The sequence below is a fragment of the Novosphingobium mangrovisedimenti genome (assembly GCF_025153475.1).
GTDB lineage: Bacteria > Pseudomonadota > Alphaproteobacteria > Sphingomonadales > Sphingomonadaceae > Novosphingobium > Novosphingobium mangrovi_A.
In genome coordinates, this window is sequence record NZ_JANZXA010000013.1 from 54,229 (window position 1) to 107,522 (window position 53,294).

Here is a 53,294-nt window from a genome sequence, read left to right on the forward strand (position 1 = left end):
TCAGCCAGGCCGAAAGTCCGTTGAGCACGCTGTAGAAGGCATAGACCCAGGCCCAGCCGACGGACCCCGCCGCCGCCATGATCATCGCGCCGAGCAGCATCGCGAACTCGACAATCAGGCTCAGCCGGCCGCCGAGCGGCTGGAACAGCCATGGGACCTGGGCGAGCATGGGGTGATGGCTTTCGAGCACGGCCTTGTGGGCGGCGAAATTGAACACGCCCAGGCAGAAAACGATGACGAGAGCCGACATTGCCGTCCTTGTACCGTGCGGCCGTCCGCCTGACCAGCACCTGGCGCCATTTCCCGGCACCCACGCCCGAATCGGTTTCCCAGCGGCGGCACGCGCGCAACATCATGTCACGCCGCTCGTCGACTACAGATGTCGTTCGTCCGTCCTTCTCGCGCTTTGTCGAACCTCGAAGCCCGCAATCGAACCTCGCGTGAATGGCGGCGGGATCGGGCGCACAACACACTCATCGGGCCGGTCAGCCCCCCCCTTGGACCGGCCCGCCAGAGGAGGAAATCACGATGTTCAAGAAAGCCACCCTTGCCGCCGCCCTGGCCGGCCTTGCCCTGACCGCCACCCCCGTGCTCGCCGAAACCACGACGAAAGTGCGCGTCGAGATCAACGACCTCGACCTGACCACCCCCGAAGGCCAGCGCACGCTCGAGCTGCGCCTCGACACCGCCGCGCGCGAAGCCTGCGGCTACGACCAGCGCACCACCGGTTCGCGCCTGCCGACCGCAACTGCCCGGGCCTGCTACAAGCAGGCACATGCCAAGGCGCAGGACATCATGGCGACCGCCATTGCCCGCGCCTCCGACGACGCCCGCCTGGGCGGCTGAGACCCCGCGAAAACGACGGACCGGCGCCCCCCTTCAAGGCCGGTTCCGTCCTCGGATTACCCGAGGTCCCATAATAATAAGACCCGGAAAAACCTGGTGGGCCCTAGCGGCCCGCCATTTTTTTTACCGCCGGCAAATACGTGCGGCCGATCCGCAAGGCATCGCCGTCGGCCGTCTCCACCGACCATACGCCCAGCCCTTCATGCCGCAGACCGGACACGTGATCGCGGCGCACTATGCAGCTGCGGTGAATGCGGATGAACTGCTCGGGATCGAGCCGTTCTTCCAGACTGGTGATCGTCTGGAGCAACAGGAAGCTCTGTCCGTTCACATGGAGCCGGACATAATCGCGCTCGGCGTCGATGCGCCGGACGTCGTTGGCAGGCACGCGCACGAGTTCGGAGCGATGCGGCACCCAGAACTCCTCGAGCCACTGGCTGGTCTGTTCGGTCCGCTGGCCGCGGCGTGAAACGACCCGGCTGACGGCCCGTTCGAGGCGGTCCGGCGCGACAGGCTTGAGAACATAGTCCACCGCATCGAGATCGAACGCCTCTACGGCGAATTCGTCATGCGCGGTCACGAAGATCACCGCCGGCGGATTATCCTTGCCCGAAAGCTGGCGTGCGACGGCAAGGCCATCGGTCTCAGGCATCGTCATGTCGAGCAGGATCAGGTCGGGCGCAAGCGCATCGACCAGCCGCAAGGCCGCCTGGCCGTCGCTGGCCGTACCGATCACGGACACACCATCGATCCGGGCGCAAATGACCTGCATGCGTTCGACCGCGAGCGGCTCGTCATCGACGATGAGCGCACGAAGGGCAACACCGCCCTGCGGCGATCCGGCCTGCGTTTCAGCCATGGCCACGCTCCAGCGGCATACGAAGCTCCGTTTGGAAACCACCTTCCGGCCGCGGGCCGAAGGTCAGGGTACCAGCCTCGCCATAGCGGGCCCGCAGGCGATCCCGGACATTGGCGAGGCCGATGCCGCAGCCTTCGGCCTTGCCGCGCTCCCCGCCCGGCCCGTCATCGCTGACCGTAATCACAAGCTGCCCGCCTTCGCGCCGCGCACGAATGCCCACGGTCACGGGCCGCTGCGTCGCGGCCACCGCGTACTTCACCGAATTCTCTACGAGAGGCTGCAGGATCATGCCCGGCACCATCGCATCGATAGCGGCAGGGTCAATATCGATTCGCGTCACCAGTCGATTGGGAAACCGCACCGCCTCGATCGCGAAATAGAGCTTCTGCAGTTCGATTTCGTCCACCAGCCGAAGGTCGTTTGTCGGATCTCCGGAAAGGGTCCGCCGATAGAACGTCGACAGCGTCTGGATCATCTCCTCGGCATCTTCCTGGCGACCGGTCATGACCAGCGCGGAAAGCGAGTTGAGCGTGTTGAACAGGAAGTGAGGATTGACCTGATAGCGCAGGCTGCGCAGTTCCGCGGCTTCCGCTGCGCGTCGGTATTCGCCCTCGCGCCGCTCGGCCGCGCGGGCCTCTTCCGCCTTGGCGAGCGCGAAATAGAGCGCGGCCCATGCAAGCACGAGGAAGTAGCGGCCAAAGGCATTGTCGGCGATGGTCGCCCAGCGGGCATAGCTCTGGCCGAACATCGAACCGGTATGAATCGTGATCGCCGAGCCGCCGCCGTCCTGCTCCGGCGTGCCCGGCGGCACGTCGGTCGCATCGGGGTCCGGCGGTCGGGGCACGTTCGGCAGGTCGACGAGAATATTGCCGGCCTCGTCCCGCGAAATGCGCACCTTGCCGGTCCTGATCGCCTCGGCATCGCCTTCGTCACCATAGGCCTGCGTCACCGCGATGTCGGCGAAGATCACATCGTTGATGACGCTCAGCAGCAGCGAAAGCGGCAGGGCGCCGACCAGAACCACGGCCAGGCGCACCGGGCCCGACTTGCGGTCGAGCATCTGCAGCAAAGGCCACACCGCTGCCATGACCAGCATCGACAGGATGCAGATCGTCAGTCGGCGCGAGATGATCGGCCACGCGAAATCGAAGCCCATGAAGGCCCCGCGCAGCGTTGCGACCATGAAATAGCAGGCCCACAGCGCCGCAAGCGACAACAGGACAAGACGCGCCGGGACGCGCGGATTGTTGACTACATCCGTCATGACCGCCCCGGATACCGCGAAAACCGCGCCGCGCGCCAGTTCGCCGGTCGGCGCGCGTGCACTGTTCGTCGAACGCGCGCCAGCACCGATCTCAGCCGGCGAGCAACCCTTCCTTCGCGATCTTTTCCTGCCAGACCAGCGGCGCCAGCTGGTGGACGTTCTTGCCCTCGGAATCGACCGCGACGGTCACCGGCATGTCCTCCACGGTGAATTCGTAGATCGCTTCCATGCCGAGGTCCTCGAAGCCGACGACCTTGGCTTCCTTGATCGCGCGCGCCACGAGATAGGCCGCGCCGCCAACGGCCATGAGGTAGGCCGACTTGTGCTTGGCGATGGACTCGGTGGCGGCCGGGCCGCGCTCTGCCTTGCCGACGCAGGCCAGCAGGCCCTGCTCCAGCATCATGTCCATGAACTTGTCCATGCGCGTCGCGGTGGTCGGGCCCGCCGGGCCGACGACTTCGTCGCGCACCGGATCGACCGGGCCGACGTAGTAGATCACGCGGCCCTTGAACTCGACCGGCAGTTCCTCGCCCTTGGCGAGCATGTCCTGGATGCGCTTGTGCGCGGCATCGCGCCCGGTGAGCATCTTGCCGTTGAGCAGCAGGCGGTCGCCCTGCTTCCAGCTCTTCACGTCCTCTGCCGTCAGCGTGTCGAGATCGACGCGGATCGCCTCCTTGCTGGGCTTCCATTCGACCTTGGGCCAGTCGTTGAGGTTCGGCTTTTCAAGATAGCGCGGCCCCGAGCCGTCGAGCGTAAAGTGCGCATGGCGGGTGGCGGCACAGTTGGGGATCATCGCCACCGGCTTGTTCGCGGCGTGGCACGGCCAGTCGAGGATCTTGACGTCGAGGATGGTGGAAAGACCGCCCAGCCCCTGCGCCCCGATGCCCATGGCATTGACCTTGTCGAAGATCTCGATGCGCAGCGCCTCGATGTCGTTCTGCGGGCCGCGCGCCTTGAGCTGGCCCATGTCGATCGGGTCCATCAGGCTCTGCTTGGCGAGCTTGACGCAGTGTTCGGCCGTGCCGCCGATGCCGATGCCCAGCATGCCCGGCGGGCACCAGCCGGCACCCATCTGAGGTAGCATCTCGAGCACCCAGTCGACGATCGAATCGCTGGGATTCATCATCTTGAACTTGGACTTGGCTTCCGAGCCGCCGCCCTTGGCCGCCACGTCGATGGAAACCTTGCTGCCCGGCACCATCGAGACCGAAAGCACCGAAGGCGTATTGTCCTTGGTGTTGCGGCGAGTGAAAGCCGGGTCGGCCAGCACCGAGGCGCGCAGCTTGTTTTCCTTGTTGCCGTAAGCGCGACGCACGCCTTCATCGACCACTTCCTGCAGCGAGCGGTCGGATTCGAGACGGCAGTTCTGGCCCCACTCGATGAAGACGTTGACGATGCCGGTATCCTGGCAGATCGGCCGGTGCCCCTCGGCGCACATGCGGCTGTTGGTCAGGATCTGCGCGATCGCGTCCTTGGCAGCCGGGCCCTGCTCCGCCTCGTAGGCCTCGCCAAGAGCGCGGATGTAGTCCATCGGATGATAGTAGCTGATGTACTGCAGGGCGTCGGCGACACTCTCGATCAGGTCGTCTTCGCGGATGGTCACCATTTCGGCCATGTACAATGCGCTCCCGGTTAAGCGGATAACGTGAATTTCGCGGGCTCCCATAAGCCGGGCGCGGTCCATCGTCAAAGTGCTTGCATTGATCGACGAAGGTATCGTCAAAGCCCTTGGCCTTGATGGCGCCTTGGCCTAGAAGGCCCGCATAAATGCTGTCCTTGCGGAATATCGATGCGCTCGGGCGTGTTACCCGCGAATGCATGAGGGAATTGCACCAGATGACCTTGACCGAGGAACGGTCCGCACCCGAAGCCGAAATGGCTCCCATTGCCCATTCCGGCGCCCGCCACGCCATGATCGTCAGCCAGCTGCGCACCAGCGGCGTCAACGAGCCCTGGGTCCTGGCGGCCATGGCCGGCGTGGCCCGTGAGGACTTCGTTCCCGAAGCCATGCGCGATGCCGCCTATATCGACCGGGCCATTCCGCTTGGGAACGGCCGCTTCCTCGCCGCCCCGCTCGTGCACGGCAAGATCCTGTCCGAGGCCGCTCCGACGGCAACCGACAAGGCCCTGCTGGTCGGCGATGCGGATGGATACCTGGCGGCCCTGCTGCGTCCACTGGTCGGTTCGCTCGAAACCGTCGATCCCGCAGCCGTCTCCGGCATGACGGGCGAAGGCGGGTATTCGCTGATCGTCGTCGACGGCGCCATCGAGACGCTTCCCGAAACGCTCGGCGCGCAGATGGCCGAAGGTGGCCGTATCGTCACCGGTCTCATGGTCCGCGGCGTCAGCCGTCTTGCCACCGGCTGCAAGACCGCCGGCGCGGTCTCGCTGCTCCCGCTGGCCGAACTGGGCATTCCCGCGCTTCCCGAATTCGCTGCTCCCAAGCGCTGGAGCTTCTGATCGTGTCCCGGTTCGGGTCTCGGGCCGGGCTACTGGCCAGTACCGTCCTGTTCGCCGCAGCAGCAGCATCGCCGGTATCGGCCGATACGTTGCGCGATGCGCTGGTCATGGCCTACCAGACCAATCCCTCGCTCCAAGCGGCGCGCGCGCAGCAGCGCGGCGTGGACGAGAACGTGCCGATCGCTCGCGCATCCGGCCTGCCCAGCGCCAATGCCGATGCCACCTACACCGAGTTCCTGAAGCGCAGCCCGAATTCGTTCACGAGCCCCGAACGTGCGCTGTCCGCCGGCGTGAACCTGGGCGTGCCGATCTACTCCGGCGGCGCCGTCAAGAACCGGGTCAAGGCCGCGAAGTATCGGGTGAAGGCCGGTCAGGCCGACCTGCGCGGCAGTGAAAGCGACATCTTTTCGGCCGTCGTCGCCGCCTACATGGACGTGATCCAGAACGAGGCGATCGTCGGGCTGAACCGCAAGAACGTGGCCGTGCTGGAGGTCAACCTCCAGGCCACCAGCGACCGCTTCGAGATCGGCGACGTCACCCGCACGGACGTCGCACAGTCGCAGTCGCGCCTTGCCGTCGCGCAAAGCGATGCGCGCGCCGCCGAAGCCAACCTCGCAACCGCGCGCGAGACCTACATCCGGCTCGTCGGCAAGGCCCCCGAGGCGCTCGACGCGCCGCCGCCGCTGCCCAACCTGCCCGCGACCCCCGAGGAAGCGGTCACCACCGCGCTCGAAAGCAATCCCACCCTGATCGCCGCCCGCGAACAGACCAAGGCGGCGGAAAAGGACATCGACGTGGCCGGCGCCAGCCGCCTGCCGCGCCTCAGCCTCTTCGCCTCGGGCGCCTACAACGACTATTTCAACACCCTGGGTGGCCCCAGCTCGGCAGCCTTCTCGCAAACCGAGAAGACCGCGCAGGCCGGTGCCCAGATCTCGATCCCGATCTTCCAGGGCGGACTGCCCGCCGCGCAGCGCCGTCAGGCCCAGGCGCAGGCTTCGGCCGCGCTGGAAAACGAGATCGCAGCCGAACGCGGCGTCATCGCGCAGGTCCGATCGGCCTACAGTTCCTGGCTGGCGGCAAACGACGTGATCCGCTCGTCGAAAGTCGCCGTCGAAGCGGCCGCGCTCAGCCTCGAAGGCGTGCGGGCGGAAAACTCGGTGGGTAACCGCACGATCCTCGACATCCTCAATGCCGAGCAGGAATCGCTCAACGCGCAAGTCCGGCTGGTAACGGCGCGGCGCAATGCCTACGTGGCGGGCTTCAACCTGCTGGCCGCGATGGGCAAGGCCGAGGCGGACAACCTCAACCTCGACAACGACATCCTCTACGACCCGCAGGCCAACTACAAGCGGGTACACGGCAAGATCTTCGACTGGGACGACGATCCGGCTCCCGTCGCACAGTCGACTCGCACCGTTGACACGCCGGTGCAGGATGGGGAAATTCCGGAACAGTAGGCAACCGTCCCGATTCGGGACTGGTTAAGATTTGTGTCCTATGAAGGGCGCAACAGGGGGACAATCGGAATGCGGCAGAATGGCGAACCTTCGGTTGAAGAGATTCTCCAGTCTATCAAGCACGTTATCGCACGCGATAATCGCGTTGGCGCGCGCGTGGAGCGCCAGCGCCGCGCGACTGTAGGCGTCGACACGCTCGAAGATGTGCTGTCCGTCGACGAGGAAGTCGAGCCCGAGGAAGACGTGCTGGAACTGCAGGAAACGGCCCAGGTCGACGTCGAATCCGAACCGGAAGACGATGAACCCGCGCTGGTCCGTCCGCATGCGCGCGATTCGATGCGTGAATCGCTGGCCGCGCTTGCCATGCTGTCCGAGCCGGGCGTGCCGCCCCGAATCGTCCGGTCGGGAGAAACCTCGCTGGAGGACCTGACCCGCGAACTGCTGCGACCGGCCCTTGCGGAATGGCTCGACAAGAACCTGCCGCCACTGGTGGAGCGCATGGTCGCGGCCGAAATCTCACGGATCGTCGGCAAGAAGGGCTGATCCGGCGGATTTCCGCTCTGGACCCGCAAGCCCGCGCTCCCTACTTCGCAAGGCATGGCCAAACCCGACCCCGCGCTGCTCGATCCGGCGCGCTATCCCTTCACGTGCACGACGGAACCGCGTTTCGGCGACCTCGACGTGAACATGCACATCAACAACGTCGCCATGGCTTGCCTGCTCGAGGATGCCCGCGTGCGCTTTCACCGTGCCTGCGGCTATCGCGACCTGCTGGTCGGAAAGGCGTCGATGGTTGCCAGCGTGGCGATCGAATACATCGGCGAGGCGTCCTATCCCGAATGCGTACAGATCGCCTGCGCCATGGAACACATCGGCCGCACCAGTCACCGCCTCGTGCAGGTCGTAACGCAGGGCGGCAAGCCACTCGTCTTTGCCCGCACCGTGCTCGTTACTGTCGACCCCGAGGGGCCTTCGCCCCTGCCTGACACCTTCGCGGCATCGACCACCGCGTGGATGCTTCGGCCATGACTGCCTCGGCGAAGGAAATCGAGCAGGCCCGCGAAGCGCTGGCGAAGGCCGGCGGCGATGGCATCCAGCGCCATATCTTCATCTGCGCCGAACCGCAGAAAGGCGAATGCTGCACGCCCGAAAAGGGGCAGGCAGCCTGGAAATACCTGAAAAAGCGCCTCAAGCAGCTCGGCCTGGATGGGCCGAAAACGGAAACGGGCGGCGGCATTGCCCGAAGCAAGGCGGATTGCCTGCGCATCTGCGCCGCCGGACCGATCGCGGTCGTGTGGCCGGATGGCGTCTGGTACCACTCGTGCACTGAGGAGGCTCTGGAGAAGATCATCCAGCAGCACCTGATCGGCGGACAGCCGGTCGAGGAATACCGGCTCAGGCCTGCGGGCGACTGAACGGAGGGGCCTCGGCCCGCTGATTCCGGCCTAGGAGATCTTGCTGTCGTCGTCGAGCGGATCGACGATGCATTCGTCGTGCCCTGTCCCGCTCGAGAGGAACACCAGCCCCATCAGCGCCGACGTCAGCAGCATCGTGAAACCGATGCCCAGCGCAGTCGCGATGTAGAAGTGGATCGAGACCATCCCGTTGGAACGGTAGAGAATGAAAATCGCCGCCGCGACAAGACCGACGGTCAGCACCATCATCCAGCGCATGATGCGCAGATAGCGGGCCCAGGCGTGCGTCGCCTTCTCGGGGTCATCCAGGGGGGAAGGAGGAATCATCGCCCCCCATGTGAGGGCTGCGGGGCCCGCCCGCAAGGGCATCGTGACCATTCTCCGATTCCATCGGACGAAGTGGCGGAGTCCCGGCGTCTGTGGTATTCTCTCCCGGCCCGTCGAAAACGGCGGGCCCAAGCCAAAACAGGGAGAGTTCGACGATGACCATTGGGCGCCTCATCGAAGGCCGCGACGCGGTCCTTACCTGTGACGTCACCACCACTGTGCGCGAGGCCGTGAGCATTCTCGCGGGACGCCGCATCGGCGCATTGCCGGTCCTGGAAAACGAATCCATTGCAGGCATGTTTTCCGAACGCGACGTGATCTACCGCCTGCACGAGTCAGGGCCGGACATACTCGAAAGGCCCGTCTCCGCGATCATGACCGCGCCGGCCGTGACCGTCGAACCGGAAACCTCGGTGATGACCGCACTCGCACTCATGACCCGGCGACGCATCCGCCATCTTCCCGTCGTGGAAGGCGGACGCATGATCGGCCTCGTTTCGATCGGCGATCTGGTGAAGCACCGGATCGATGCCGTCGAATCCGAAGCCGCAGCGATGCGCGATTACATCCAGATGGCGTAACGCCGTCTGCCATACCCTGGTCTGTAGCCCGCCTCTGCCTTGCCGCGCGGGGCAGGGGGGCTTACATCCGGTGCATGGACCAGCAAAACCTCACACTCAGCCCCTCGGCTGCCGCGCGTGTCGCGGCTATTGCCGAAAAGCAGGGCAAGCCTGCGATACTGCGCCTCTCCGTGGAGGGCGGCGGGTGCTCGGGTTTCCAGTACAAGTTCGGTCTCGCCGACGCGCCGGATTCGGACGATGCAGTGACTGAAACGGACGGTGTCCGGCTGGTGGTCGATCCCGTCAGCCTGGATCTCGTCAACGGTTGCATTGTCGATTTCGTCGAATCGCTCGGCGGGGCGGCCTTCCGGGTCGAGAATCCCAACGCCGAAGCCGGCTGCGGCTGTGGGTCGAGCTTCTCGGTGTGAAAAAGGTCGCATCGTTCAACATCAACGGGGTCAAGGCACGCCTGCCCCGTCTGCTCGAATGGCTGGAAGAAACGCGTCCCTCGGTTGCCTGCCTGCAGGAAATCAAGTCGCAGGATGAAGGCTTCCCGATCGCCGAGTTCGAGAAGCTGGGCTACAAGGGCATCTGGCACGGACAGAAGGGTTTTAACGGCGTTGCCATCCTTGCCGATGGCGAAACGCCCGTCGAAGTGCAGCGTGGTCTGGACGGAGAGCCCGAGGACGATCACTCGCGCTATCTGGAAGCCGATGTCTTCGGCCTGCGCGTATCCTGCATCTACCTGCCGAACGGAAACCCGGTGCCCGGGCCCAAGTTCGACTACAAGCTGCGCTGGATGGAGCGGCTGCGCAAACGCATGGCCGCCATCAAGGCCGAGGAAGTGCCGGCCATCGTCACCGGCGACTTCAACGTGATCCCGACCGACCGCGATGTCTGGTCACCCCAGGCCATGGCCGCGGACGCCCTGATGCAGCCGGAATCGCGCGACGCCTACTTCCGCCTACTCGGCGACGGTTGGACCGACGCACTGGCCACGCACAATCCACGCGGCGGCATCTGGACCTACTGGGACTATCAGGCCGGTGCCTGGCAACGCGACCACGGCTTTCGCATCGACCATGCGCTGCTGTCGCCCGAACTCGCGGACAGGCTCGTGGCCTGCGGCGTCGACAAGGCGCACCGCGGCCGGGAAAAGGCCAGCGATCACGCGCCGATCTGGGTGCAGCTGAAAGACTGAAACGAAGAAGGGATCGCCCCGCGATCCCTTCCCGCATCAGCGATAGAAGATGTGGTTGTCGACCCGGCCGACCCTGGTCAGTCGCCAGTTCGGCGACACGCGGGCGGCATGGAAGAACAGCGCGCCCTGTGCTGGGCTCGCCCACATGCCGTCCCGGGCAATGCGGGCGATGGCAACGGCACGATGCCAACCGCGCGAATTCTTGCGGATCGACGGCATGGCGCCGCCGCGCACGAAGGAAAACTGCGAACGCTGGTACACAACGCCGCAATAGCTGTCGGGAAACCGATCGGACGCGGCACGGTTCACGATCACGCGGGCTACGGCCAGCTGGCCCTCGAGCGTTTCCCCGCGCGCCTCGAAATAGACCGCTCCGGCAAGGCAACGCATCTGTTCGCCCAGCGTCTCCGGCAGGGCCTGCTCCGATACCAGCTGCGCGAGTGAACGCGTTTCCGAAAGGCCCTCGGCCGATCCTGCATCGGCGGCATTGTCCGCTGCGCCCTGCCCCTCTTCAGCGGCAAGCGGCTGGACAACCGGCTCGGAAACGAATTTCACGGGGGATTCTTGTATGGCCTTGATCGGATTCATTTCCGAAGCGGCCGCGCCCGAACCCTGGACGCTCAACAAAGCGGTCGAAACCGTTGCGGCGAGCGCAATCGCGCTAGCCCACTGCACTTTGGTTCGCATTATGCCTGTATCAAATGCGGTGAACCGGTCCGACACAGGCCGCAGCGTGACAGCCTCTTCAAGGCTTCCAGATCACGTTCGAACCTGCCGACGATTCCCCGTCTGCGTGCTAGCCAGGAAACCGAAATGCCTCCCTTGCCGCCTACGCGTTCTTGGACGCGCCCTTAGCTTGCGAATCTTGCACGTCAACCGAAATTCTTAAGATTGGCCGATAAAACGTTCACCATTCGCGACGTCCAGTTCGACAATCCACAAATCCGGGTCCTGATTGCCGCGGCGCTCCAGGTATTCTGAAAATTCACTTTTATTTTCAGGATCTTGCTTCTTCGAACACGACCAATCGCGGGTGCCGTCGAGCTGCGGCATGCGCTCGTAAGCCCGTGCATTCGCTCCATTTTCCGCGATTACGACCATGATCGTACCGGCGTCGCGTTCACCTTTGCTCAGGACCGCCGCAAAGCCACCAGCGGCTTCCACGCTGCGAATCAGTCCGGAAACTTCGAGGTGGGCAGGCAAGCGCGCATCCATCGTTCAGGATCCCTCGGATCGCCCCGAGTAGCCGGCAAGGCTGGACAACCCGATGCGCGAACGCATGAACGTACCGGTTCCGCGACCAACCTCCTCGCCATCCTCGTCAAGCAGCCACGATTCGGCGACCAGCACCCTGCGGCGCCCGCTGATCCAGCGGCCTTCGGCAACGATCCGACCGCCCTTGATCGGCTTGCTGAAGTGGAGGTTGAACGACGTCGTCAGCAGGAACCGGTCGGTAACCAGCGTATTGGCGGCATAGAACGCCGCGTCGTCGAGCATCTTGAAGTAGATCGTGCCGTGCGCGGCGCCGGCGGCATGGAAGCAGTCCGGCTCTACCAGGAACGAGATGCGCGACCGCCCCTCACCCAGGATTTCAAGTGCAGAGCGGAACTTGTGGTTGATCGGCGCGGAGGCGTAGAGCCTCTCCAGCGCACGCCAGTGCAGGTCGGCGCCGGAGACTTCTCCCGCTGCACCAGGCGTCAGGTCAGGCGGCATCGCGGTCGATGACGTTGCTGAGCAGGCTGTAGAGCACTTCCGGCCCCGGTGCCGACAGCAACGCTTCGTGCATCCGCTCATCCCGCATCATGCGCGAGATGGCCGCCAGAGCGTGCAAATGCGTCGCCCCGGCCCCTTCGGGGGAAAGCAGGCCGAAAACGAGATCGACGGGCATGCCATCGGCCGAATCGAATTCCACCGGCGATTCAAGACGCAGGAAAGCGGCCACAGGCCGGCCGAGCCCCGGCATGCGCGCATGCGGAATCGCGATGCGGCGTCCGAAGCCCGTGCTTCCCAGCTCTTCGCGCTCGACGATGCGTTCCAGAACCACGCCGCGGTCCAGATCGTAGACTTCGGCGAACAGGGCCGCGAGCCGCTCAAGAATGATGTCCTTGCTGTCCGCATCCGCCGTGGTCACGGCTTCAGGCAGCAGTGTGAAAAGACCAGTCATTTCGATTCTGATTCTAGGCTTCGATCGGTTTCCAAATGATGCATACCCCCAACCCCCGGAAAAACCGGGGGTTTCTATCCTCTCCTCCGATCAGGATTGGGCTGCGCCGCGGGCGGCGTCAGTGCGGTTCGACCCAGCCGATCGACCCGTCGCCGCGGCGGTAAACCATATTATGGCGCCCGGTGCCAGCATTTTTGAAGAAAAGCGCCGTGGTATTGCGCAGATCGAGCATCATAACAGCATCCGAAACGGTTGCTTCGGGCACGTCCACGCGGGTTTCGGCGATGACGACGGGCGCATCGGCCTCGAGCTCTTCGTCCTCGTCCGTGACCGGCCGTTCCTCGAAAATGGTATAGGCCGCGTCTTCCACCGCAAGCGCGTGGGCGGCCTGCTCGTGGCGGTCCTTGAGCCGGCGCTTGTAGCGGCGCAGCTGCTTGTCGATCTTTTCCGCCGCCTGGTCGAGCGCCAGGTGGGCGTCCTGCGCCATACCGGTAGCCTTGAGCACAAGGTTCTGCATGACATGCATGATGATGTCGCATCGGAAGGCCCCGGCCGGCGCTCGCCCGAATGTCACATGCGAGGACAGCGCCTGGTTGAAATACTTCCCGATGATCGCCGACAGTCGCTCGTTAGCGTGGACTTGCAGGGCCTCGCCAGTATCGACCTGGTGACCGGAGACGCGAATATCCATGAGCGAATTCTCCTTGTACTAGTGTTCAGGCACCCCAGAGCGGGGTATCGACCGACTTGAGAAACTCCGCATGCGCGGCGCGTTCCTCTTCGGTAGCCGCGTGTGGACGCGGTTGACGATAGATACGGTCCTTTCGAGCGAGGACCTTGATCTCCGTCACGATTTCAGTGGTTTGTGCACCAAGTTCAAGACCGATCTGACGGCCGCCGCGCAGCTCGACATAGACTTGCGCGAGCAGTTCGGCGTCGAGCAGGGCGCCGTGCTTCGTTCGGTGGCTGCGGTCGATGCCGTAACGGGTGCACAGGGCATCGAGCGAAAGCTTCGCGCCGGGATGGCGCACCTTGGCCAGCGCAACCGTATCGACCATGCGGTCGCGGCTCACTTCCGGCAGCGAGCAAAGCGCCAGTTCGGCGTTGATGAAGTTGAAGTCGAACCCGGCGTTGTGCGCCACCATCGGGCTGTCCTCGATGAAGTCGAGGAAGTCCTGCGCGCTGTCCGAGAACAGCGGCTTGTCGGCCAGGAACGCATCGGACAGGCCGTGCACCGCCTCGGCTTCGGCGGGCATCGAACGCTCGGGGTTGAAATAGGCGTGGTAGGTGCGGCCGGTCAGAACCCGGTTGACCATCTCGATGCAACCGATTTCCACCATCCGGTCCCCGTTTTTCGGGTCGAAACCGGTCGTTTCGGTATCGAAAATGATCTCTCGCATCACTTCACATATCTGCCTGCAGGGGCCGGTGTGCAAGGGCCAGATGCGATTATTCTTCCCGCTTCAACGCCTCGACGATCCCGGCCACCTGTTCGCGCGTTTCGGCAAGCGAGGTGCCGGTATCGATGACGAAGTCCGCACGCGCGCGCTTTTCCGCGTCGGGCACCTGAAGTGCCAGAATCTTCTCGAATTTTTCGACCGTCATGCCGGGCCGCGCCAAAACCCGCTCGCGCTGGGCCTGCGCGGGAGCGGAAACCACGGCAACGGCATCGAGCCCGGCGTGGCCGCCCTTTTCATAAAGAAGCGGAATGTCGAAGACGATCAGGGGAGCCTCTGCGTGGTCGCGCAGGAACGCCTGACGCATCCCGGCGACGGCGGGATGGACGATTCGCTCGAGTCGCGCCAGCGCTTCGGGATTACCGAAAACGGCGGCGCCCAGCTGTTGGCGGTCGACACCGTCTGCCCCGGTTGTGCCGGGAAATTCCCGCTCGATCGCATCGAGCAATGCGCCGCCCGGCCCCTGCAGCTCGTGTACCGCGGCATCGGCATCGAACACCGGCACGCCGAGATCGCGCAACATGCCGGCCACTGTCGACTTGCCCATGCCGATCGAGCCGGTGAGCCCCAGAATCTTGCAGCGGGTCATGACAGGATCAGCGCCCGCAAGGCCTCGTCGTGTTCGCGCGGTGGCCGTTCGCCGAAAAAGCGCGCGAAGGCGATGTCGGCCTGGCCGATCAGCATCGACAACCCGTCGACCGTCGCAAATCCCGCAGCGCGCGCCGCCTGCAGGAATGCGGTATCGAGCGGGCTGGTGACGATGTCATAGACAACGCTGCCCGGCGGCGCGTGGCTGAAATCGAACGCCAGCGGTGGCTGTCCGGTCATTCCCAGCGGGCTGGCATTGACGATCAGGTCCAGACAGCCCTCGCGGTCATCGAACGCGAATTCGGTGGGATCGCCGAAGTGCAAGATATTGACAGCATGGTGGTCGGTCCCCGGCGCCAGCTCGTCGAGCATAGCGCGCGCCTTGCCGGGATCGCGGCCGGCCAGCACAATGACGAAGTTTTCCCGCGCCAGCGCGGCCACGATCGCCCGCGCCGCGCCGCCCGTGCCCAGCACGCGCGCCATGCGGAACAGGTGAGCCTTGTCCAGCTCCGCGCGCAACGGTTCGAGAAAGCCCGGCGCGTCAGTGTTGTAGCCGGTCAGCGTTCCGTCGGCCTCGCGCACCACGGTATTGACCGCACCGATGCTCGCGGCCAGCGGATCGAGGCGGTCGAGCAGGGGAACGATCGCCAGCTTGTGGGGCATGGTGACGTTGCAGCCGCGCCAATCCGGGTCCGGACGGCGCGCATCGAGATAGTCGCCGAGACCTTCCAGTTTCACGAGGCAATGGTCGTAGCGCCCCGAAAGCCCCAGCTTCTCCAGCCAGAATCCGTGGATCGCCGGCGACTTCGATTGCGCGATCGGATCGCCGATCACTTCGGCATAAGGCACGCTCACTGCTGCAACACTCCCATCTTGCGCAGAGCCGCCTGCACCATCAGCAGCGGCATACCGAGAATGGTGAAATAGTCCCCTTCGATCTTCTCGAACAACTGCACGCCGCGCGCCTCGATGCGGAACACGCCCACGCAGCCTGCAACCGCAGGCCATTCGGCATCGAGATAGGCTTCGATAAAAGCGTCGGAAAGCGATGCGACGTGAAGGCTGGCCATCGCATGGTCGGCCCAGAGCAGGTTACCGTCGCGCACCAGCGCCGCGGCGCTGTGCAGTTCCATCACCTTGCCCGAAAAAAAGCGCAGGTGCTCGGCGGCCTGTTCACGCGAGGCCGGCTTGTCGAAGCGGCGCCCCCCGCACGAGACCAGGGAATCGCTACCCAGCACCACTTCATGCGGTGCGAAAACCGCCAGTGCCTTGGCCTTCGCCAGTTCGAGCGCGATCCGTGACGGCTCGGCGCCGTCCAGTTCCATTTCGATGGCACGCTCGTCGACATGGGCCGGTTGCGCACGGAAGGGAATGTCGGCCGCCTCCAGCATGGCGCGGCGCGAAGCGCTTTGGGATGCAAGAACAATCATCGGGTATTTTTCCGGAATGGAGCAGGTCAGATCGGCTTGGGGCCGACCTGGCCCTGGGTACCGGCAGCCTTGCGCTCGTTGTGCAGGTTGATGATGGCCGCCGCCGTCTCTTCGATCGATCTGCGGGTCACGTCGATTACTGCCCAGGAATTGTCCGCGAACATGCGCCTTGCATATTTGACCTCGCTTTCGACCTTCTCGCTCTGGACATAGTCGGTATCGGGCGACTGGCTGAGCGAAAGCAGACGGTTACGGCGAACCTGGATCAGCCGCTCCGGCGCGGTCGTCAGGCCCACGACCATCGGCCGCTTGAGACCGAACAGGGCAGGGGGCGGCGGACTTTCCACAACGATGGGAATATTCGCGACCTTGTAGCCGCGATTGGCCAGATAGATGCTCGTCGGCGTCTTGCTCGTGCGCGAGACGCCGGCAAGGACGATATCGGCCTCCTCCCAGTCTTCCCAGGCAATGCCGTCATCGTGGGCGATCGTGTACTGGATCGCATCGACGCGGGCGAAATAGGCATCATCGAGCCGGTGCTGACGTCCGGGCCTTCCCTTTGCCTCCTGGCCAAGCTGCGCCTCGAGCGCATCGGTCACCCCGTCGAGCACGGCAATCGCCGGCAGGCCCAGCGCCTGGCAGCGCTCTTCCAGCCGCCCGCGCGTTTCCTCGTTGACCAGCGTGAAGAAAACGAGACCGGGATTGGACGCGATCTCCCCCATGATCCGGTCGAGATGCTGCTGGGAACGGACCATCGGCCAGAAGTGACGCAACACGTCGGTATCGTCGAACTGCGCCAGCGCGGCCTTGGCAATCATTTCCAGCGTTTCGCCCGTGGAGTCCGAAAGAAGATGCAGATGGAATCGCGCCATTTGGTGCCTTTTCCGGATGATCGGGCCGCTTGTGGATATCTCCCGGCATAAACCACGGGAGCGTTCCGGTGACAACTCGCAGGTGAGATTTCATGCCCGTTGCCGGGATTCCACTGGCGGGTTTGTGGACAGCCCCTGTGCTTGATCCACACCCTGTGGACAAGGCGAACAAGCTTTTCTTGACTGCGGCGGTCCGCAGAGTCGGTTGGCGCACTTCACCCTGTTCATCGCGGGACAAATCGGGCAAGGCGCGCTCGTCCCCGATATCCACAGGACCAACAGACTCCATCAATCCTTTATAAAAATTCTAATATTTTTTTTTGAGTGGACCCGAAACGCGATGCCCGGCCTCCTTCTGAACACGCTCCTTGGCGAAAATACGAACAAGCGCCCGATCTGGCTCATGCGACAGGCAGGACGCTACCTGCCGGAGTATCGGGCATTGCGGGCAGAGAAAGGCGGCTTCCTCGCGCTCGTCTACGATACCGACGCCGCGGCCGAGATCACCTTGCAGCCGATCCGCCGTTTCGGTTTCGACGGGGCGATCCTGTTCTCCGACATCCTGATCGTGCCCTATGCGATGGGGCAGGACTTGCAGTTCCTCGCAGGGGAGGGGCCGAAGTTGTCCCCGAGGCTGGTCGACCACGCCCTCGAAGCGCTCGTTCCCGTGCCGGAACGGCTCTCCCCGATCTACGAAACCGTCCGGAAAGTACGTGCCGCGCTGCCTGTGGACAAAACAATGCTCGGTTTCGCCGGATCGCCCTGGACCGTCGCGACCTACATGGTGGCGGGCGAGGGCAGCCGCGACCAGCATGAGACACGCGCCATGGCCTATCGCGACCCCGCGGCGTTCCAGGCGATCATCGACGGCGTGATTTCGGTGACTGTGGATTATCTCTCCGGCCAGATCGAAGCCGGTGCGGAAGCCGTGCAGCTTTTCGATTCCTGGGCTGGCAGCCTGGCGCCTGCCCAGTTCGAAAAGTGGGTCGTTGCTCCCAATGCCGCGATCGTTTCGGCCATGAAGGCGCGCCATCCCGGAGTGCCTGTCATCGGCTTTCCCAAGGGTTCTGGTGAAAAGCTGGCGGCCTATGCCCGCGAGACGGGCGTCGATGCGGTCGGTGTAGATGAAACCGTCGATCCGCTCTGGGCCGCGCAGGCATTGCCGGAAGGGCTTCCCGTGCAGGGCAACCTCGATCCGCTTCTGCTGCTTTCGGGTGGAGAAGAACTGGACCGGCAGGCACGCCATGTGCTTGATGCATTCGCCGGGCGCCCCCACGTGTTCAATCTCGGCCACGGGATCGGCCAGCATACTCCGATCGCCAACGTGGAACGGTTGCTCGCGGCGGTGCGCGCCTGGGAACGCTGATACGGAACGCATAAACAGGGGCTGACGGGCGCCGGGGGGCAGGCGCTAACAAGGTGACCTCATGGAGCAGATCTTGCAGACCACCTATCTCTGGCTGAAGGCCGGGCACATCATCTTCGTGATTTTCTGGATGGCCGGGCTGTTCATGCTACCGCGTTATTTCGTCTATCATCAGGAGGCCGAACCCGGTTCCGCCGAGGAAGCACGGTGGATCGACCGCGAGAGGAAGTTGCGCAAGATCATCCTCACGCCCTCGTTGATCATGGTCTGGGTGTTCGGTGTGGCCCTGGCGAGCGCCATGCATTTCTGGAGCGATCCCTGGCTTCATGCCAAGCTGCTGTTCGTGGTCGGTTTGACCGGCTACCACGGTTGGCTGGTGGGCTATTCCAAGAAGCTGGCGAAGGGCGAACGTGTGCTGACCGGCAAGAAGCTCCGTCTGCTCAACGAGATTCCCGGGCTTGCCGCGGCGGTCATCGTTGTGCTCGTCGTCGTCAAGCCGTTCTGAGGAGTTCCTAGCGATGCTTGCAGGTCTTGTTGCCGCTGCCGCGCTCACCGCAATGGAGCCGGCCATCGAGAACGACCTGCGGTGTATCGGCATATTCGCTCTTGCCGCGTCCCGGCACGAGGAGATGTCGCAGAGCGAGCAGGCCGGGGTGACCGGTGCGTTGATGTACTACGTCGGCCGCATCGAGGGACGCCGGCCGGACTTCCGGCTCGAGGACAGCCTTGCCGATCTGTTGCGTTCCCCGGCCTATCTCGAAGGCCTTGCCGACGATGCGCGGCGCTGCGGTGCGGAAATGAAAGCCAAGGGCCAGCAACTCTCCGACCTCGGCAAGGCCATGAAGCAGACAGGCAAGGAATCGCCGGCCGAGGGCGATTAGTCCGATCCGGCGCAGCGAATGGTCGCTTCAGCAGATGATGCGTTGACCACTGCCGCGCCAGCGCTTATCTGAGGCGTTGTTCCGGTATGGGGCGGCGAAGCCCTTTCGCATGCCCGGATCCGCTTTCCCCAAGCCCATCGATCCACCCGGCCGACACCATCTTTTTCCATTCGGAAACCAACACGATGCATCTCAAAGAACTCAAAACGAAAAACGCGGCCGAACTGGTCGAAATGGCAGAGGAAATGGGCGTCGAAGGCGCCTCCACCATGCGCCGGCAGGATCTCATGTTCGGGATCCTCAAGGAAGTGGCCGAGGACGGTGAGGAAATCATCGGCCAGGGCACGATCGAGGTTCTGCCCGACGGCTTCGGCTTCCTGCGCAGCCCGGAAGCGAACTACCTCGCCGGTCCGGACGATATCTACGTTTCGCCCAACCAGGTCCGCAAGTGGGGCCTGCGCACCGGCGATACGGTCGAAGGCGAAATCCGCGCGCCCAGGGATGGCGAGCGCTATTTCGCCATCACCAAGCTGATGAGCGTCAATTTCGACGATCCCGACGTGGTGCGCCACCGCGTCAATTTCGACAACCTGACGCCGCTCTATCCCGACGAGCGCCTGAAGCTCGACAGCCTCGATCCCACGGTCAAGGACAAGTCGGCGCGCGTGATCGATCTCATCTCGCCGCAGGGCAAGGGCCAGCGCGCGCTGATCGTCGCGCCGCCACGTACCGGTAAGACGGTCCTGCTGCAGAACATCGCCAAGGCCATCACGGACAATCATCCTGAAGTTTTCCTCCTCGTCCTGCTTGTCGACGAGCGTCCGGAGGAAGTCACCGACATGCAGCGCTCGGTGAAGGGCGAGGTCATCTCCTCCACCTTCGACGAACCCGCGCAGCGCCACGTCCAGGTCGCCGAAATGGTGATCGAGAAGGCGAAGCGCCTCGTCGAGCACAAGCGCGACGTCGTCATCCTGCTGGACTCGATCACGCGTCTGGGCCGTGCCTACAACACCGTGGTGCCGAGCTCGGGTAAGGTCCTGACCGGTGGTGTCGACGCCAACGCCCTGCAGCGTCCGAAACGTTTCTTCGGCGCTGCGCGCAACATCGAGGAAGGCGGTTCGCTCTCGATCATCGCCACCGCGCTGATCGATACCGGCAGCCGCATGGACGAAGTCATCTTCGAGGAATTCAAGGGCACCGGTAACTCGGAAATCGTGCTCGACCGCAAGGTGGCGGACAAGCGCATCTTCCCGGCTCTCGACGTCGGCAAGTCGGGTACCCGCAAGGAAGAGCTGCTGGTTCCGAAGGATCAGCTTTCCAAGATGTGGGTCCTTCGCCGTATCCTCATGCAGATGGGCACGGTCGATGCCATGGAGTTCCTGCTCGACAAGATGAAGGACTCCAAGACCAACGAAGATTTCTTCGCGACGATGAATCAGTAAGCAGGGGGCTGCGTCTTGATTACCCTTGGAATGCTAGCGGTCGCTGCCTCTCTGGGTGGTCCGGCGGAAATTCTGCAACATATCGCCGCTGATTTTTCGAACATAACCGAACCGGCGGCCCTCGCGGCCTTCGGTCAGGTCCTGATGATCGACCTTCTGCTCGCCGGCGACAATGCCATTGTCGTCGGTGCGCTGGCGGCGGGCCTGCCCGCGGCGGATCGCAAGAAGGTGATCCTGATCGGTATCGGTGCCGCGCTGGTCCTGCGTATCGCCTTTGCCCTGACGGTTACCTGGCTGCTGGGCATAGTCGGCCTGATTTTCGCGGGCGGTCTTCTGCTCCTGTGGGTCGCCTGGAAGTTCTGGCGTGAACTTCATCACGGTGGCGAGAGCGCGGGCTCGCCGGAAATCGAGGGCGACGAGGAAAGCGGGCTTCGCGCCGCCAAGAGCTTTGCCGGGGCTGCCTGGGCAGTGGCGGTCGCCGACGTTTCGATGAGCCTCGACAATGTGCTGGCCGTTGCCGGTGCGGCGCGCGAGCATCCGGGCATCCTGATCGTCGGTCTGTTGCTGTCCGTGATCCTGATGGGCGTCGCGGCGAATTTCATCGCCCGTTACATCGAGCGCTATCGCTGGATTGCCTACATCGGCCTTGCCGTGATCCTCTATGTCGCGGTCAAGATGATCGTTGATGGCTGGATGGATCCGCACCTGGGCGTTTCGACGCTGTTTTGAGCAGGGCCGGAGAGCGTCGCTCTCCGGCTTGCCTCATTTCGTGTTTGTTCGCTTGTCCGGAACGATTTTCACGCGCTTGTCGGGCACGATCTTGGTCCGCTTGGGAATGTAGCGCTTCCTGGGAACGGGGCGGACAGGCACGTCCTCGTAGACGTATTCGACGGTTTCCTTGCACTGCGGTTCGGGCTGCATGACGGGCACCATCATCATGGGAACGGCCATCACCGGCCGGGCCATGCAGCAACCCTGCGCTTGATAGCCGTAGGCCGGATAATAGCCGTGGGGATAGGGATAGCCGTAACCGTAGCTATAGCCGCTGCCGTACCCGGGATACGCGTTCCCGTGCGCATAGTTGGCATAATAGGCATCGAGGTAGGCTTCGCATTCGTCGCGGTTGCGTCTTGCGTCTTCGGCCTTGTCGATTGCTGCACCGGCCATTGCGCCCGCTGCAGCACCGGCAATCGTTCCCATCATCCGGTGATGTCTTCCGGCGATGCGATTGCCGGCAACGCCTCCGATCACGCCGCCGATCAGCGCTCCACCGTTGCCGGAATCGCGCGCAGACAGACGATGCCGACAATCCGCAAGCCAGGCTTCTCGCACTGCAACGGGATCGTACTCACCGTATTGGTCGTGATAGTCCAGCCTTGGCGCCCCCGTATCGGGTAGCGGCGGTTCATCCCGGGGTGGTTCGGACTGGGCAAGGGTCGGGCTGGCGATGAGAGCAAGCGCTGCAGCTGCCGCGGAGAAACGAAGACGCATCGGGGGTACCCTTTCGCGAAAGCCGGATGGTTAGTCCGGTAAGTTAACGCGAAATTTAGCATCATGATCCGCGCAAGACCAAGCGTTTCGCCCATGTCGTTCACTCCGTGTCCCGAATCGGAGCAATTTTGGTCCGTATGCGACGAAGGCGTGTCCGGACAGACCGGGTGTCAGATGGAGAGCGAGGCCACTTGCGCAACGAGCCGCATGCCCGAGGCATCCTCCTCGTCGAAACGTCCTGGGGTGGGGCTGTCGAGATCGATCACGGCGATCACCCGGTTGCCGCTCATCACTGGTACGACCAGTTCGGCCCGGCTCTCGGCATCGCAGGCGATGTGGCCGGGAAAGGCATGGACATCCGGCACGACTTGCGTCGATCCCAGCGCTGCGGCCGTCCCGCATACGCCGGTGCCGATGGGAATGCGAATGCACGCCGGCTTGCCGATGAAGGGCCCGAGCACCAGCTCGTCACCGTTCGGGCCGGGAAGCACCCGGTAGAATCCTGCCCAGTTGAGGTCCGGCACGAACTGCCAGATTGCCGCCGCGATGTTCGCCATGTTGGCGACCGGATCGGGCTCGCCTTCCACCAGGGCATTCGCCGCGCGCGCCAGCGCGCTGTAGAGTTCGGGCTTGTCGAGATCGTGCTGGGGGGCAAAGTCGTACATGGGCAGCGCGTTAGCGCAACTCCCGGTTGTCGCATAGGCTGCATGGGCCTATCTCGTGGCCATGCGCTCGATCCTCATCAAGGCCGCCCTGGCTCTGCTCACCATTATCCTGATCGTGATCGGGGTCATTGCCTGGGCCCAGTATTCGAACACCTCCGACCTGCCGAGCGATGCCACGGCGGGCAAGGATCCGGAACTGGTAGAGCCCGATCCGCAGACCATTCCGAGCGTCAGGCTGGTCAAGCCGGTCGGCTGGGCCGAGGGTGAGGCGCCCAAGGGTGCGGATGGCCTGGCGGTGAATCGCTTCGCCGAAGGGCTCGATCATCCGCGCACCATGCTCACGTTGCCCAATGGCGATGTTCTCGTAGCCGAGACCAATGCGCCTGCCGGCAACAAGCCAGAGGGTATCACGGGCATGGTGATGCGCTGGGCCATGGACAAGGTCGGCGCGGGCGAACCCTCTCCGGACAAGATCGTGTTGCTGCGCGACGCCGATGGTGACGGGAAGGCTGAGCAGAAAGTCGATTTCCGCACGGCCGACATGCACTCGCCATCGGGCATGGCTTACGGCAACGGCAAGCTCTACATTGCCAATCACGATGCCATTCTCGAATTCCCGTTCGAACCGGGCCAGACCATGCTCGAAGCGCCGGCAAAGAAGCTGATGGACCTCTGGCCCGGCGGCAATCACTGGATGCGCAATCTGCTGCTGAGCGAGGATGGCAAGCATCTCTATGTCGCGGTCGGTTCGGCCACCAACATCGCCGACAACGGCATGGAGGAAGAAGCCGGGCGCGCCGCGATCTGGGAGATCGATACCGACACCGGCAAGCGCCGTCAGTTCGCGGCCGGCATGCGCAATCCCAACGGCATGGACTGGAACCCTTCGACGGGCGAACTCTGGGCGACGGTGCAGGAGCGTGACATGCTCGGTCCGGACCTCGTGCCCGACTACTTCACGAACGTGCCGGTGGGTGCGCAGTACGGCTGGCCCTGGGTCTACTGGAAGACGACTTTCGATGACCGTGTCGAATGGCCGATGCAGACGTACATGATCGAATATACGCGCAAGCCCGAATACGCGATGGGTGCGCATACCGCTGTGCTCGGGATGGTTTTCAACAAGGGTGGAAACCGCATGGGCAAGGCCTTCGACAATGGTGCCTTCATCGCCCGCCACGGTTCGTGGAACCGCCGTCCGCCGGTCGGTTACGACGTGGTGTTCGTGCCCTTCGACGCCAATGGCAATCCCAAGGACGTGAAGCCACAACCGGTCCTCACAGGGTTCCTGATGGACGGGGGCAAGACGCATGGCCGTCCGACCTGGGTAGCCTGGGACAAGACCGGCGCGCTTCTGGTCAGCGATGATACTGCCGGCATCATCTGGCGGGTCATGAAGCCGGGGGCTGACCCTTCGCCGCAGGTCAAGCCGGTCGAGACCGAGCACCTGAAGCCGCTCGAGGAAATCAAGGACCCGACCCTTCCGGGCGCCAGCGAAGAACTCGAAGCGGGTTTTCGCGCCGAGAAGGACAAGTTGCTGCCCTGAACGGGTGCTAGATGGCCTTGCCTGCGCGCCCGGCCAGTTCGTTGACGTATTGCCACGCGACACGCCCCGAGCGGGCGCCCCGACGGCGCGACCATTCCAGCGCGTCGCCGGATTCCCATTCCAGGCCGAATTCCTGCGCGTAACCGCCGATGATCGAGAGGTAGGCGTCCTGATCGCAATTGTGGAAGCCGATGGAGAGTCCGAAGCGGTCAGCAAGGGCCAGACGGTCGTCGACCACGTCGCGCGGATTGATCGGATCGTCCTGTTCGGACATCGAGCGCGCAACGATGGCCCGCCGGTTTGAGGTAACGGCAAGGCGTACGTTGGCCGGTCGCGCTTCTACGCCGCCTTCGAGCCAGGACCGCAGCAGGCGCGGACCTGCGCCATCGTTTTCCTCGAATCCCAGGTCGTCGATGAAGACGAGGAAGCGGCGGTCGATCCTGCCGAGTGTCGCGAACAGTGCGGTAACACCTGAAAGCGCTTCCTGCGCGACCTGAACAAGGGCGATCCCACCCGGATGGGCGTCCTGCGCCGCCCGGATCGCAGCCCGCAATACCGCCGACTTACCCATGCCGCGCGAGCCCCAGAGCAGCATGTCGTGCGCGGCGTGGCCGGCAGCGAGGCGTTCGACATTGGTGACGACGCGTTCCTTCTGGGCGTCGATTCCGCGCAGCAGGTCCAGCGCCGGGGCATCGAGGTGTTCGACAGCACGCGCCGAGCTGCCGGTCCAGACATAGGCAGGATGCGCCAGCCAGTCGCAGACCGGGCCCGATGGCGGCGCAAGACGCTCCAGCGCGTCGGCAATGCGGGAGAGGAGGACACCGTGATCGTGCTGGGGAGAGGTCATTCGCGCGCTTTTCCTTGGCATTCGTCGCGCGCGGCTATAGCGGCGGGTCATGGAACACGCCAGCCGACCCGTCATTCTGCCTGCCGGCGCGGAAGGAATTGCCGAGGCCGCGCGTATCTTGCGTGAGGGCGGGCTGGTGGCCGTGCCGACCGAGACCGTCTATGGCCTCGCCGCCCGTGCCGACCGCGATGCGTCGGTGGCTGGGATCTACCGGGCCAAGGGCCGTCCCAGCTTCAACCCGCTGATTGTTCACGTGGCGGACCTTGCCTCGGCGCGGTGGCTTGCCGAATTCGATGATCGGGCGGTGAAGCTTGCCGAAACATTCTGGCCGGGTGCCCTGACCATGGTCCTGCCGCTGCGCGAGGGGGCGCCGATTGCCGATGCCGTCACGGCGGGTCTTCCGACTGTTGCGCTGCGTTGTCCGGCACACCCCGTCATGCGCGCGGTCATTGCCGGGGCCGGCCTGCCGCTGGCGGCGCCGTCCGCCAATCGCAGTGGTGGCGTGAGCCCGACGACGGCGGCGCATGTGCAGTCTTCACTGGGCGACCGCATCGACGCGGTCGTCGACGGCGGCGCGTGCGAAGCGGGTCTCGAATCGACGATCGTGGCCTTGCGCGGGGATGGGCGTTGGCAGGTTCTCCGGCCCGGTCCGATCTCCGAAGCGCGGATCGCGGCGGTACTGGGCACGCCGAGTGAAGCAGTGACGTCACAGGCGGTCGAGGCACCGGGCCAGCTTGCAAGCCACTATGCTCCGGGAAAGCCGGTACGCCTGAACGCCCGGAAGGCAGAGGCGGACGAGTTCCACATCGGCTTCGGCGATGTGGCAGGCGATGTCACGTTATCGGACACGGGCGATCTGGCTGAAGCGGCCGCACGGCTCTATGCACTGCTGCACCACGCGGCCGCAGCGCCGCAACCCCGTATCGCCGTTGCGCCGATTCCCGGGGAAGGCATCGGAGCCGCCATCAACGACCGTTTGCGCAGGGCCGCGGCCTGACGGGACTCAGTAGCTCGTCTGGTAATGCTGCATGTCGGCGTAGTCGTTGCGTGCCTTCAGGCAGGCCTCGTCGTCGCCTTCGTCGCATTCGCGCAAGTGTTTCTGGTAGCGACGGTCCAGCTTCGCGAGCTTCTCTTCACGCTCGCGTATCTCGCGCCCGCGTTTCTCGTCGGCTTCGGACTGGCTTGTCGTCGCCAGGTCGACGGCCTTGCCGGTGACGCGCACCGGGGCGGTGACGACCTTGGTGGCAGTGCCGATGCAGCCGGAGAGGAGCGGGAACAGGCCGAGCGCCAGGGCGGGGAAAAGGCGGATCGAGATCATGCGCCGTTGATCTCATGATCGGGCCGATGTGGCAATGAACGATCGTCCATACGAAGAAGGCCGCCTCCTTGCGGAAGCGGCCTTCTTGGCTTGCGAAATCGCCTATTCAGGCGCTTTCGGCGGTTTCGTAGTACTTGGGTGCGTGCTCGTTGAGGATCGCGAGGATCTTCTGGAGCGCTGCCGGTTCGTCGGTCTTTTCCATGGCCGCGAGTTCGCGGGCCAGACGCGACGAAGCCGCCTCGAAGATCTGCCGTTCGGAGTAGCTCTGCTCCGGCTGGTCATCCGCCCGGAACAGGTCGCGCGTCACTTCGGCGATCGACACGAGGTCGCCCGAGTTGATCTTGGCTTCATATTCCTGGGCGCGGCGCGACCACATGGTGCGCTTGACCTTGGGCTTGCCCTTGAGGGTATCGAGTGCTTCGCGCAGGGTCTTGTCCGAAGACAGCTTGCGCATGCCGATCGATTCTACCTTGTTGACCGGAACACGGAGCGTCATACGCTCCTTTTCGAAACGCAGAACATACAGTTCGAGCTGCATCCCGGCAATTTCCTGCTTCTGCAACTCGATAACACGGCCTACACCGTGCTTCGGGTAAACGACATAATCTCCAACATCGAAGGCATCGGCCTTGGTTGCCATGTATCGTCCTTTCACCTGCAAGGTTCTGCCAGTCACGTGCCGAGAGATGTCCAGGCGGTGCGACAAGGAGGCACAAGACGCCTCCGCCACCCGGTCAGATTACTCTCCCAACCGTCTGCTTTCGAACCTTGCCTCGCAATGAAAACGCCTGCCAAACGAGCAGAAGGCTCGGGCAGTTGAAGGATTATATAGCACCGATGTGACAAAATTACCAGAGGTGAGCGAACGTTTCCGTTCCGCTCCCCTCACGGCATGCCGAAACGAGACATTTCGGCCTTCGATAGCGGTCGTCAAGCGACCGATTTGCGCCCTGGAACCGAACCGCGGAGCGGCCGTTGCCGCCCCGTATGCCGGATCAGTCGCCTTCGCCGGGCTCGGGCGAGAAGTACTTTTCGAACTTGCCTTCCTGATCCTTGAAGTCGTCGGCATCGGCCGGCGAATCCTTCTTGGAGGTAAGGTTGGGCCATTCGGCCGAGTACTTGGCGTTGAGTTCCAGCCACTGCTCGAGGCCGTTTTCGGTATCGGGCAGGATCGCTTCGGCCGGACATTCCGGTTCGCACACGCCGCAATCGATGCACTCGCTCGGGTTGATCACGAGCATGTTCTCGCCTTCGTAGAAGCAGTCCACGGGGCAGACTTCGACGCAATCCATGTACTTGCACCGGATGCATGCGTCGGTGACGACATAGGTCATTGCTGCGAATTCCTTCTCTCAGGCATCATTACGATTGGCTGCTGCTATGAGATCAACCGGCCTGCCGTCAAGCACTCTGTAACAGGCTTGCGCTTCCACTGCCGGTCCGCGCCGGGAGGGCAGGGCAAGGACCTCGATCACGCGCACGCTCGCCCCGAAAGGTACTGTCAGCACGTCACCGGTGGTGATTTTCTGGTGGGCCCGGTCGATCCGGCGCCCGTTGAGCCGCATGTGGCCTTCTTCAGCCATCGCCTGGGCGACGGGGCGGGTCTTGGCCAGCCGCAGGTACCACAGCAGCTTGTCCACCCGCATTACCGCACCATGTCGGCCAGTGCGGCGAAGGCGCTGTCCTTGCGGACCGCGGCGGGCCGTTCCTGCTGCGTCTGGCGGCGCGGCGGGCGCCAGCGCCAGCGCACCGGGGCGGGCGGGCCATGGGCACCCTCGGCCAGCGGTCGCGGCATGATCGGCTGGAAGCCTCCGAGACGCAGCAGGCGCGAATAGCTCGATGTCGTCAGTCCCATCGATACTGCACGTGCAGGATCGAGCTTGAAGTCGCGGGCCTTGCCTGTACCGCGCGCCTCGTGTGCCTCGCGAAGCAGCTTTTCGGCCATGTCGAGCCGCACCAGTTGCTTGCCCAGGTTGCGGTAGCCGGGCACGTGGCCGTGCTGCGTTGCCGGCAATGCGGGCGGCATATCGGTTTCAGGTGCGCTGGAAGCCGTTTTCTTGCCGGCGATCCGTGCAAGCTGGCGCCACAGATCCATCGGGCGGGGGCGCAGCATGGCGGGCACGAACACGTCGAGCGTGCCGACCCGCACGCCGAGCCGCGCCAGCATCGTGCGACGCTGCTTGTCGAGCCGGTCTACCCCGGATTGTTCGCGTGACGTCATGCCGCCATGTTCGACGAGCGTGATGAGCAGGGCGCGCAGGTCCGGCCCGGCATCCTCGGCGCGGCTGGCTTCGTCCAGCTTGGCAAGGGGGGAGAGCGGTTCGAGTGCCTGTTCAAGCCAGGTTTCCAGCGCTGCGACGAGCGCCTTGCGCGAAGGGCCGGGAATGGCGTCGAGCGTGCGCTCCGGCACCAGAACCGGCGCAAGGATCGAGCGTCCCTCGGAAAGCGTCGCAATAGGCTCTGCGTCCCACATGAGGGTGCCGGCATCCAGCGAGATCTCGGCCGAACCGGCATGGATCGCGTCTGCCAGCGCGTCTGCCCGGGTTTCGAGCAGCGAGGCCAGGTGCTTTTCCGCCGCGGACAGCAAGAGCTTGCGATCCGACAGCCGTGCGCCGGGATCGACCTTGAAGGCGAAGCCGCGCAAGCTGCCGATGTGCTCGCCCTCGACCAGGACTTCCTCGTCCTCGAGCCGAACCGAAAGCAGTCCGGAATCGGGTCCAAGTTTCTTCATAAGTACGGCGGTCCTGCGATTGATGAAGCGTTCGGTGAGCTTGCCGTGAAGTGCATCGGAAAGTCGAGCCTCTACTGCCCGGGCGCGGGCGGCCATTTCGTCGCGGGCGAGCACCCAGTCCGGCCGCTGCGCGATGTAGGCCCACGAACGGATGGCGGCGATGCGGCCCTGCAGCGTGTGAATGTCGCCGCCGGTACGGTCGAGCTGGGCGATCTGCGCGGCCACGAAGTCGGCCCCCAGTTCACCCGTGCGCAGATCCTGCCACAGCCGGGCGACGAAGCGTGAATGGGTCTCTACGCCCTGCTGGCGGAAATCGGGCAGGCGGCACACCTCCCAGAAGCGCTCTACCTGTGCGGAGCCGCGTACGGTACCGGCCACCGCAGGGTCTTCGGCAAGGCGCTTGAGCACTGACAGGTCGATGGCCTTGGGGGCGGGAGCCAGTTCCGGGCGCAGGGGAGGAGACTCAAGCGCGTTGATGAGCGTCTCGATGCTGTCGAAACGCGGTTCCGGCTCGCGCCAGAACAGTTTCGTCAGCGGGGGGAAGCGATGTTCCTCGATCGCATAGATTTCTTCCGGCTCGAACTCGGAATCGTGCGCCCCCGATCCGCTGAGCGTGCCGAAGGTCCCGTCTTTCTGGTGTCGTCCCGCGCGTCCGGCGATCTGCGCCATTTCCGCCGTGGTCAGGCGGCGCTGCCGCTGCCCGTCGAATTTCGAAAGCCCGGCAAAGGCGACATGCTCAACGTCGAGGTTGAGCCCCATCCCGATCGCGTCGGTGGCGACGAGGTAGTCGACCTCGCCCGACTGGTAGAGCGCGACCTGCGCGTTGCGCGTCTGCGGGCTGAGTGCGCCCATGACGACGGCCGCGCCGCCGCGAAACCGCCGCAGCATCTCGGCGATGGCGTAGACCTGCTCGGCCGAGAAGGCGACGATGGCACTGCGCGGGGGAACGCGGCTGATCTTCTTGGCCCCGGCGTGGGTCAGCGTGGAAAAGCGCGGCCGTGTGACGATCTCGACCGCCGGCACCAGGGCCTTGACCATGGGTTCGAGCGTCGAGGACCCGAGGATCATCGTTTCCTCCCGGCCGCGTGCGTGGAGCAGGCGGTCGGTGAAAACATGGCCGCGCTCGCGATCCGCGGCCAGTTGCGCTTCGTCGATGGCGACGAAGGCCATCGAACGGTCCATGATGGGCATGGCCTCCGCCGTGCACAGCAGGTAGCGCGCGTTCGGGGGGTCGATACGCTCCTCGCCGGTGATCAGGGCGACGTTCTTCTCGCCCTTGATGTGGCAGACGCGATCGTAGACTTCGCGGGCCAGCAATCGCAGCGGAAAGCCGATCATGCCGCTGGAATGCGCGCAGAGGCGTTCGATGGCGAGGTGCGTCTTGCCGGTATTCGTCGGCCCGAGCACCGCCTTCACCCCGCCAGGGGCATCGTGTCGCGACGAAACATGCGGCGCCATAACCATTACGCTTGCAAATGTGGCATTGCCGTCCGCCGCTCGCAAGTGTCGACTCACCGAAAACAACCCCTGAAATCCACAGTCTTAGGGGGGGATTAACCTTGAGTGCCTAAGGGTTTTGCGCGAGGTCAGGGCCTAAGCTCTTGGTCTCAGGGGTTTGATTGACGGGTTGCAACGTCGCTTAGAGACGGGGAACGGGGCGTTTTGTTCAAGGCGCTGGATCAAGACTGCGAAGACATCGGCGAGAATGCGGCCAATGCCGCAGTCCTCACCCATGCGCAGGCGCTGGAAGAACCCGGCGCTCCGTGGTTGCGGCCCGTGCACGACGAATCCGAGGCTCCGGCAAGCCCGGGCCTTGCCGAGCGTTTTGCCAATCGCTGCCGCAAGCTCGAGGCTTGGTGTCACCATGTCGATCTGGCGCCCGACCTTGCCAATGACATCGGCAGCCGCAAATGGCTGCGTGGCCTTGCAACGCTGGTAGGGCTGAGTGCGGTGGCTGTGGCCATGTGGCCCGATTTCTCCGTAGTCGAAGCTGCCACGGCCGTGCCGGCTGAAAGCCGCGAACGCGATGAGTTCCGGAGCCAGACGATCGCCCCGCTGGCACTTGGCGCGGACAGCGGCCGCCACATGGGCGCCAGCCCGCTGGTACGCCCTCTGGCCAAAGTGCCCGAACGGCCGACTATCCAGCTGGTTTCGACGCTGGGTCAGGGCGACAGTTTCACGCGCATGCTCAAGCGGGCCGGGCTCGGTGGAAGCGACATCTCCCGCGTGTCCGATCTGGTCGAGAGTGCCGTTCCGATGGATGAAATTGCATCGGGAACACAGTTCGACATCACCCTGGGCCAGCGACCCGCATCGAACGCACCACGTGCGCTCGATTCCATCGATTTCCGCGCCCGCTTCGATCTCGATCTTTCGATAGAACGCGATGACGGCGGCAATCTCGCCGTTGTTCGCCATCCCATCGCCGTCGACGAGACCCCGCTGCGCATCCGTGGCACCATCGGGTCCAGTCTCTACCGCTCGGCACGCAATGCCGGTGCGCCGGTCGCCGCGATCCAGGCCTACCTGCGCGCGGTCGACAAGTATGTCAGGCTCGATCATGATCTCGGCGCGTCCGACGAGTACGACATGATCGTGGCATACAAGCGCTCGGCCAGGGGCGAACGGCAGGTCGGCGACCTGCTCTATGCCGGTATCGAGCGCGACGGCAAACCGCGTCTGCAATTGCTGCGCTGGGGCGACAGTGGCGACATGTTCTCGGTCTCCTCGATCGACAAACCGCGGGCGGTCCCGATCGGTCAGCCGGTCGCTGGCCGCATAACCTCGCGCTATGGCATGCGTCGCCATCCGATCCTCGGTTACACGCGTATGCATGCCGGTATCGATTTCGGAGCGCGCTACGGTTCTCCGATCTACGCAGTGGCGGATGGCACGGTGACATACGCCGGGCGCCATGGTGGCCACGGCAACTATGTTCGCCTCCAGCACGCCGGGGGTCTTGGCACGGGATACGGGCACATGAGCCGCATCGCCGTTTCGTCCGGCGCGCATGTGCGCGCGGGGCAGGTGATCGGCTACGTCGGCTCGACCGGCCTTTCGACCGGCCCGCACCTGCATTTCGAGGCCTATCGTGGCGGCCATACGATCAATCCCGCGAACATCCAGGTTTTCGCTCGCCCGCAGATTGCCGGCAAGGATCGCGATGCCTTCAAGGCTCGCCTTACCTCGCTGCTGACGGTTGAACCGGGCGCGGCCTTGGGGTCTATAGCGCCGGTGGCAAGCGAACAGGCGGAGGCCGAGCGGGAGATCGACCGGCTCGCCCCGAAGAAGATCGGATAGTCCGCGGCGGTTTCGGTCGATTGGTGCATGCGCACCCGGTAAGTCCCGGAACAAGGGCACGCGCGTTACTTGCAATTGAAACCTACCGGCTTTTCCGGCAATCACGCGCCCATGTCCGGAAGCTATCCCCATACCCGCCTGCGCCGCGTGCGCGCCACGGCCTGGAGCCGTGCCATGCACCGCGAAACGATCCTCACGCCTGCCGATCTGATCTGGCCGCTGTTCGTGACCGAAGGGGAGGGCGTCGAACAGCCGATCGCCTCGCTCCCGGGCGTCTCGCGCTGGTCGGTGGACCAGATCGTGGTGCGCGCGAAGGAGGCGGTGGACCTTGGCATTCCATGCCTTGCTCTGTTTCCGCATACCCAGCCCGAACGCCGCAGCGACGACGGTAAGGAAGCCCTCAATCCCGATAACCTGATGTGCCGCGCAATCCGCGCGATCCGCGATGCGCTGGGCGATTCGGTCGGCCTGCTCACGGACGTCGCGCTCGATCCTTACACCAGCCACGGGCAGGACGGGCTGATCGACGATGCCGGCTACGTTCTCAATGATCAGACGGTGGAGGTCCTCGTCGGGCAGTCGCTCAACCAGGCAGCGGCCGGTGCCGACATCATTGCCCCGTCCGACATGATGGACGGTCGCATCGGCGCGATCCGCGACGCGCTGGAGGATGATGGGCACATCAATGTCCAGATCATGAGCTATGCCGCCAAGTATGCCTCGGCCTTCTACGGCCCGTTCCGTGACGCGGTCGGATCGCGCGGGTTGCTAAAGGGCGACAAGAAGACCTACCAGATGGACCCGGCCAACACCGAGGAAGCGCTGCGCGAGGTGGAGCTGGATCTGGCCGAAGGTGCGGACAGCGTGATGGTCAAGCCCGGCCTGCCCTATCTCGACATCGTGCGCCGCGTGAAGGAGACCTTCGAAGTTCCCGTCTTCGCCTATCAGGTGTCCGGCGAATACGCGATGATCGAGGCTGCGGTTGCCGCAGGTGCGGGCGATCGCGACGCGCTGGTTCTCGAAACCCTGCTGGCTTTCAAGCGCGCGGGATGCTCGGGCGTGCTGACGTACCATGCGGCCCATGCCGCGCGCCTGCTGAATGGGTGAGCTGAAGAAACCTTTCCGTCTCGAAACCGAGCGGCTCGTCCTGCGTGACTGGGCGCCCGGCGATATCGACCGCTTTGTGGAAGGCACCAATACGCCGGCCGTCATGCGCTGGCTCGGCGGCCTTCTCGACACGGCGAAGATCGACATGCTGGAGAGCCGGTTGATGGCCTTCCAGGTCGAATACGGGCACACGTTCTGGATCGTCGAGCGTAAACAGGACGGCGAGATACTGGGGTTCTGCGGCCTAAAGCGCGTCGATGCGCCGAATTCGACGATCGCCGGCGAATTCGAGATCGGCTGGCGCCTGCGGGAGGATGCCTGGGGTAAGGGCTATGCGAAGGAAGCGGCCACCGCATCGCTTACGGCCGGTTTCGAGCGCTTCGGTGCGCGGACCATCTACGCCATCACGGTGATCGGCAATACGGCGAGTTGGGGCTTGATGAAACGGCTGGGCATGGCTCGGCGCGAGGATCTCGACTATCCCGACAGCCGCTTCGAGCTGCCGCTTCGGGATACCATTGTCTACTCGATCGAACGCGACATTTGGCTGCGAAGGTGTTCACCAGATCGTGCCTGAATTCCGGCTGGTAACCGAGCGTCTGGTCTTGCGCTCCTGGCGCGGGGAGGATGTTGCGCCTTTTTCCCGCATTTGCGCAGACCCCGTGGTCATGGCGACACTTGGTCCCGTGCTGGATCTGGAACGAACGCGTGCGTTGGTGGACCGTGAATGCGGCTATGAGGCGCAGTGGGGCCACACTTTCTGGGTGGTTGAACGGCGCGAAGACCATCGCTTGATCGGGAAGTGCGGTATTGTGCGGGGTCGGATCGACCCTATTCTGGACAAAGTGGAGATGGGGTGGCGTCTGGCCTCCGACTGCTGGGGCCATGGCTATGCGACCGAGGCGGCACGGGCCTGTGTCGACTGGGCTTTCGGCCATCTCGATGACGATGCCGTCTGGGCAGTCACGGCTGCCGCCAACCGGGGGAGCCGCGCGGTGATGGATCGCATCGGGATGCAGCACTTGCCCCGTCTGGATTTCGATCATCCCGCGCTGGCCGAGGACGATCCCTTGCGGCCGCATGTCACCTATCGGCTCACGCGGCTTGCCTGAGGGGCTGTCCCTGGCGCATGGAGATCCGTACTCGAGCCTGAGAGGACTTATGACCGAGCGTACCGACATCACCCTGGCCGCCATCAACGGCAAGGCGCCGCGCATCCATTCCAGCGCCTTTATCGCGCCGGGCTGCCGTATCATCGGCAATGTCGAGATCGGGCCCGATGCCAGCGTTTGGTACAATTGTGTGATCCGGGCGGACGTGCACCGCATCGTCATCGGCGCGCGCACCAATATCCAGGATGGCACCGTCGTCCATTGCGACAGCCCCAAGCCGAGCAACCCGGACGGTTTCCCGACGATCATCGGCGATGACGTGCTGATCGGGCACATGGCGATGGTCCATGGTTGTACGCTGGAAGACCGTGCTTTCGTTGGTCTCGGCGCGATCGTCATGGACGGCAGCTACATCGAATCCGACGGCATGCTGGCGGCCGGTGCCATGCTGACCGGCAAGCGCATCGGTGCCCGTCAGCTCTGGATGGGCCGTCCAGCCAAGTACCTGCGCGATCTCGACGAGGCCGCTGTCGAGGGTAACCAGGCCGGTGTGAAGGGCTATGTCATCAATGGCCGCATGCACGCCGAGGCGCTTGGTCTGAAAGACTGATGGCGCGACCGAAAGCGACGTTGCCCGACGCCGATGCCGTCCGCGCGCTGGTCGATGGCGAGGGGCGGCTGGCTGTGCGGGTGACGCCCGGAGCCAGAATCGAGGCGCTGGAAATCGCCGAGGGCAGGCTCGTTGCCAAGGTCCGTGCCAAGCCGCAGGATGGCAAGGCCAATGACGCCGTAAGGGCTCTGCTCGCCAGCGCACTCGACCTTGCGCCTTCGCGGCTGGAGCTGTTGCGCGGCGCAACTTCGCGCGAGAAGCAGTTCAGGGTGGACGTCTAGGCGCTGCGGTCAGCGCTCCGGGGTTTCCCATTCGGGCGCCTTGAGCTTGCTGTCGCGCAACCGGAGTGCAAGGCCCAGCGCCACGCCGACGCCGATCGCAACCGTCAGGTCTGCCAGTACGGTTAGCACGAGAGTGAGCAGCAGCAGTGCGCGGTCCTCCAGCGGGGCCGACCAGTAGTGCGGCCACTTGTGCGGTTCGCTCATGTTCCAGGCCGTGATGATGAGCAGCGCGGCCAGCGCGGGCATGGCCAGATATCCGGCGAGCGGGGCGGCGACCATCAGCACGATCAGGATCGTTGCCGCATGAACTATACCGGCGATCGGCGTGCGTCCGCCGGCGCGCACGTTGGTGGCAGTGCGTGCGATCGCGCCGGTCGCTGGCAAGCCGCCGAACAGCGAGGACGCGATGCTGGCCCAGCCCTGTGCCAGGACTTCGGCGTTGGGGCGGTGCTTGGCGCCTTCGAGCATCCTGTCGGCGACCATGGCCGAAAGCAGGGATTCGATGGCGGCAAGGAAGGCGATCACCATGGCCGACGGCAGCAGCTCGGTGACGCGGGCGAGCGTGATGTGGGGCAGGGCGGGAACCGGCAGGTGGTTCGGCAGTTCGCCGTAGCGGGAAAAGATCGTGTCGACCGACTGGTGCGTCAGCGCCAGGACCAGCGATACGCCGCCCAGCACGAAGATCGGTCCCGGGATGCGGGGAAACAGACGGCGCATGATGACGAGCAGCGCCAGCGTCGATGCGCCGGCCGCCGTGGTGGCCCAGTCGATCGTGCCGCGCGCGGCCCACAGGGCCTGGATCTTGCCGATGAACTCGGCCGGCACGTGTTCCGCCTGCAGCCCGAAGAAGTCCTTGAGCTGGCCGCTGGCGATGATCACGGCGATGCCGATGGTGAAGCCGTTGACGACGGCTTCGGGCACGAAGGTGATCAGGTTGCCCACGCGCAGCAGCCCGGCGATCAGCAGGATCATGCCAGCCATCAGCGTGGCGAGAACCAGCCCGTCGTAGCCGTGCTGGGCGATGACGCCATAGACCACGACGATGAACGCGCCGGTCGGCCCGCCGATCTGCACCCGGCTGCCGCCGAGGAGCGAGATCACGAATCCGGCGACGATGGCGGTGAACAGACCCGCCGCCGGGTCGGCGCCAGAGGCGATGGCGATGGCGATGCTCAGCGGAATCGCCACCATGGCAACCGTGATGCCGGCGAAGAGGTCGGCAGCGAACAGCCGTCCCGTATAGGTCGGCAGAGTCGTCAGCAATTTGGGCTTCATGGAGTCAGATTACGCGCCCGCATGCATTTTATGCAAGCGCGATCCACCTTGTGTCATGACTTTGTGTCATGATTTTCCCATGCCGTTTGCCAGATCGGCGAGCACGTCGCCCATCGCCTTGGCCATGTCTGCTGGCTGGGGATCGACGTCCGCGATGGCGCGTTGCATGGCTTCGGCCCATTGCGCGCCCAGTGCCTTGCTGATGGTGAAGGGCTTGTGGATGCTCATCATGCAGCGGCCCGGATTGGCTTCGAACCAGTCGCGCGGGCCGCCGGCCCATCCGGCCAGGAACTTCGGCAGCGATTCGCGCATCGGGGTCAGGTCCTCGGCATGGATGGCGCGCAGTTCGGCATAGGCCGGGTCCTGTTCCATGAGGTCGTAGAAGCGATTGCAGATTGCCTCGAACACCGGTGCGCCGCCCAGACGGTAGAAGGGCGTGTTGGGCGTTTCGGCGGCGGGCTTGGCTTCGATTTCGACGGTCACGGGCTGATCTCTCCGGGTAACAAGGGGGCTTATGCTGCCTTCCTAGCGCAAGCGTTTCACGTGGAACCTTGATCGGGGTCAAACGGTCCCCGGTTCGGTTGGCGTGAATTTGGAACTTCACCCACTCGCGCCATGACGAGTCTGCTAAATTCGTGGTGAAGCAAGGACTTGCGGCGCCCGGAATTTCACACCCGATGCAGGCGCGACCGGGGCCTGGATGAACGGTTCAAGGAGCAGGGCAGACGGATGCCGCGCGCAGTGTGACGGCCGACGGGCATGTAGGAAAGCGGGCCATGCGCGGCAGGCGCAAAAAGAGGGCGGGAACCCCGTGAGTTCCCGCCCTCCCTTTTTCCGTTCGATCGGCCCAGGCTTCAGTCGTCGGTGTTTTCCTCGGGCAGGGTGCCGTTCTTCTTCGCCGCCGGCTTGCGAGCCGGCGCCTTGCGCTTCTTGGCCTTGCTCACCTTCGGCGGGGCAGGCGTCAGCTCGAAGCTGAGCGCGTCGTCCTTGACCGAGACGTGGACCTCGCCGCCAAGGGCCAGCTTGCCGAAGAGCAGTTCCTCGGCAAGCGGCTGCTTGACCTTCTCCTGGATCACGCGGCCCATCGGGCGCGCGCCGAAGAGGCGGTCGTAGCCGCGATGGCCCAGCCATTCGCGGGCGTCGGAGTCGAACTGGATGTGGACGTTCTGGTCGGCCAGCTGCAGCTCCAGCTGGAGGATGAACTTGTCCACCACCCGGCTGATCGTGTCCTTGCCGAGATAGGCGAAGGGCACGATGGCATCGAGGCGGTTGCGGAACTCGGGGGTGAAGAGCTGCTTCACCGCTTCCTCGCCCGCGTCGGCCTTCGACACATCGCCGAAGCCGATGCCGCTCTTGGCCATGTCCGAAGCGCCCGCATTGGTGGTCATGATCAGGACCACGTTGCGGAAATCGACGGTCTTGCCGTGGTGATCGGTCAGCTTGCCGTTGTCCATCACCTGCAGGAGGATGTTGAACAGGTCCGGGTGGGCCTTTTCGATCTCGTCGAGCAGCAGGACGCAGTGCGGCTGCTGGTCGATGGCATCGGTGAGCAACCCGCCCTGATCGAACCCGACATAGCCCGGAGGCGCACCGATCAGGCGGCTGACCGAATGGCGCTCCATGTATTCGGACATGTCGAAGCGCTGCATCGGAATGCCCATGATCGAAGCAAGCTGCTTGGCGACTTCGGTCTTGCCGACGCCGGTCGGGCCCGAGAACAGGAACGAGCCGATCGGCTTGTCAGGATCGCGAAGCCCTGCGCGGCTCAGCTTCATCGCGGTCGAAAGCACCTCGATCGCCTTGTCCTGGCCGAAGACTAAGCGCTTCAGGTCACGCTCGAGGTTCTCAAGTGCCTTCTTGTCGTCCTTGCTGACCGACTTGGGCGGGATGCGGGCCATCGTCGCGATCACCTGCTCGATCTCGCGCGCGCTGATCGTCTTCTTGCGGCGGCTGGGCGGTACCAGCATCTGCATGGCGCCGACTTCATCGATCACGTCGATTGCCTTGTCGGGCAGCTTGCGGTCGTTGATGTAGCGGGCCGAAAGCTCGACCGCGGTCTTGATCGCATCGGGGGTGTAGCGCACGCCGTGGTGCTCCTCGAAGGCCGAACGCAGGCCCTTGAGGATCTTGATCGTGTCTTCCACCGAAGGCTCGTTCACGTCGATCTTCTGGAACCGGCGCAGCAGCGCGCGGTCCTTTTCGAAGTGATTGCGGAATTCCTTGTAGGTGGTCGAGCCGATGCAGCGGATCGTGCCGCCCGACAGCGCTGGCTTGAGCAGGTTCGAGGCGTCCATCGCCCCGCCGCTGGTCGCGCCGGCGCCGATCACGGTGTGGATCTCGTCGATGAACAGGATCGCGTGCGGCATCTTCTCCAGTTCGGAGACGACCTGCTTGAGGCGTTCCTCGAAATCGCCGCGATAGCGCGTGCCCGCCAGCAGCGAGCCCATGTCGAGCGAGTAGATCACCGCTTCGGAGAGCACCTCGGGCACTTCGCCCTCGACGATCTTGCGCGCGAGGCCCTCGGCGATGGCGGTCTTGCCCACGCCCGGATCGCCCACGTAGAGCGGGTTGTTCTTGGAGCGGCGGCACAGGATCTGGATCGTGCGGTCCACTTCGGGGCCGCGGCCGATCAGTGGGTCGACCTTGCCCAGAAGCGCCTTCTCATTGAGGTTGACGCAGAACTGGTCGAGCGCGGAGTCCTTCTTGCTCGCGGACTTGGACTCGGTCTTGTCGTCCGGGGTCGGGGTCTGTTCCTCGCTGCCCTTGGGATTGCGGTCCTCGATGCGCTTGCCGCCCTTGCCGATGCCGTGGCTGATGTAGCTCACCGCATCCAGACGGCTCATGTCCTGCTGCTGCAGGAAATAGACCGCGTAGGAATCGCGTTCGGAGAACAGCGCGACCAGCACGTTGGCGCCGGTGACGGTGTCCTTGCCCGAGGACTGCACGTGCAGGATGGCGCGCTGGATCACGCGCTGGAAGCCGGCGGTCGGGGCGGGATCGCCCTTTTCCTCGGTCTTGAGCGACTGGTATTCCTGATCGAGATACTGGCGCACGACATCGCCAAGGTCGCCGAGATCCACGCCGCATGCCTGCATGACCTGCGCTGCGTCCGGATCGTCGATCAGCGCGAGCAGCAAGTGCTCGAGCGTCGCGTATTCGTGGCTGCGCTCGGACGCGTGAGACAGAGCCGAATGCAGGGTCTTTTCTAGGCTTTGGGCGAAACTTGGCATTAGTCAGGACACTTTCATTGGGAGGGAGGACTCTCCTTGAGGGAGGTTGTGGGCGAGTATGCTTTACGATTGATATAGGTACGTCCGGGGCACTTGCGAGATGCCTGCGTGGCAAGCCCCGGAGGCAGCAAGGCGAACCTTGCCCGAATCACGTTGACCTTGGCCTGAACAGGGCGTCTGCCGCTGCCATGTGCGCGGCGGACTTCTTGCGATGTTCCTTGATACGGACGATTTCGTCTTCGAGCAGCGCTACGCGTGCGTCGAGTTCATCCAGAGAATAGCGCTCCAGGCTTTCGCTGGCGAGAAGGCTGGCGGCACCAAGACCATCCCGTGTGGGATCACTCTCGGGCGACCGCCGCCGCGGTCGATCGTCGTCGTCCATTGCAGTGCAGCATCGGACTGTAAATTGTCGCTGTCAATGGGCCGAAAGTAGTTCCCCTCAGGTAGTTCCCTGTGGCAACAGGCGCGACATGTTAGCTAATCTTCCCGAGACCATGACCGCAGTCGGGTTCGAGACACCCGGCGAACCCCAGGTACTTCAAGGCGTTACGCTTCCGGTCCCGAAGCCCGGTCGGGGGGAGGTGCTGATCCGGGTTGCCTTTGCCGGGGTGAATCGTCCCGATGTGGTCCAGCGTCAGGGAAAATATCCCCCGCCACCGGGCGCCTCGCCGATTCCCGGTCTGGAAGTTTCGGGAACGATCGCGGCGCTCGGCGAAGGGGTGGGCGATCTGGCCGTCGGTCAGGCCGTCTGCGCGCTGGTTTCGGGCGGCGGCTATGCGCAGTACTGCCTTGCGAAAGCCGGGCACTGCCTACCCGTGCCCGATAGCCTGCCGCTCGACGAGGCCGCAGCCTTGCCCGAGACGCTCTTCACCGTGTGGCACAACGTTTTCGAACGCGGCTATGCCCGGGAAGGCGAGACGCTGCTCGTCCACGGCGGAACCAGCGGCATCGGCACCATGGCGATCATGCTGGGCCGGCATTTCGGCCTGAACGTGATCGTGACCTGCGGTTCGCCCGAAAAGTGCGCACAGGCGCTGGAAATCGGCGCGACCCACGCGGTCGACTACAAGGCCACCGATTTCGTCGAGGAAGTGGCGAAACTCACCGATGGCAAGGGCGTGGACCTCGTGCTGGACATGGTGGCGGGAAGCTATGTCGCGCGCAATCTCAAGTGTCTGGCGATGGATGGGCGCCATGTCACCATCGCCGTGCAGGGGGGCGCCAGGGCCGAGATCAACATGGCCGTGGTGATGAGCCGGCGCTACACGCTCACCGGCTCCACGCTGCGACCGCGCTCGGACGGCTTCAAGGCGCTACTCGCGCAGGAGATCCTCGCGAACGTCTGGCCGCTGGTCGAAGCCGGCGCGCTGCGCCCCATCATGGACCGGCGTTTCCCGCTGGCCGAGGCCGCGTCCGCGCATGTCCGGATGGAGGCGGGCGAACACATCGGCAAGATCGTGCTGGAGGCCTGAGCACGCGCGTGCAAAGAATGCGCGTATGGACGACCTGACTCTTCACGAAGACCCGCGCAGCGGCAACTGCTACAAGATCCGCCTGACCGCGGCCCTGCTTGGCAAGCCGCTGGCATGCAAGCAGTACGACATCATGCAGGGCGAGACGCGCACGCCCGAATTCCTGCGGGACGTTAATGCCAACGGGCGGATTCCCGTGCTGCAGATCGGCGACAGGTTCCTCCCCGAAAGCAACGCGGCCTGCTGGTATCTGGCGGAGGGATCGCCGCTGATTCCCGGCGAGGCGTTCGACCGTGCCGACATGCTGCGCTGGATGTTCTTCGAGCAGTACAACCACGAACCCAACATCGCGACGCTGCGGTTCTGGCTGCAGTTCGTGGGCGAAGCCAACCTCAGCCCGTTCCAGGAAAGCCAGATCATGGCCAAGCGGGCAGGGGGCGAAGATGCGCTCGCGGTGATGGACGAGCATCTTGCCGGGCGCGACTGGTTCGTCGGGGATAGCGTGACGCTCGCCGACATCGCGCTCTATGCCTATACCCACGTATGCGAGGCGGGCGGGTTCCGGTTGCAGGATTATCCGGCGATCTGCCGGTGGCTGATCCGGGTTTCCGGCCTTCCCGGCTATGTCCGCATGAGCTGAGGCGGGTCGGGCGTCGGGCGGGCGCTCAGCATAATTCAAGGCTTTTACTTGCCGAATCCCCAAACTTTGCCTAAATCGGGCGCGAACGGCCGCTCCGCGAAGGGGCGGCCCTTATTGTTTCCGCCGGAGATAGAGACATGAGCCAGCCCACTCCGCTGATGCCGCACGCGACCGCTTCATGGCTGGTCGACAACACTGCCCTGAGCTTCGAGCAGATCGCCGAGTTCTGTGGCCTGCACATGCTCGAGGTTCAGGCCATGGCCGACGATCTCGCGTCCAGCAAGTACACCGGCCGCGATCCCGTTCGCGCCGGCGAGCTGACCATGGACGAGATCGAGAAGGGCCAGCAGAACCCCGACTACAAGCTCAAGATGCACAAGGTGCCGGTGACCGTCAGCCGCACCAAGGGTCCGCGCTACACCCCGGTGTCCAAGCGCCAGGACAAGCCCGACGGCATTGCCTGGATCCTGCGCAACCACCCCGAGGTTTCGGACGCGCAGATCGGCAAGCTGATCGGCACCACGCGCAACACCATCGCCGCGATCCGCGACCGTTCGCACTGGAACATCGCCAACATCACGCCGAAGGACCCGGTCACGCTGGGCCTGTGCTCGCAGCGCGAGCTGGATGCCATCGTCGCCAAGGCCGCCAAGAAGGCAGGCATCGAGGACGAGATTCAGGGTGACGAGCGTCTGGTCGACGACAAGCAGGCGCTGATCGAGGAACTGCGCGCCGAGCGCGAGGCCGCCGCCAAGGCCGCGAGCGAAGCCGCGCAGGAAGCCGAAGCCGCAGCCTGGCTCGAAGCCAAGCGCGCTGCCGAGGCCGCGGAGGGCAACGGCGAGTAATCCCGTTCCCGCCCCGGCCGTCGGGCCGGGGCCGCGCTGTCGGCTGGGCTGACAGTCGAATGCAATGTTCTTGCCGGGCTCCGGACTTGGGCGCACACTTTGCCCATGGAGGAGAGGATCGGCCTTGAGGCATGGCGTGAGCGCTATGCCCACCCGGGCGAATGGGAGCAGGAATTCCCGCCCCTGACGATGACCGGGATGTTCGCCACCAGCGTTGCGCGCTATGGCGACCGCGCGCTTGTCGATTTTTTCGGCCGCACCTTCACGTATCGCCAGTTCTATTTCGAGGCGTCGCGCTTTGCGGCCGGGTTGCAGTCGCTCGGGATTTCCAGGGGAGACCGGATCGGGCTCTACCTGCCCAACGTGCCGACATACCTTTCCGCCTATTTCGGCGCATTGATGGCCGGAGCGACGCTGGTCAATTTCTCGCCGCTCTACACGGCCGCCGAACTGGAGGCGCAAGTCGCCGATTCGGGCACGAGGCTGCTGGTCACGCTCGACGTTCCGTCATTGTTGCCGACCGCAGAACGGGTTTTGCACGAATCGGCGCTCGAATGGCTGGTGGTCGCGCGTCTCGCCCCGCAATTGCCGTTCTGGCGGGGATGGGCCCTGCGCCTGTTCGGAGGCAGCCGGACCGTCCCGATACCGGACGCGGCAAACGTCTTCGAATGGTCGGAGCTGCTGCCGGAGCGCGATCCCGAGCCCGTGGCGATCGACCCGCTGACCGACCTGGCCTTGCTGCAATATACCGGCGGCACGACCGGCACCCCCAAGGGAGCGATGCTCAGCCACCAGAATCTCACCGCCAATGCGCGCCAGATCGAGGAGATCGACCCGCATGCCCACGTGCGCGACGTGATCATGGGCGTGCTGCCGTTCTTTCACGTTTTCGCCAATGCCTGCGTGCTCAACCGGACGGTCCTCGACGGCGGGACGATAGCCATGCTGCCGCGCTTCCACGCCGGCCAGACCCTGGCGACGCTCCAGCGCGTCCGGGCGACGGCGATGCCGGGCGTGCCCACGATGTACCGGGCCCTGCTTGGCGATCCGAAGATGTACCGGACCGATTTTTCCAGCCTGTTCACCTGCATTTCGGGCGGCGCGCCTCTGCCAGCCCCGGTAAAGATGCAGTTCGAGCGGGCGAGCGGCGCCAAGCTGGTGGAAGGATACGGGCTGACCGAAGCCGCCGGTGTCGTCTCGACCAATCCGTTCGACGGGCCGGAGAGGCCGGGAACGATCGGCCATCCGCTGCCCGGGACCGATCTGCGCCTGCTCGACAAGGACGATCCATCGCGCGACGCCGCTCCGGACGAGCCGGGGGAACTGGCCGTTTCGGGGCCACAGGTCATGCTGGGCTACTGGAACCGCCCGGAGGAGGGCGCGCGGATCTTCGTCGAGCGCGAGGGCCGGCGCTGGCTGCGCACCGGCGACATCGCGACGATCGACGAGGACGGCTATGTCCGGATCGTCGATCGCAGCAAGGACATGATCGCGGTCGGCGGCTTCAAGGTCTTTCCCAGCCAGGTCGAGGAACGCCTGCTGGACCATCCTGCGGTGAAGGAGGCCGTGGTGATCGGCGTGCCCGACGCCTACCATGGTGAAATGCCGCGCGCCTTCGTGGTTGTCGACCCCGCTCGCCCCGTGGAGGGCGAGCAGATCGCCTACTGGCTCAACATGCGCGTCGGCAAGCACGAGCGGGTCGACAGCGTGGTGCTGCGGACTTCATTGCCCCGGACGATGGTGGGCAAGCCCGATCGCAAGGCGCTCCGGGCCGAAGTGTCCGGCGGTTAGGAAGGCAGTCGCGAGCGGCGGGGCGATCAGCCCGCGAAACCCTCTTCGGCCAGGAACGCGAGAAGGGCCTCGTCATATTCGTCGACCATGCCGTTGGCCTCGATCCTGTCGTCGAGCCAGGTCTTCTCGTCGCGGGTAACCTCGCGCGCGGATGCGACCAGCGTCTCGATACGGACCTCGACCTGCTTGCGGCCGAACACCGCGCCCACGCGGTTCGGGCTGCCGACGCTGCGCACGACCCTGGTCATGAAGGCGCCGACCGACGAAGTGTGGTCGTTCATAAAGCTTTCGAGCTGTGCGGCCCGATCACGCGACAGCGGCGTGTGGGCGGTGAAGCCCTGCAGGTAGTTGCCCACGCCCTGCACGAACAGGCGCTTCCATTCGGGCGCGTTGTCGCCGCCCAGGGTCTCGTCCTTGATGCGGAACAGTAGTTCGGCCTCGCGCCGGCTCACGCCCGCCGGCCGCTCGCTGCCCGATGCGAAGAGGATGCGGCGCATGATGCGCGCTTCGGCTTCGGTGACGTTGCCCTTTTCGAGCTGTCCGCCACAACGCGTCGGCCCGACGCCGGAGACGATGGCCTCCTCGACCTGACGCAGGGCATAGGCCCGCAGCGTTTCTGGCACGTTCAGCGCCTTTTCGAAGATGCGCACGAGCAGTTCGAGTTCGGTCATCGCGTGGAGGCGGCCGTCATGCTCGATACGGGCGATCAGCCATTCGGCATTGTCATCGGTGATGTAGCCGCGCGGTTCGAGCTGGTTGACCACGTATTCGCCGATGGCCTCGACGAAGAAGTCCGCCCACTCGGTGCCCGGATGGTCCAGCTTATGATTGATCGCGAAGATGATCTCCGCCTGATCCGGGTCGATCTGCCCGTTGGCCCAACCGGCACGGCGTAGGGCGAGAACGTCGTCCGCGCAGATCGTGCCGTCGGCGAGAGCCTGCTCGGCGATATTGCTGAAGTGCATGGTCATCGTGTCACGCTTTCCCCAAAGGATCTTCGGAAAGCGGCATCGCAGAATAAGTCTAATTCGGGGTTAAACGCGCGCTCACTTCCGCCGCAGCGCCAGGACGCAGGCGGTGCGGTCGACGTCCTGTCCGTCCGAGGCCCGGCGCGCGTCGACATATGTCGCCAGCGGCTCGTGCGAACGCGACGTGGGGTAGAGATAGACGTCGAGCACGCACGGGGTGCCGGTAAACTGCAGCTTGCGGGCGTCCCCTTCCCAGACGTCGAGCCGCGGGTTGCCGAACTGGCGGACGAGCTGCTTCTGCGTCGCCCCGATCACGCCTTCCACGCCGGGGATCGACTGGAACTGCGGATCGCGCGCTATGCTCCGCGTCGGCTGGCGTACCTCGGGCACGCCCCTTGCCGGTCGGGGCGTGCTGGTCACGCTGCCCGCGCCGCAGGCCGCGAGAAGCAGCGCCAGCGAACAGGCGGCCAGGGGCGCGCGAATGCGGTGCAGGATGTTGCCGGGATCGGGCTCGTTCATGGTCGGCCCTCGCATTGCGCGCCGCTGCTCGCCTGTCAACGGGGGCATGTCGGGCGAATGCTTGCGAAGCGGCAGGCTGCACGCTAGGCGCGGTTCAACGACTTTCCCGCCATTTCAAGGATACCATCGCTTCATGACGCAACCGAGCCTGGACGTCATCGCCATCGGCAATGCCATCATCGACGTTATCGCCAATTGTGAAGATGCCAGGATCGAGGAGCTGGGGCTCGCGCGCGGCGGCATGATGCTGATCGATGCCGATCAGGCGCGCACGCTTTACGATGCGATGGGCCCGGCGCGGGAGATTTCGGGTGGATCGGCCGCCAATACGCTGGCCGGACTGGCGATGCTGGGGGCCAGGTGCGGGTTCATCGGGCAGGTCGCGCAGGACCAGCTCGGCGATGTCTTCACGCATGACATTCGCGCGGCGGGCATCGAGTTCTCGGTTCCCGCCCGCCCCGGCAACCCGCCGACGGCGCGCTGCCTGATCTTCGTCACGCCCGACGGCCAGCGCACGATGAACACGTTCCTCGGCGCCTCGCACTACCTGCCGGCCGAGGCCCTGGACGAATCGCTGATCGCCGATGCCGCCGTGCTCTATCTCGAAGGCTACCTGTGGGATCCGGAAGAGCCGCGCGCGGCCATGCGCAAGGCGATCGCGGCGGCGCGCAAGGCCGGTCGCAAGATCGCCTTCACGCCGTCCGAGACGTTCGTGATCGACCGCCACCGCGCCGATTTCCTCGACCTGATCGAGACCGGCCAGATCGACGTGCTGTTCTGCAACGAACACGAGATGGCCGCGCTGACCGGCAAGGAGGATTTCGAGGACGGGCTTGCCATGCTCGCGCCGAAGGTTCCGGTGCTGGTCGTCACGCGCAGCGCGGACGGTGCGGTCGCCATCGCCGATGGAGAGCGCGTTGCGGTTGCCGCCGAGCCGATCGAGAAGGTCGTCGATACCACCGGTGCCGGCGACCTGTTTGCCGCCGGCTTCCTCTTCGGGCACGTTCGTGGCATGAAGGTGGCGGATTGCCTGCGGCTTGGCGCGATCTGTGCCAGCGAGATCATCTCGCATTACGGCGCCCGCGCGGAACAGGACCTCAAGGCATTCGTGGCCGAACGCATGGCTTGAAACAGGGTGGCCTGAACGCGAGGGAGACAAGAGGTAACCTGTCCGGCACTGATCGACTTCGAAGCGAGCTGCCTGCCCGAATACGGGCAGTCCTATCCCATTGAAGTCGCGATTGCCCGTATGGATGGCCGGGACCGGGCCTGGCTGATTCGTCCCGCCGAGGCATGGCGTTACTGGGACTGGTCCGAAGAGGCCGAGAAGCTCCATGGCATCAGCCGCGAGCAGCTCGATCGCGAGGGCCTGCCGCTGGCGCAGGTGATTTCGGAAATGGCGGACTTCGCGGCCGACTGTTCCGTCTTTGCCGATGCCGATCTCGACGAATACTGGCTGGAGGTGCTGTGCCAGGCTGCGGGCAGGGGCCTTCCGTTCCACGTGCGGTACCTTGGCGAGTTCATGAAGAAGCGCGGCTATACCCGTCCGCAGGTGGTTGCCGCGCTGGACGAGGCCAAGCGGCGCCTGCCCAAGGAACATCTCGCCCGCGAAGATGCCAAGCGGCTGGCGCTGGTGGTCAAGCTGCTGCTCGACGAGCCGCCTCAGGGGCTGAGTACCTAGGGCTGTGGACGGGCGGCGGCCCGCGCCTGCCTATGGCCCCGCCTGTACGACCTGCAGCTTGGCCATGCATTCCGCCTTGCGCTGGTCGCGTGTGCCCGACAGTTCGCGCGCCATCCGGGCGGGCAGGGCGCAATCGCTTGCCGGACGGATGGGGTGCTTGGCGCGGCAGCCCGATTCGGTGCTGAACAGATCGTCGGCACAGTCCTCGAATGCGGCCTGATCTGCATCGTGCAGGCTCTGGCAGCTTTGCGACCAGCGCTGCTTGTACGAAACCTCGGCGAAGTTGACGCATTCATCGTAGGCGGCCTGCGCGGCCTCTATCCGCTTGGCCTGTTCCTGCACGCGCCGGGCCTGTTCCGCCATGGCCTGGTTCTGGGCCTCGGCGGCGGCCTTCCTGTCGAGCAGTTCCATCCGCTGGCGGCGCATGTCCTGGGCAGGCAGGAAGATGCCGTAGTAGAAGCCCACACCGCCCCCGGCCACGAGCGCGGCAAGGGCCAGCGCGATCTTCAGGATCGCATTCGCGTGCTTATGCATTGCCTGCTTCGCGCGCTACCTCGCGCCAGCCGATGTCGCGCCGGCAGAAGCCGGAGGGAAAGTCGATGGCGTCGACGGCCGCATAGGCCCGCGCCTGTGCCTGCGTGACCGAGGTGCCGCGCGCCGTCACGTTGAGCACGCGCCCGCCACTGGCGACGATCCGACCATCCTTTTCGGCGGTGCCGGCATGGAAGACCTTGGCACCTGTCGCTTCGGCGGCCTCGAGTCCGGCGATGGCGCCGCCCTTCTCGGGCGTGCCGGGATAGCCCTTCGCCGCCATGACCACGGTCAGCGCGGTATCGTCCGAAAAGTGCGGCGGTTCGATCGCGCCGAGGCGGTTTTCGGCGCAGGCGTGGAGCAGTTCGACCAGATCCGATTCGAGCCGCAGCAGCATCACCTGGCATTCGGGATCGCCGAAACGGCAGTTGTATTCGATCAGCTTGGGCCCTTCGCGGGTCAGCATCAGGCCGAGGAACAGCACGCCGGAATAGGGCATGCCTTCGTCCGCGAGCGTCTTGACGGTCGGCGCGATGATGCGCGTCATCACTTCGCCCTTGAGGTCCGCGGTCAGCACCGGGGCCGGGCTGTAGGCGCCCATGCCGCCGGTATTGGGGCCGGTATCGCCGTCGCCCACGCGCTTGTGGTCCTGCGCCGAGGCGAAGGGGACGATGGTGGAGCCGTCGGTCAGCGCGAAGAAGCTCGCTTCCTCGCCTTCGAGGAACTCCTCGATCACCGCTTCCGCGCCGGCTTCCCCGAAACGACCGGCGAAGATCTCGCGCACCGCGTCCTGCGCCTCGGCCATGGTCATGGCGACGGTCACGCCCTTGCCCGCGGCAAGGCCATCGGCCTTGATCACCACCGGCGCGCCGAACTTCTCGAGCGCGGCCATGCCCTCGGTCTCGCTGGATACGCGCAGGTAGCCGCCGGTCGGGATGTTGGCGCGGGCGCACAGGTCCTTGGTGAAGCCCTTGGAGCCTTCGAGCTGCGCTGCCGCCTTGTTCGGGCCGAACACGGCAAAGCCCTGGGCGCGCAGGGAATCGGCGAGGCCGTCGACCAGCGGCGCTTCGGGGCCGATGACGATGAGGCCGATCACGTTCTGCTCGCAGAAGGCGATGACGGCCGGGTGATCCGTGGCATCGAGGGCGATGCACGTGGCGTGCTCTGCAATCCCCGGATTTCCGGGCGCGGCCCAGAGCTTGTCGCAAAGCGGGGATTGCGCCAGCTTCCAGGCCAGCGCATGTTCGCGGCCGCCCGAGCCCAGAAGAAGGATGTTCATTGCCCGTGCCTTTCCACGATGACGAATACGATAATGGTCGTTCGGGGGGGCTGGTAGCGAAGCAAGGCGCCGGGGACAACGCTGCCCCGCTCTCGATCAGCGAGATTTCCGCTCTGCTCAAGCGCACGGTGGAGGACCGCTTCGGCTACGTGCGGCTGCGCGGGGAGCTTTCGGGCGTGAAGCGCGCGGCCTCGGGCCACCTCTATTGCGCGCTCAAGGACGACAAGGCGGTGATCGACGGCGTGATGTGGCGCGGCGGCGCCCAGCGCCTCGCGTTCCGCCCCGAGGATGGCATCGAAGTCATCGCCAGCGGCAAGCTGACGACCTATCCGGGCCGCTCCAAGTACCAGATCGTTATCGAATCGATGGAGATCGCGGGCGAGGGCGCCTTGCTCGCGCTGCTCGAAAAGCTGCGCGCGCGCCTTGCGGAGGAAGGGCTCTTCGCTCCCGAACGCAAGCGTGTCCTGCCGTTCCTGCCGGGCGTGATCGGCGTCGTGACGTCACCCACGGGCGCGGTGATCCGCGACATCCTCCACCGCCTTGCCGACCGTTTCCCAAGCCATGTGCTGGTCTGGCCGGTGCTGGTTCAGGGCGAAGGGGCCGCGCAGCAGGTGGCTGATGCCGTGCGCGGCTTCTCGGGAATTGCGCCGGGCGGTCCGGTGCCGCGCCCCGATCTCGTCATCGTTGCCCGCGGTGGCGGTTCGATCGAGGACTTGTGGAGTTTCAACGAGGAAGCGGTCGTGCGCGCGGTGGCGGAATCCACGATCCCGGTGATCTCGGCGGTCGGACATGAGACCGACACGACCCTGTGCGATTACGCGGCCGACCGCCGTGCGCCGACGCCGACTGCCGCGGCCGAGATCGCCGTGCCGGTGCGCGCCGAGCTCATGGCACAGCTCGACGAACTGGCGCTGCGCAAGCGCCGCTGCGCGCTGCGGCCGGTCGCGCTGGGGCGCGAGCGGCTGGAAGCGCGGGTCCAGCGCCTGCCCAGGCCCGATGCGATTCTGGCCGCCAGGGTGCAGAAGCTCGACGAACTGTCCGAAAGGCTGCGGCGCGGCCTGCAGGATCAGGAGCGCGGCAAGCGCGAGCGGCTCGGCAGCACGGCGGCCAAGCTCTCGTTGCCGCTGCTTCGCCACCGTGTGCAGTCCAGCCAGGAGCGGCTGCGGCATGCCGGGCTTGCGCCGGTTCTGCTGAGCCGTCGTATGACGCTGGCCCGCGACGGCCTTGCGCCGGTCGCCCGCGTTCTGCCGCAGCTCGATCCGCGCCTGCCACTCCAGCGCGGCTATGCGCTTGTCACCGACGCCACGGGACAGGCCCTGACGAGCCGGGATCGTGCCGCGCGGGAATCCGCGCTGGTTCTGGAATTTCGCGATGGGAAGCTGCCGGTCACGGTTGGTTCAGGCGAATCGGTGTCTGTTGAAGCGGCTCCCGCCCCATCGCCCCGTCCGCGCCGGCCGACACGGCCGCAAGCCGACGAGCCGCGACAGGGCGATTTGTTCTGACCGCCAGGCTTTGCTAGGAAATGTCCATGCTCATGTCCTCCGCCGATCGCCCCGCCACTCTCAGCTATGGCCCCAACGGTTTCCGGGTGCTCACGCCCGGCCAGTACGTCGCGTGCGCCGTGACCGGGGAGAAGATTCCGCTGGAGGAACTGCGCTACTGGAGTGCCGAGAGGCAGGAAGCCTATGCTTCCGCCGAGATCGCGACCCGGCGCCTGCTCGAGCAGGCATGAGTCGGCGCGGACTTTCGACCTTATCACTGGCGGCAGGCGGGATCGCGGCGATCTGCGCGGTCCTTGTCGCAGCCGGTGGGTCCTTCATGCCCGGCAGTTCGGCCGATGCGGCGACGCCCGGCCCGGCAGCGGCGCGTGTGGCGTTTTCCGGCGAACTGACGCAGGGCGGCTGGGTTCGTGGCACGGTTCCCGCCGGCACCAGGGCGCTTTCGCTCGATGGACAGCCGGTGCCGGTTGCCGCAGACGGGTCCTGGTTCGCCGCCTTCGACCGTGATGCCGGCACCAGGGCCATGCTTGCGATCACCGCGGCGGACGGCTCCGTGGCGCAGGCGCAGATCAGCGTGACGCCGCGCGCGTGGAAGATCGAGCACGTCAACATCGCGCGCCGCACGGGTGGCCCGACCGAAGCCTTCATGAAATTGCGTCGCCCCGAACTGGCGCAGATCCAGGCCGCGCGTGCCAGGCAAACCGATGCGCAGGGCTGGCGCGAGCACTTCATCTGGCCGGTCAAGGGACGTATCTCGGGGCGTTTCGGCTCGCAGCGCGTGTATCGCGGAGAGCCGGGCAGCTATCACTCGGGGATCGACATCACGACGGGCCAGAGCGGCACGCCCTTCGTCGCGCCTGCCGACGGGGTTGTCACGCTGGTGGCCGGCAAGCCGTTCACGCTGGAGGGCAACCTGCTGATGATCGACCACGGCATGGGGCTCAACAGCGCTTTCCTGCATTGTTCGCAGATCCTCGTGAAAGAGGGCGAACATGTGAAGCAGGGCCAGGTGATCGGAAAGATCGGCATGAGCGGCCGCGCTACGGGGCCGCATCTGCACTGGTCGATCAAGTGGGAAAATGCCCGGCTCGATCCGTTGCTGTTCACCGGGCCGATGGACTGACATGCCGCAAGCCCTTGCGGCGGCGAAGAAACGGTCTAATCACGCATTGTGCGCCGCAACATAGCTCTTGTTCTGCTGTTCCTGCTGCTCGGCCTGACATGGGTGCGTTCGGCGAAAATCCCGCGTGAACCCCAGCTTGCGGTGCAGTATGTGCCGCTGGCGGTCGCAAAGGGCGCGGACCCGGCCCATCATCTGGGAGCCTTCAAGCTGGACGGGGTCTGGCAGATGGCCAGCCCCTCCCGGATATTCGGAAGCTATTCCGCGCTTCTTCCCATGCCCGACCGCAGCCTGCTGGCCCTCAGCGACAGCGGTACGTACCTGCGCTTCATGCCGCCGGACGCGGCCGCCCGGCAGTTCGAGGCCGGCAACCTCCTGAAGGATCGCTCGTGGAGCAAGGCCGGGCGCGATGTCGAATCGGCAACGCGTGATCCGCGCACCGGGGAGATCTGGCTGGGGCTGGAAGGGTCCAACTCGGTCATTCACCTTAAGCCGGATCTGGACCTGATCCGCCAGGTTCGCCCCAACACGATTTCCGGTTGGGGGAGCAATACGGGACCCGAGGCGATGACCCGGCTTTCCGATGGCCGCTTCGTGCTCCTGCGCGAGGCGTTTGCGGGCTGGTTCGAGCGGCGGCGTCACGATGCCGTCGTTTTCGAAGGTGATCCCACGACCGGCCCCAGGTCCTGGCATTTCGTCTTCGATGGGCCCGCCGGCTTCAGCCCGACCGACATGGCGCAATTGCCCGACGGGCGCCTGCTGATCCTCATGCGGCGGCTGATCTGGCCCATGCCGCAGCGCTTTGCCGGCCGCATCGCCATCGGCGACCCGGCGGACATCCGGCCCG

63 protein-coding genes (2 of these 63 only partly in view) are annotated in these 53,294 nt (G+C 64.9%); 32 read left to right on the top strand and 31 right to left on the bottom strand.

Annotation, left to right across the window (positions count from 1 at the left end; translation table 11 throughout):
- A protein-coding gene (locus tag NZK81_RS17140; RefSeq protein WP_260047298.1) for a hypothetical protein crosses the window boundary here: on the bottom strand, positions 1–250 show its 5' portion. 20 nt of this gene lie to the left of the window's left edge; 250 of the gene's 270 nt are visible here — the first part of the coding sequence; it begins with the start codon at positions 248–250; its stop codon lies off the left edge, out of view.
- 278 nt (positions 251–528) lie between these two features.
- On the opposite strand from NZK81_RS17140, the gene NZK81_RS17145 reads away from it, so the two are divergent.
- Positions 529–846 (top strand): UrcA family protein, encoded by a 318-nt coding sequence (locus tag NZK81_RS17145; RefSeq protein WP_311202109.1) that lies wholly within the window; start codon positions 529–531, stop codon positions 844–846.
- A gap of 103 nt (positions 847–949) precedes the next feature.
- On the opposite strand, the gene NZK81_RS17150 is transcribed toward NZK81_RS17145, so the two are convergent.
- The 3 genes from NZK81_RS17150 to NZK81_RS17160 all read right to left on the bottom strand — a co-directional run bounded on the left by NZK81_RS17150 (position 950) and on the right by NZK81_RS17160 (position 4,584).
- A complete protein-coding gene (locus NZK81_RS17150) occupies positions 950–1,705 on the bottom strand; it encodes a LytR/AlgR family response regulator transcription factor (protein ID WP_260047300.1) in 756 nt (251 codons plus the stop codon).
- A complete protein-coding gene (locus NZK81_RS17155; RefSeq protein WP_260047301.1) occupies positions 1,698–2,969 on the bottom strand; it encodes a histidine kinase in 1,272 nt (423 codons plus the stop codon). The genes NZK81_RS17150 and NZK81_RS17155 overlap by 8 nt, the downstream gene beginning before the upstream one ends.
- A 91-nt stretch (positions 2,970–3,060) precedes the next feature.
- Positions 3,061–4,584 (bottom strand): fumarate hydratase, encoded by a 1,524-nt coding sequence (locus NZK81_RS17160; protein WP_260047302.1) that lies wholly within the window; start codon positions 4,582–4,584, stop codon positions 3,061–3,063.
- 221 nt (positions 4,585–4,805) lie between these two features.
- Here NZK81_RS17160 and NZK81_RS17165 point away from each other — a divergent pair, with 221 nt between their 5' ends.
- The 5 genes from NZK81_RS17165 (at position 4,806) to NZK81_RS17185 (ending at position 8,301) form a co-directional block, all read left to right on the top strand.
- Complete coding sequence (locus NZK81_RS17165; protein WP_260047303.1) at positions 4,806–5,429, top strand: protein-L-isoaspartate O-methyltransferase family protein; 624 nt, start codon at positions 4,806–4,808, stop codon at positions 5,427–5,429.
- Positions 5,430–5,431: 2 nt separating this feature from the next.
- Positions 5,432–6,886, top strand: a complete 1,455-nt coding sequence (locus tag NZK81_RS17170) for a TolC family outer membrane protein (protein ID WP_260047304.1) — start codon at positions 5,432–5,434, stop codon at positions 6,884–6,886.
- Positions 6,887–6,955: 69 nt separating this feature from the next.
- Positions 6,956–7,429 carry a DUF2497 domain-containing protein gene (locus NZK81_RS17175; protein ID WP_260047305.1) on the top strand — a complete coding sequence of 158 codons (474 nt, stop codon included), beginning with the start codon at positions 6,956–6,958 and terminating at the stop codon, positions 7,427–7,429.
- A 54-nt stretch (positions 7,430–7,483) separates the two neighbouring features.
- A complete protein-coding gene (locus NZK81_RS17180) occupies positions 7,484–7,915 on the top strand; it encodes an acyl-CoA thioesterase (protein WP_260047306.1) in 432 nt (143 codons plus the stop codon).
- Positions 7,912–8,301, top strand: a complete 390-nt coding sequence (locus tag NZK81_RS17185; RefSeq protein WP_260047307.1) for a (2Fe-2S) ferredoxin domain-containing protein — start codon at positions 7,912–7,914, stop codon at positions 8,299–8,301. The genes NZK81_RS17180 and NZK81_RS17185 overlap by 4 nt, the downstream gene beginning before the upstream one ends.
- Positions 8,302–8,331: 30 nt before the next feature.
- Here NZK81_RS17185 and NZK81_RS17190 read toward each other — a convergent pair whose 3' ends face one another.
- Entirely contained in the window at positions 8,332–8,628 is a 297-nt protein-coding gene (locus NZK81_RS17190; protein ID WP_260047406.1) for a hypothetical protein, read from the bottom strand.
- 155 nt (positions 8,629–8,783) lie between these two features.
- On the opposite strand from NZK81_RS17190, the gene NZK81_RS17195 reads away from it, so the two are divergent.
- The 3 genes from NZK81_RS17195 to xth all read left to right on the top strand — a co-directional run bounded on the left by NZK81_RS17195 (position 8,784) and on the right by xth (position 10,389).
- On the top strand, positions 8,784–9,209 hold the full coding sequence (locus NZK81_RS17195) for a CBS domain-containing protein (RefSeq protein WP_260047308.1): 426 nt from the start codon (positions 8,784–8,786) through the stop codon (positions 9,207–9,209).
- A 74-nt stretch (positions 9,210–9,283) separates the two neighbouring features.
- A complete protein-coding gene (gene erpA / locus NZK81_RS17200) occupies positions 9,284–9,616 on the top strand; it encodes an iron-sulfur cluster insertion protein ErpA (RefSeq protein ID WP_260047309.1) in 333 nt (110 codons plus the stop codon).
- A complete protein-coding gene (gene xth / locus NZK81_RS17205; RefSeq protein WP_260047310.1) occupies positions 9,613–10,389 on the top strand; it encodes an exodeoxyribonuclease III in 777 nt (258 codons plus the stop codon). Before erpA ends, xth begins: the two co-directional genes overlap by 4 nt.
- 36 nt (positions 10,390–10,425) lie before the next feature.
- Here the strand turns inward: xth and NZK81_RS17210 are convergent, their stop codons facing one another.
- From NZK81_RS17210 to NZK81_RS17255, 10 genes are all read right to left on the bottom strand, one after another.
- Entirely contained in the window at positions 10,426–11,076 is a 651-nt protein-coding gene (locus NZK81_RS17210) for a cell wall hydrolase (protein ID WP_260047311.1), read from the bottom strand.
- 198 nt (positions 11,077–11,274) lie between these two features.
- On the bottom strand, positions 11,275–11,604 hold the full coding sequence (locus NZK81_RS17215) for a DUF1491 family protein (RefSeq protein ID WP_260047312.1): 330 nt from the start codon (positions 11,602–11,604) through the stop codon (positions 11,275–11,277).
- 3 nt (positions 11,605–11,607) lie between these two features.
- Positions 11,608–12,102 carry a PaaI family thioesterase gene (locus tag NZK81_RS17220; RefSeq protein WP_260047313.1) on the bottom strand — a complete coding sequence of 165 codons (495 nt, stop codon included), beginning with the start codon at positions 12,100–12,102 and terminating at the stop codon, positions 11,608–11,610.
- On the bottom strand, positions 12,092–12,553 hold the full coding sequence (locus NZK81_RS17225; RefSeq protein WP_260047314.1) for a PTS sugar transporter subunit IIA: 462 nt from the start codon (positions 12,551–12,553) through the stop codon (positions 12,092–12,094). The genes NZK81_RS17220 and NZK81_RS17225 overlap by 11 nt, the downstream gene beginning before the upstream one ends.
- Positions 12,554–12,671: 118 nt before the next feature.
- On the bottom strand, positions 12,672–13,244 hold the full coding sequence (gene hpf / locus NZK81_RS17230) for a ribosome hibernation-promoting factor, HPF/YfiA family (protein WP_260047315.1): 573 nt from the start codon (positions 13,242–13,244) through the stop codon (positions 12,672–12,674).
- A gap of 25 nt (positions 13,245–13,269) precedes the next feature.
- Complete coding sequence (gene dnaQ, locus NZK81_RS17235) at positions 13,270–13,953, bottom strand: DNA polymerase III subunit epsilon (protein WP_260047316.1); 684 nt, start codon at positions 13,951–13,953, stop codon at positions 13,270–13,272.
- Positions 13,954–14,002: 49 nt separating this feature from the next.
- Positions 14,003–14,599, bottom strand: a complete 597-nt coding sequence (gene coaE, locus NZK81_RS17240; RefSeq protein ID WP_260047317.1) for a dephospho-CoA kinase — start codon at positions 14,597–14,599, stop codon at positions 14,003–14,005.
- A complete protein-coding gene (locus tag NZK81_RS17245) occupies positions 14,596–15,453 on the bottom strand; it encodes a shikimate dehydrogenase family protein (protein ID WP_260047318.1) in 858 nt (285 codons plus the stop codon). Before NZK81_RS17245 ends, coaE begins: the two co-directional genes overlap by 4 nt.
- Entirely contained in the window at positions 15,450–16,028 is a 579-nt protein-coding gene (locus tag NZK81_RS17250; RefSeq protein ID WP_260047319.1) for a Maf family protein, read from the bottom strand. Before NZK81_RS17250 ends, NZK81_RS17245 begins: the two co-directional genes overlap by 4 nt.
- Before the next feature lie 26 nt (positions 16,029–16,054).
- Entirely contained in the window at positions 16,055–16,900 is an 846-nt protein-coding gene (locus NZK81_RS17255) for a pyruvate, water dikinase regulatory protein (protein WP_260047320.1), read from the bottom strand.
- A 340-nt stretch (positions 16,901–17,240) separates the two neighbouring features.
- Here NZK81_RS17255 and hemE point away from each other — a divergent pair, with 340 nt between their 5' ends.
- From hemE to NZK81_RS17280, 5 genes are all read left to right on the top strand, one after another.
- Complete coding sequence (hemE, locus tag NZK81_RS17260; protein WP_260047321.1) at positions 17,241–18,266, top strand: uroporphyrinogen decarboxylase; 1,026 nt, start codon at positions 17,241–17,243, stop codon at positions 18,264–18,266.
- A gap of 61 nt (positions 18,267–18,327) precedes the next feature.
- The gene (locus tag NZK81_RS17265) at positions 18,328–18,771 is read left to right on the top strand and encodes a CopD family protein (protein WP_260047322.1); all 444 of its coding nucleotides are present in this window, start codon (positions 18,328–18,330) and stop codon (positions 18,769–18,771) included.
- A gap of 13 nt (positions 18,772–18,784) precedes the next feature.
- On the top strand, positions 18,785–19,147 hold the full coding sequence (locus tag NZK81_RS17270) for a hypothetical protein (RefSeq protein WP_260047323.1): 363 nt from the start codon (positions 18,785–18,787) through the stop codon (positions 19,145–19,147).
- Between the two features lie 185 nt (positions 19,148–19,332).
- Complete coding sequence (rho, locus tag NZK81_RS17275; protein WP_260047324.1) at positions 19,333–20,589, top strand: transcription termination factor Rho; 1,257 nt, start codon at positions 19,333–19,335, stop codon at positions 20,587–20,589.
- 30 nt (positions 20,590–20,619) lie between these two features.
- Positions 20,620–21,318, top strand: a complete 699-nt coding sequence (locus NZK81_RS17280) for a YjbE family putative metal transport protein (protein ID WP_419181710.1) — start codon at positions 20,620–20,622, stop codon at positions 21,316–21,318.
- A gap of 33 nt (positions 21,319–21,351) precedes the next feature.
- On the opposite strand, the gene NZK81_RS21630 is transcribed toward NZK81_RS17280, so the two are convergent.
- Positions 21,352–22,080: a glycine zipper 2TM domain-containing protein gene (locus tag NZK81_RS21630; RefSeq protein ID WP_311202110.1), complete on the bottom strand. Its 729-nt coding sequence runs from the start codon at positions 22,078–22,080 to the stop codon at positions 21,352–21,354.
- Positions 22,081–22,250: 170 nt separating this feature from the next.
- Positions 22,251–22,745 carry a GAF domain-containing protein gene (locus NZK81_RS17295; RefSeq protein WP_260047326.1) on the bottom strand — a complete coding sequence of 165 codons (495 nt, stop codon included), beginning with the start codon at positions 22,743–22,745 and terminating at the stop codon, positions 22,251–22,253.
- Positions 22,746–22,806: 61 nt separating this feature from the next.
- On the opposite strand from NZK81_RS17295, the gene NZK81_RS17300 reads away from it, so the two are divergent.
- Complete coding sequence (locus NZK81_RS17300; RefSeq protein WP_260047407.1) at positions 22,807–24,291, top strand: PQQ-dependent sugar dehydrogenase; 1,485 nt, start codon at positions 22,807–22,809, stop codon at positions 24,289–24,291.
- 7 nt (positions 24,292–24,298) lie between these two features.
- On the opposite strand, the gene NZK81_RS17305 is transcribed toward NZK81_RS17300, so the two are convergent.
- A complete protein-coding gene (locus NZK81_RS17305; protein ID WP_260047327.1) occupies positions 24,299–25,138 on the bottom strand; it encodes an ATP-binding protein in 840 nt (279 codons plus the stop codon).
- 49 nt (positions 25,139–25,187) lie between these two features.
- Between NZK81_RS17305 and NZK81_RS17310 the strand changes: the two genes are divergently transcribed.
- Positions 25,188–26,135 carry an L-threonylcarbamoyladenylate synthase gene (locus NZK81_RS17310; RefSeq protein ID WP_260047328.1) on the top strand — a complete coding sequence of 316 codons (948 nt, stop codon included), beginning with the start codon at positions 25,188–25,190 and terminating at the stop codon, positions 26,133–26,135.
- A gap of 6 nt (positions 26,136–26,141) precedes the next feature.
- Here the strand turns inward: NZK81_RS17310 and NZK81_RS17315 are convergent, their stop codons facing one another.
- The 5 genes from NZK81_RS17315 to NZK81_RS17335 all read right to left on the bottom strand — a co-directional run bounded on the left by NZK81_RS17315 (position 26,142) and on the right by NZK81_RS17335 (position 30,645).
- Positions 26,142–26,456 (bottom strand): hypothetical protein, encoded by a 315-nt coding sequence (locus tag NZK81_RS17315; RefSeq protein ID WP_260047329.1) that lies wholly within the window; start codon positions 26,454–26,456, stop codon positions 26,142–26,144.
- A gap of 106 nt (positions 26,457–26,562) precedes the next feature.
- Complete coding sequence (locus NZK81_RS17320) at positions 26,563–27,096, bottom strand: CarD family transcriptional regulator (RefSeq protein ID WP_260047330.1); 534 nt, start codon at positions 27,094–27,096, stop codon at positions 26,563–26,565.
- A gap of 355 nt (positions 27,097–27,451) precedes the next feature.
- Positions 27,452–27,790 (bottom strand): ferredoxin FdxA, encoded by a 339-nt coding sequence (gene fdxA / locus NZK81_RS17325; protein WP_260047331.1) that lies wholly within the window; start codon positions 27,788–27,790, stop codon positions 27,452–27,454.
- An 18-nt stretch (positions 27,791–27,808) separates the two neighbouring features.
- On the bottom strand, positions 27,809–28,102 hold the full coding sequence (locus NZK81_RS17330; protein ID WP_260047332.1) for an RNA-binding S4 domain-containing protein: 294 nt from the start codon (positions 28,100–28,102) through the stop codon (positions 27,809–27,811).
- Positions 28,102–30,645 (bottom strand): helicase-related protein, encoded by a 2,544-nt coding sequence (locus NZK81_RS17335; RefSeq protein WP_419181708.1) that lies wholly within the window; start codon positions 30,643–30,645, stop codon positions 28,102–28,104. The genes NZK81_RS17330 and NZK81_RS17335 overlap by 1 nt, the downstream gene beginning before the upstream one ends.
- Positions 30,646–30,849: 204 nt before the next feature.
- Here NZK81_RS17335 and NZK81_RS17340 point away from each other — a divergent pair, with 204 nt between their 5' ends.
- The 6 genes from NZK81_RS17340 to NZK81_RS17365 all read left to right on the top strand — a co-directional run bounded on the left by NZK81_RS17340 (position 30,850) and on the right by NZK81_RS17365 (position 35,597).
- Positions 30,850–32,487: a M23 family metallopeptidase gene (locus tag NZK81_RS17340; protein ID WP_260047334.1), complete on the top strand. Its 1,638-nt coding sequence runs from the start codon at positions 30,850–30,852 to the stop codon at positions 32,485–32,487.
- 111 nt (positions 32,488–32,598) lie between these two features.
- Complete coding sequence (hemB, locus tag NZK81_RS17345; RefSeq protein ID WP_260047335.1) at positions 32,599–33,594, top strand: porphobilinogen synthase; 996 nt, start codon at positions 32,599–32,601, stop codon at positions 33,592–33,594.
- Positions 33,587–34,171 carry a GNAT family N-acetyltransferase gene (locus NZK81_RS17350; RefSeq protein WP_260047336.1) on the top strand — a complete coding sequence of 195 codons (585 nt, stop codon included), beginning with the start codon at positions 33,587–33,589 and terminating at the stop codon, positions 34,169–34,171. Before hemB ends, NZK81_RS17350 begins: the two co-directional genes overlap by 8 nt.
- Entirely contained in the window at positions 34,164–34,706 is a 543-nt protein-coding gene (locus NZK81_RS17355) for a GNAT family N-acetyltransferase (RefSeq protein ID WP_260047337.1), read from the top strand. The genes NZK81_RS17350 and NZK81_RS17355 overlap by 8 nt, the downstream gene beginning before the upstream one ends.
- Before the next feature lie 49 nt (positions 34,707–34,755).
- Complete coding sequence (locus tag NZK81_RS17360) at positions 34,756–35,316, top strand: gamma carbonic anhydrase family protein (RefSeq protein ID WP_260047338.1); 561 nt, start codon at positions 34,756–34,758, stop codon at positions 35,314–35,316.
- Complete coding sequence (locus NZK81_RS17365) at positions 35,316–35,597, top strand: DUF167 domain-containing protein (protein WP_260047339.1); 282 nt, start codon at positions 35,316–35,318, stop codon at positions 35,595–35,597. Before NZK81_RS17360 ends, NZK81_RS17365 begins: the two co-directional genes overlap by 1 nt.
- Positions 35,598–35,606: 9 nt before the next feature.
- On the opposite strand, the gene NZK81_RS17370 is transcribed toward NZK81_RS17365, so the two are convergent.
- The 4 genes from NZK81_RS17370 to NZK81_RS17385 all read right to left on the bottom strand — a co-directional run bounded on the left by NZK81_RS17370 (position 35,607) and on the right by NZK81_RS17385 (position 40,484).
- Positions 35,607–36,872 (bottom strand): SulP family inorganic anion transporter, encoded by a 1,266-nt coding sequence (locus NZK81_RS17370; RefSeq protein WP_260047340.1) that lies wholly within the window; start codon positions 36,870–36,872, stop codon positions 35,607–35,609.
- 66 nt (positions 36,873–36,938) lie between these two features.
- The gene (locus NZK81_RS17375; protein ID WP_260047341.1) at positions 36,939–37,355 is read right to left on the bottom strand and encodes a group II truncated hemoglobin; all 417 of its coding nucleotides are present in this window, start codon (positions 37,353–37,355) and stop codon (positions 36,939–36,941) included.
- 371 nt (positions 37,356–37,726) lie between these two features.
- Positions 37,727–40,102 carry an ATP-dependent Clp protease ATP-binding subunit ClpA gene (gene clpA, locus NZK81_RS17380; RefSeq protein WP_260047342.1) on the bottom strand — a complete coding sequence of 792 codons (2,376 nt, stop codon included), beginning with the start codon at positions 40,100–40,102 and terminating at the stop codon, positions 37,727–37,729.
- A gap of 148 nt (positions 40,103–40,250) precedes the next feature.
- On the bottom strand, positions 40,251–40,484 hold the full coding sequence (locus NZK81_RS17385; protein ID WP_260047343.1) for a DUF1192 family protein: 234 nt from the start codon (positions 40,482–40,484) through the stop codon (positions 40,251–40,253).
- Between the two features lie 88 nt (positions 40,485–40,572).
- Between NZK81_RS17385 and NZK81_RS17390 the strand changes: the two genes are divergently transcribed.
- The 4 genes from NZK81_RS17390 to NZK81_RS17405 all read left to right on the top strand — a co-directional run bounded on the left by NZK81_RS17390 (position 40,573) and on the right by NZK81_RS17405 (position 44,850).
- Positions 40,573–41,574, top strand: a complete 1,002-nt coding sequence (locus tag NZK81_RS17390; protein WP_260047344.1) for an NAD(P)H-quinone oxidoreductase — start codon at positions 40,573–40,575, stop codon at positions 41,572–41,574.
- A gap of 25 nt (positions 41,575–41,599) precedes the next feature.
- The gene (locus NZK81_RS17395; protein WP_260047345.1) at positions 41,600–42,214 is read left to right on the top strand and encodes a glutathione S-transferase family protein; all 615 of its coding nucleotides are present in this window, start codon (positions 41,600–41,602) and stop codon (positions 42,212–42,214) included.
- A 137-nt stretch (positions 42,215–42,351) separates the two neighbouring features.
- Positions 42,352–43,059, top strand: coding sequence for a DUF1013 domain-containing protein (locus NZK81_RS17400; RefSeq protein WP_260047346.1), 708 nt, complete (start codon positions 42,352–42,354; stop codon positions 43,057–43,059).
- A gap of 105 nt (positions 43,060–43,164) precedes the next feature.
- Positions 43,165–44,850, top strand: a complete 1,686-nt coding sequence (locus NZK81_RS17405; RefSeq protein WP_260047347.1) for an AMP-binding protein — start codon at positions 43,165–43,167, stop codon at positions 44,848–44,850.
- A 26-nt stretch (positions 44,851–44,876) separates the two neighbouring features.
- Here NZK81_RS17405 and NZK81_RS17410 read toward each other — a convergent pair whose 3' ends face one another.
- Positions 44,877–45,821: a hypothetical protein gene (locus tag NZK81_RS17410; RefSeq protein WP_260047348.1), complete on the bottom strand. Its 945-nt coding sequence runs from the start codon at positions 45,819–45,821 to the stop codon at positions 44,877–44,879.
- A gap of 75 nt (positions 45,822–45,896) precedes the next feature.
- On the bottom strand, positions 45,897–46,337 hold the full coding sequence (locus NZK81_RS17415; protein WP_260047349.1) for a hypothetical protein: 441 nt from the start codon (positions 46,335–46,337) through the stop codon (positions 45,897–45,899).
- Positions 46,338–46,470: 133 nt separating this feature from the next.
- On the opposite strand from NZK81_RS17415, the gene NZK81_RS17420 reads away from it, so the two are divergent.
- Together NZK81_RS17420 and NZK81_RS17425 are read left to right on the top strand one after the other, a co-directional pair.
- On the top strand, positions 46,471–47,466 hold the full coding sequence (locus NZK81_RS17420; RefSeq protein WP_260047350.1) for an adenosine kinase: 996 nt from the start codon (positions 46,471–46,473) through the stop codon (positions 47,464–47,466).
- A 120-nt stretch (positions 47,467–47,586) separates the two neighbouring features.
- Entirely contained in the window at positions 47,587–48,018 is a 432-nt protein-coding gene (locus NZK81_RS17425; protein WP_260047351.1) for a hypothetical protein, read from the top strand.
- A 30-nt stretch (positions 48,019–48,048) separates the two neighbouring features.
- On the opposite strand, the gene NZK81_RS17430 is transcribed toward NZK81_RS17425, so the two are convergent.
- Together NZK81_RS17430 and purD are read right to left on the bottom strand one after the other, a co-directional pair.
- The gene (locus NZK81_RS17430; protein WP_260047352.1) at positions 48,049–48,552 is read right to left on the bottom strand and encodes a hypothetical protein; all 504 of its coding nucleotides are present in this window, start codon (positions 48,550–48,552) and stop codon (positions 48,049–48,051) included.
- On the bottom strand, positions 48,545–49,828 hold the full coding sequence (purD, locus tag NZK81_RS17435; RefSeq protein WP_260047353.1) for a phosphoribosylamine--glycine ligase: 1,284 nt from the start codon (positions 49,826–49,828) through the stop codon (positions 48,545–48,547). The genes NZK81_RS17430 and purD overlap by 8 nt, the downstream gene beginning before the upstream one ends.
- A gap of 5 nt (positions 49,829–49,833) precedes the next feature.
- Here purD and xseA point away from each other — a divergent pair, with 5 nt between their 5' ends.
- The 4 genes in view from xseA to NZK81_RS17455 are tightly spaced (at most 48 nt apart) and all read left to right on the top strand, a layout consistent with a single transcriptional unit that may run on beyond the window.
- Positions 49,834–51,330 carry an exodeoxyribonuclease VII large subunit gene (gene xseA, locus NZK81_RS17440; RefSeq protein WP_260047354.1) on the top strand — a complete coding sequence of 499 codons (1,497 nt, stop codon included), beginning with the start codon at positions 49,834–49,836 and terminating at the stop codon, positions 51,328–51,330.
- Between the two features lie 26 nt (positions 51,331–51,356).
- Positions 51,357–51,560 carry a DUF2093 domain-containing protein gene (locus tag NZK81_RS17445; RefSeq protein WP_260047355.1) on the top strand — a complete coding sequence of 68 codons (204 nt, stop codon included), beginning with the start codon at positions 51,357–51,359 and terminating at the stop codon, positions 51,558–51,560.
- Positions 51,557–52,450: a M23 family metallopeptidase gene (locus tag NZK81_RS17450; RefSeq protein ID WP_419181709.1), complete on the top strand. Its 894-nt coding sequence runs from the start codon at positions 51,557–51,559 to the stop codon at positions 52,448–52,450. The genes NZK81_RS17445 and NZK81_RS17450 overlap by 4 nt, the downstream gene beginning before the upstream one ends.
- A gap of 48 nt (positions 52,451–52,498) precedes the next feature.
- On the top strand, positions 52,499–53,294 hold the 5' portion of the coding sequence (locus NZK81_RS17455; RefSeq protein ID WP_260047356.1) for an esterase-like activity of phytase family protein. The gene runs 191 nt beyond the window's last position; the window shows 796 of its 987 coding nt (coding positions 1–796); the start codon lies at positions 52,499–52,501; its stop codon lies off the right edge, out of view.

Excerpts from the sequence above, each read along its gene's own strand:
- NZK81_RS17270 (WP_260047323.1), top strand. The coding sequence starts at position 18,785 with ATGCTTGCAGGTCTTGTTGCCGCTGCCGCGCTCACCGCAATGGAGCCG.
- NZK81_RS17300 (WP_260047407.1), top strand. The coding sequence starts at position 22,807 with ATGCGCTCGATCCTCATCAAGGCCGCCCTGGCTCTGCTCACCATTATC.
- purD (WP_260047353.1), bottom strand. The coding sequence starts at position 49,828 with ATGAACATCCTTCTTCTGGGCTCGGGCGGCCGCGAACATGCGCTGGCC.
- NZK81_RS17330 (WP_260047332.1), bottom strand. The coding sequence starts at position 28,102 with ATGCGGGTGGACAAGCTGCTGTGGTACCTGCGGCTGGCCAAGACCCGC.
- NZK81_RS17370 (WP_260047340.1), bottom strand. The coding sequence starts at position 36,872 with ATGAAGCCCAAATTGCTGACGACTCTGCCGACCTATACGGGACGGCTG.
- dnaQ (WP_260047316.1), bottom strand. The coding sequence starts at position 13,953 with ATGCGAGAGATCATTTTCGATACCGAAACGACCGGTTTCGACCCGAAA.
- hemB (WP_260047335.1), top strand. The coding sequence starts at position 32,599 with ATGTCCGGAAGCTATCCCCATACCCGCCTGCGCCGCGTGCGCGCCACG.
- NZK81_RS17400 (WP_260047346.1), top strand. The coding sequence starts at position 42,352 with ATGAGCCAGCCCACTCCGCTGATGCCGCACGCGACCGCTTCATGGCTG.
- hpf (WP_260047315.1), bottom strand. The coding sequence starts at position 13,244 with ATGGATATTCGCGTCTCCGGTCACCAGGTCGATACTGGCGAGGCCCTG.
- NZK81_RS17450 (WP_419181709.1), top strand. The coding sequence starts at position 51,557 with ATGAGTCGGCGCGGACTTTCGACCTTATCACTGGCGGCAGGCGGGATC.
- NZK81_RS17280 (WP_419181710.1), top strand. The coding sequence starts at position 20,620 with ATGCTAGCGGTCGCTGCCTCTCTGGGTGGTCCGGCGGAAATTCTGCAA.
- NZK81_RS17305 (WP_260047327.1), bottom strand. The coding sequence starts at position 25,138 with ATGACCTCTCCCCAGCACGATCACGGTGTCCTCCTCTCCCGCATTGCC.
- NZK81_RS17210 (WP_260047311.1), bottom strand. The coding sequence starts at position 11,076 with ATGCGAACCAAAGTGCAGTGGGCTAGCGCGATTGCGCTCGCCGCAACG.
- NZK81_RS17155 (WP_260047301.1), bottom strand. The coding sequence starts at position 2,969 with ATGACGGATGTAGTCAACAATCCGCGCGTCCCGGCGCGTCTTGTCCTG.
- NZK81_RS17265 (WP_260047322.1), top strand. The coding sequence starts at position 18,328 with ATGGAGCAGATCTTGCAGACCACCTATCTCTGGCTGAAGGCCGGGCAC.
- coaE (WP_260047317.1), bottom strand. The coding sequence starts at position 14,599 with ATGACCCGCTGCAAGATTCTGGGGCTCACCGGCTCGATCGGCATGGGC.
- NZK81_RS17420 (WP_260047350.1), top strand. The coding sequence starts at position 46,471 with ATGACGCAACCGAGCCTGGACGTCATCGCCATCGGCAATGCCATCATC.
- NZK81_RS17190 (WP_260047406.1), bottom strand. The coding sequence starts at position 8,628 with ATGATTCCTCCTTCCCCCCTGGATGACCCCGAGAAGGCGACGCACGCC.
- NZK81_RS17315 (WP_260047329.1), bottom strand. The coding sequence starts at position 26,456 with ATGATCTCGATCCGCCTTTTCCCCGCCCTGGCGCTCGGCCTGTTCCCG.
- NZK81_RS17360 (WP_260047338.1), top strand. The coding sequence starts at position 34,756 with ATGACCGAGCGTACCGACATCACCCTGGCCGCCATCAACGGCAAGGCG.
- NZK81_RS17445 (WP_260047355.1), top strand. The coding sequence starts at position 51,357 with ATGCTCATGTCCTCCGCCGATCGCCCCGCCACTCTCAGCTATGGCCCC.
- NZK81_RS17425 (WP_260047351.1), top strand. The coding sequence starts at position 47,587 with ATGGATGGCCGGGACCGGGCCTGGCTGATTCGTCCCGCCGAGGCATGG.
- NZK81_RS17160 (WP_260047302.1), bottom strand. The coding sequence starts at position 4,584 with ATGGCCGAAATGGTGACCATCCGCGAAGACGACCTGATCGAGAGTGTC.
- NZK81_RS17195 (WP_260047308.1), top strand. The coding sequence starts at position 8,784 with ATGACCATTGGGCGCCTCATCGAAGGCCGCGACGCGGTCCTTACCTGT.
- NZK81_RS17250 (WP_260047319.1), bottom strand. The coding sequence starts at position 16,028 with ATGATTGTTCTTGCATCCCAAAGCGCTTCGCGCCGCGCCATGCTGGAG.
- fdxA (WP_260047331.1), bottom strand. The coding sequence starts at position 27,790 with ATGACCTATGTCGTCACCGACGCATGCATCCGGTGCAAGTACATGGAT.
- NZK81_RS17430 (WP_260047352.1), bottom strand. The coding sequence starts at position 48,552 with ATGCATAAGCACGCGAATGCGATCCTGAAGATCGCGCTGGCCCTTGCC.
- NZK81_RS17220 (WP_260047313.1), bottom strand. The coding sequence starts at position 12,102 with ATGCCGCCTGACCTGACGCCTGGTGCAGCGGGAGAAGTCTCCGGCGCC.
- NZK81_RS17415 (WP_260047349.1), bottom strand. The coding sequence starts at position 46,337 with ATGAACGAGCCCGATCCCGGCAACATCCTGCACCGCATTCGCGCGCCC.
- NZK81_RS17365 (WP_260047339.1), top strand. The coding sequence starts at position 35,316 with ATGGCGCGACCGAAAGCGACGTTGCCCGACGCCGATGCCGTCCGCGCG.
- NZK81_RS17350 (WP_260047336.1), top strand. The coding sequence starts at position 33,587 with ATGGGTGAGCTGAAGAAACCTTTCCGTCTCGAAACCGAGCGGCTCGTC.
- NZK81_RS17320 (WP_260047330.1), bottom strand. The coding sequence starts at position 27,096 with ATGGCAACCAAGGCCGATGCCTTCGATGTTGGAGATTATGTCGTTTAC.
- NZK81_RS17385 (WP_260047343.1), bottom strand. The coding sequence starts at position 40,484 with ATGGACGACGACGATCGACCGCGGCGGCGGTCGCCCGAGAGTGATCCC.
- hemE (WP_260047321.1), top strand. The coding sequence starts at position 17,241 with ATGCCCGGCCTCCTTCTGAACACGCTCCTTGGCGAAAATACGAACAAG.
- NZK81_RS17255 (WP_260047320.1), bottom strand. The coding sequence starts at position 16,900 with ATGGCGCGATTCCATCTGCATCTTCTTTCGGACTCCACGGGCGAAACG.
- NZK81_RS17150 (WP_260047300.1), bottom strand. The coding sequence starts at position 1,705 with ATGGCTGAAACGCAGGCCGGATCGCCGCAGGGCGGTGTTGCCCTTCGT.
- NZK81_RS17175 (WP_260047305.1), top strand. The coding sequence starts at position 6,956 with ATGCGGCAGAATGGCGAACCTTCGGTTGAAGAGATTCTCCAGTCTATC.
- NZK81_RS17395 (WP_260047345.1), top strand. The coding sequence starts at position 41,600 with ATGGACGACCTGACTCTTCACGAAGACCCGCGCAGCGGCAACTGCTAC.
- NZK81_RS17310 (WP_260047328.1), top strand. The coding sequence starts at position 25,188 with ATGGAACACGCCAGCCGACCCGTCATTCTGCCTGCCGGCGCGGAAGGA.
- NZK81_RS17335 (WP_419181708.1), bottom strand. The coding sequence starts at position 30,645 with ATGGCGCCGCATGTTTCGTCGCGACACGATGCCCCTGGCGGGGTGAAG.
- NZK81_RS21630 (WP_311202110.1), bottom strand. The coding sequence starts at position 22,080 with ATGCGTCTTCGTTTCTCCGCGGCAGCTGCAGCGCTTGCTCTCATCGCC.
- rho (WP_260047324.1), top strand. The coding sequence starts at position 19,333 with ATGCATCTCAAAGAACTCAAAACGAAAAACGCGGCCGAACTGGTCGAA.
- NZK81_RS17215 (WP_260047312.1), bottom strand. The coding sequence starts at position 11,604 with ATGGATGCGCGCTTGCCTGCCCACCTCGAAGTTTCCGGACTGATTCGC.
- NZK81_RS17295 (WP_260047326.1), bottom strand. The coding sequence starts at position 22,745 with ATGTACGACTTTGCCCCCCAGCACGATCTCGACAAGCCCGAACTCTAC.
- NZK81_RS17185 (WP_260047307.1), top strand. The coding sequence starts at position 7,912 with ATGACTGCCTCGGCGAAGGAAATCGAGCAGGCCCGCGAAGCGCTGGCG.
- erpA (WP_260047309.1), top strand. The coding sequence starts at position 9,284 with ATGGACCAGCAAAACCTCACACTCAGCCCCTCGGCTGCCGCGCGTGTC.
- NZK81_RS17165 (WP_260047303.1), top strand. The coding sequence starts at position 4,806 with ATGACCTTGACCGAGGAACGGTCCGCACCCGAAGCCGAAATGGCTCCC.
- NZK81_RS17145 (WP_311202109.1), top strand. The coding sequence starts at position 529 with ATGTTCAAGAAAGCCACCCTTGCCGCCGCCCTGGCCGGCCTTGCCCTG.
- NZK81_RS17180 (WP_260047306.1), top strand. The coding sequence starts at position 7,484 with ATGGCCAAACCCGACCCCGCGCTGCTCGATCCGGCGCGCTATCCCTTC.
- NZK81_RS17390 (WP_260047344.1), top strand. The coding sequence starts at position 40,573 with ATGTTAGCTAATCTTCCCGAGACCATGACCGCAGTCGGGTTCGAGACA.
- clpA (WP_260047342.1), bottom strand. The coding sequence starts at position 40,102 with ATGCCAAGTTTCGCCCAAAGCCTAGAAAAGACCCTGCATTCGGCTCTG.
- NZK81_RS17225 (WP_260047314.1), bottom strand. The coding sequence starts at position 12,553 with ATGACTGGTCTTTTCACACTGCTGCCTGAAGCCGTGACCACGGCGGAT.
- NZK81_RS17410 (WP_260047348.1), bottom strand. The coding sequence starts at position 45,821 with ATGACCATGCACTTCAGCAATATCGCCGAGCAGGCTCTCGCCGACGGC.
- NZK81_RS17405 (WP_260047347.1), top strand. The coding sequence starts at position 43,165 with ATGGAGGAGAGGATCGGCCTTGAGGCATGGCGTGAGCGCTATGCCCAC.